The organism is Clostridium sp. ZBS2 (assembly GCF_023845855.1).
GTDB lineage: Bacteria > Bacillota > Clostridia > Clostridiales > Clostridiaceae > Clostridium > Clostridium aquiflavi.
Map to the genome: position 1 here is coordinate 30182 of NZ_JAMQIF010000016.1, position 57671 is coordinate 87852.

51 protein-coding genes (1 of these 51 cut by a window edge) are annotated in these 57671 nt (G+C 26.0%); 16 read left to right on the plus strand and 35 right to left on the minus strand.

Annotated elements, in window-relative coordinates:
* Window positions 1-58 precede the first annotated feature (58 nt).
* The gene (locus NG918_RS09530) at window positions 59-1123 is read right to left on the minus strand and encodes a DUF4179 domain-containing protein (RefSeq protein WP_252225856.1); all 1065 of its coding nucleotides are present in this window, start codon (window positions 1121-1123) and stop codon (window positions 59-61) included.
* 4 nt (window positions 1124-1127) lie between these two features.
* Window positions 1128-1682, minus strand: coding sequence for a sigma-70 family RNA polymerase sigma factor (locus NG918_RS09535; protein WP_252225858.1), 555 nt, complete (start codon window positions 1680-1682; stop codon window positions 1128-1130).
* A gap of 290 nt (window positions 1683-1972) precedes the next feature.
* Between NG918_RS09535 and NG918_RS09540 the strand changes: the two genes are divergently transcribed.
* Window positions 1973-3439 (plus strand): oligosaccharide flippase family protein, encoded by a 1467-nt coding sequence (locus tag NG918_RS09540; protein ID WP_252225860.1) that lies wholly within the window; start codon window positions 1973-1975, stop codon window positions 3437-3439.
* A gap of 149 nt (window positions 3440-3588) precedes the next feature.
* On the opposite strand, the gene NG918_RS09545 is transcribed toward NG918_RS09540, so the two are convergent.
* The 3 genes from NG918_RS09545 to NG918_RS09555 all read right to left on the minus strand — a co-directional run bounded on the left by NG918_RS09545 (window position 3589) and on the right by NG918_RS09555 (window position 7570).
* On the minus strand, window positions 3589-4845 hold the full coding sequence (locus tag NG918_RS09545; protein ID WP_252225862.1) for a DUF4179 domain-containing protein: 1257 nt from the start codon (window positions 4843-4845) through the stop codon (window positions 3589-3591).
* A gap of 113 nt (window positions 4846-4958) precedes the next feature.
* A complete protein-coding gene (locus NG918_RS09550) occupies window positions 4959-6242 on the minus strand; it encodes a DUF4179 domain-containing protein (protein WP_252225864.1) in 1284 nt (427 codons plus the stop codon).
* Between the two features lie 44 nt (window positions 6243-6286).
* Window positions 6287-7570 carry a DUF4179 domain-containing protein gene (locus NG918_RS09555; RefSeq protein ID WP_252225866.1) on the minus strand — a complete coding sequence of 428 codons (1284 nt, stop codon included), beginning with the start codon at window positions 7568-7570 and terminating at the stop codon, window positions 6287-6289.
* 179 nt (window positions 7571-7749) lie between these two features.
* Here NG918_RS09555 and NG918_RS09560 point away from each other — a divergent pair, with 179 nt between their 5' ends.
* Window positions 7750-8367 (plus strand): hypothetical protein, encoded by a 618-nt coding sequence (locus NG918_RS09560; protein ID WP_252215403.1) that lies wholly within the window; start codon window positions 7750-7752, stop codon window positions 8365-8367.
* A gap of 14 nt (window positions 8368-8381) precedes the next feature.
* Here NG918_RS09560 and NG918_RS09565 read toward each other — a convergent pair whose 3' ends face one another.
* Complete coding sequence (locus NG918_RS09565) at window positions 8382-9029, minus strand: FMN-dependent NADH-azoreductase (RefSeq protein ID WP_252215401.1); 648 nt, start codon at window positions 9027-9029, stop codon at window positions 8382-8384.
* Window positions 9030-9345: 316 nt separating this feature from the next.
* Here NG918_RS09565 and NG918_RS09570 point away from each other — a divergent pair, with 316 nt between their 5' ends.
* On the plus strand, window positions 9346-9693 hold the full coding sequence (locus tag NG918_RS09570; RefSeq protein WP_252215398.1) for a TIGR04076 family protein: 348 nt from the start codon (window positions 9346-9348) through the stop codon (window positions 9691-9693).
* Between the two features lie 188 nt (window positions 9694-9881).
* Here the strand turns inward: NG918_RS09570 and NG918_RS09575 are convergent, their stop codons facing one another.
* The 7 genes from NG918_RS09575 to NG918_RS09605 all read right to left on the minus strand — a co-directional run bounded on the left by NG918_RS09575 (window position 9882) and on the right by NG918_RS09605 (window position 16047).
* Window positions 9882-11243: a sensor histidine kinase gene (locus NG918_RS09575; protein ID WP_252225868.1), complete on the minus strand. Its 1362-nt coding sequence runs from the start codon at window positions 11241-11243 to the stop codon at window positions 9882-9884.
* Window positions 11231-11893, minus strand: a complete 663-nt coding sequence (locus NG918_RS09580) for a response regulator transcription factor (RefSeq protein WP_252225871.1) — start codon at window positions 11891-11893, stop codon at window positions 11231-11233. The genes NG918_RS09575 and NG918_RS09580 overlap by 13 nt, the downstream gene beginning before the upstream one ends.
* Window positions 11894-12013: 120 nt before the next feature.
* Entirely contained in the window at window positions 12014-12772 is a 759-nt protein-coding gene (locus NG918_RS09585) for a lantibiotic immunity ABC transporter MutG family permease subunit (protein ID WP_252225873.1), read from the minus strand.
* 5 nt (window positions 12773-12777) lie between these two features.
* A complete protein-coding gene (locus tag NG918_RS09590) occupies window positions 12778-13524 on the minus strand; it encodes a lantibiotic immunity ABC transporter MutE/EpiE family permease subunit (protein ID WP_252225875.1) in 747 nt (248 codons plus the stop codon).
* 3 nt (window positions 13525-13527) lie between these two features.
* Window positions 13528-14232 carry a lantibiotic protection ABC transporter ATP-binding protein gene (locus tag NG918_RS09595; RefSeq protein ID WP_252225877.1) on the minus strand — a complete coding sequence of 235 codons (705 nt, stop codon included), beginning with the start codon at window positions 14230-14232 and terminating at the stop codon, window positions 13528-13530.
* A 414-nt stretch (window positions 14233-14646) separates the two neighbouring features.
* On the minus strand, window positions 14647-15387 hold the full coding sequence (locus NG918_RS09600) for a M48 family metallopeptidase (protein WP_252225879.1): 741 nt from the start codon (window positions 15385-15387) through the stop codon (window positions 14647-14649).
* Between the two features lie 162 nt (window positions 15388-15549).
* Window positions 15550-16047: a flavodoxin family protein gene (locus NG918_RS09605; protein ID WP_252225881.1), complete on the minus strand. Its 498-nt coding sequence runs from the start codon at window positions 16045-16047 to the stop codon at window positions 15550-15552.
* A gap of 400 nt (window positions 16048-16447) precedes the next feature.
* Between NG918_RS09605 and NG918_RS09610 the strand changes: the two genes are divergently transcribed.
* Entirely contained in the window at window positions 16448-16720 is a 273-nt protein-coding gene (locus tag NG918_RS09610) for a hypothetical protein (RefSeq protein ID WP_252215374.1), read from the plus strand.
* A gap of 109 nt (window positions 16721-16829) precedes the next feature.
* Here the strand turns inward: NG918_RS09610 and NG918_RS09615 are convergent, their stop codons facing one another.
* Both NG918_RS09615 and NG918_RS09620 read right to left on the minus strand, forming a co-directional pair.
* A complete protein-coding gene (locus NG918_RS09615; protein ID WP_252225883.1) occupies window positions 16830-17831 on the minus strand; it encodes a C40 family peptidase in 1002 nt (333 codons plus the stop codon).
* 275 nt (window positions 17832-18106) lie between these two features.
* Window positions 18107-18481 carry a hypothetical protein gene (locus NG918_RS09620; protein ID WP_252215369.1) on the minus strand — a complete coding sequence of 125 codons (375 nt, stop codon included), beginning with the start codon at window positions 18479-18481 and terminating at the stop codon, window positions 18107-18109.
* Between the two features lie 364 nt (window positions 18482-18845).
* Here NG918_RS09620 and NG918_RS09625 point away from each other — a divergent pair, with 364 nt between their 5' ends.
* Together NG918_RS09625 and NG918_RS09630 are read left to right on the plus strand one after the other, a co-directional pair.
* Complete coding sequence (locus tag NG918_RS09625; protein WP_252215366.1) at window positions 18846-19112, plus strand: hypothetical protein; 267 nt, start codon at window positions 18846-18848, stop codon at window positions 19110-19112.
* 265 nt (window positions 19113-19377) lie between these two features.
* Complete coding sequence (locus NG918_RS09630) at window positions 19378-19773, plus strand: thioesterase family protein (RefSeq protein ID WP_252215364.1); 396 nt, start codon at window positions 19378-19380, stop codon at window positions 19771-19773.
* Between the two features lie 167 nt (window positions 19774-19940).
* Here the strand turns inward: NG918_RS09630 and NG918_RS09635 are convergent, their stop codons facing one another.
* The 4 genes from NG918_RS09635 to NG918_RS09650 all read right to left on the minus strand — a co-directional run bounded on the left by NG918_RS09635 (window position 19941) and on the right by NG918_RS09650 (window position 23885).
* Window positions 19941-20762, minus strand: a complete 822-nt coding sequence (locus NG918_RS09635; RefSeq protein ID WP_252215361.1) for a rhomboid family intramembrane serine protease — start codon at window positions 20760-20762, stop codon at window positions 19941-19943.
* Window positions 20763-21027: 265 nt separating this feature from the next.
* Window positions 21028-22014: a hypothetical protein gene (locus NG918_RS09640; RefSeq protein ID WP_252225886.1), complete on the minus strand. Its 987-nt coding sequence runs from the start codon at window positions 22012-22014 to the stop codon at window positions 21028-21030.
* On the minus strand, window positions 21998-22495 hold the full coding sequence (locus NG918_RS09645; protein WP_252213533.1) for an RNA polymerase sigma factor: 498 nt from the start codon (window positions 22493-22495) through the stop codon (window positions 21998-22000). Before NG918_RS09645 ends, NG918_RS09640 begins: the two co-directional genes overlap by 17 nt.
* A gap of 298 nt (window positions 22496-22793) precedes the next feature.
* Entirely contained in the window at window positions 22794-23885 is a 1092-nt protein-coding gene (locus NG918_RS09650; protein WP_252213532.1) for a ribose-phosphate pyrophosphokinase, read from the minus strand.
* 406 nt (window positions 23886-24291) lie between these two features.
* On the opposite strand from NG918_RS09650, the gene NG918_RS09655 reads away from it, so the two are divergent.
* Complete coding sequence (locus tag NG918_RS09655; protein ID WP_252213531.1) at window positions 24292-24840, plus strand: 50S ribosomal protein L25; 549 nt, start codon at window positions 24292-24294, stop codon at window positions 24838-24840.
* A 242-nt stretch (window positions 24841-25082) separates the two neighbouring features.
* Window positions 25083-25628 carry a 50S ribosomal protein L25 gene (locus NG918_RS09660; RefSeq protein WP_252213530.1) on the plus strand — a complete coding sequence of 182 codons (546 nt, stop codon included), beginning with the start codon at window positions 25083-25085 and terminating at the stop codon, window positions 25626-25628.
* A 186-nt stretch (window positions 25629-25814) separates the two neighbouring features.
* On the opposite strand, the gene NG918_RS09665 is transcribed toward NG918_RS09660, so the two are convergent.
* Window positions 25815-27572 carry a helicase-related protein gene (locus NG918_RS09665; RefSeq protein WP_252225889.1) on the minus strand — a complete coding sequence of 586 codons (1758 nt, stop codon included), beginning with the start codon at window positions 27570-27572 and terminating at the stop codon, window positions 25815-25817.
* A gap of 345 nt (window positions 27573-27917) precedes the next feature.
* On the opposite strand from NG918_RS09665, the gene NG918_RS09670 reads away from it, so the two are divergent.
* Window positions 27918-28676 (plus strand): DUF3298 and DUF4163 domain-containing protein, encoded by a 759-nt coding sequence (locus NG918_RS09670; protein ID WP_252213529.1) that lies wholly within the window; start codon window positions 27918-27920, stop codon window positions 28674-28676.
* A 174-nt stretch (window positions 28677-28850) separates the two neighbouring features.
* Here the strand turns inward: NG918_RS09670 and aroD are convergent, their stop codons facing one another.
* From aroD to NG918_RS09685, 3 genes are all read right to left on the minus strand, one after another.
* Window positions 28851-29615, minus strand: coding sequence for a type I 3-dehydroquinate dehydratase (gene aroD / locus NG918_RS09675; RefSeq protein ID WP_252213528.1), 765 nt, complete (start codon window positions 29613-29615; stop codon window positions 28851-28853).
* Window positions 29616-29764: 149 nt separating this feature from the next.
* Window positions 29765-30985, minus strand: coding sequence for a peptidase T (pepT, locus tag NG918_RS09680; RefSeq protein ID WP_252213527.1), 1221 nt, complete (start codon window positions 30983-30985; stop codon window positions 29765-29767).
* 216 nt (window positions 30986-31201) lie between these two features.
* Entirely contained in the window at window positions 31202-32977 is a 1776-nt protein-coding gene (locus tag NG918_RS09685; RefSeq protein ID WP_252225892.1) for a FapA family protein, read from the minus strand.
* A gap of 151 nt (window positions 32978-33128) precedes the next feature.
* Here NG918_RS09685 and NG918_RS09690 point away from each other — a divergent pair, with 151 nt between their 5' ends.
* Window positions 33129-33380, plus strand: coding sequence for a hypothetical protein (locus NG918_RS09690; RefSeq protein WP_252213525.1), 252 nt, complete (start codon window positions 33129-33131; stop codon window positions 33378-33380).
* A 101-nt stretch (window positions 33381-33481) separates the two neighbouring features.
* Here NG918_RS09690 and NG918_RS09695 read toward each other — a convergent pair whose 3' ends face one another.
* Window positions 33482-34822, minus strand: coding sequence for a CHAP domain-containing protein (locus NG918_RS09695; protein ID WP_252213524.1), 1341 nt, complete (start codon window positions 34820-34822; stop codon window positions 33482-33484).
* Window positions 34823-35252: 430 nt separating this feature from the next.
* Between NG918_RS09695 and NG918_RS09700 the strand changes: the two genes are divergently transcribed.
* The 3 genes from NG918_RS09700 to NG918_RS09710 all read left to right on the plus strand — a co-directional run bounded on the left by NG918_RS09700 (window position 35253) and on the right by NG918_RS09710 (window position 43570).
* Window positions 35253-39212 carry a bifunctional diguanylate cyclase/phosphodiesterase gene (locus NG918_RS09700; RefSeq protein WP_252225895.1) on the plus strand — a complete coding sequence of 1320 codons (3960 nt, stop codon included), beginning with the start codon at window positions 35253-35255 and terminating at the stop codon, window positions 39210-39212.
* Between the two features lie 280 nt (window positions 39213-39492).
* A complete protein-coding gene (locus NG918_RS09705) occupies window positions 39493-42636 on the plus strand; it encodes a bifunctional diguanylate cyclase/phosphodiesterase (protein WP_252225903.1) in 3144 nt (1047 codons plus the stop codon).
* Between the two features lie 214 nt (window positions 42637-42850).
* On the plus strand, window positions 42851-43570 hold the full coding sequence (locus NG918_RS09710; protein WP_252213521.1) for a tRNA 2-thiocytidine biosynthesis TtcA family protein: 720 nt from the start codon (window positions 42851-42853) through the stop codon (window positions 43568-43570).
* A gap of 103 nt (window positions 43571-43673) precedes the next feature.
* Here NG918_RS09710 and NG918_RS09715 read toward each other — a convergent pair whose 3' ends face one another.
* On the minus strand, window positions 43674-44297 hold the full coding sequence (locus tag NG918_RS09715; protein WP_252213520.1) for a hypothetical protein: 624 nt from the start codon (window positions 44295-44297) through the stop codon (window positions 43674-43676).
* Window positions 44298-44663: 366 nt separating this feature from the next.
* Here NG918_RS09715 and NG918_RS09720 point away from each other — a divergent pair, with 366 nt between their 5' ends.
* Both NG918_RS09720 and sfsA read left to right on the plus strand, forming a co-directional pair.
* Window positions 44664-45272 carry a hypothetical protein gene (locus NG918_RS09720; protein WP_252213519.1) on the plus strand — a complete coding sequence of 203 codons (609 nt, stop codon included), beginning with the start codon at window positions 44664-44666 and terminating at the stop codon, window positions 45270-45272.
* A gap of 59 nt (window positions 45273-45331) precedes the next feature.
* The gene (gene sfsA, locus NG918_RS09725; RefSeq protein WP_252213518.1) at window positions 45332-46030 is read left to right on the plus strand and encodes a DNA/RNA nuclease SfsA; all 699 of its coding nucleotides are present in this window, start codon (window positions 45332-45334) and stop codon (window positions 46028-46030) included.
* 85 nt (window positions 46031-46115) lie between these two features.
* Here sfsA and NG918_RS09730 read toward each other — a convergent pair whose 3' ends face one another.
* Window positions 46116-46445 (minus strand): ArsR/SmtB family transcription factor, encoded by a 330-nt coding sequence (locus tag NG918_RS09730; RefSeq protein WP_252213517.1) that lies wholly within the window; start codon window positions 46443-46445, stop codon window positions 46116-46118.
* Window positions 46446-46661: 216 nt separating this feature from the next.
* Here NG918_RS09730 and NG918_RS09735 point away from each other — a divergent pair, with 216 nt between their 5' ends.
* Complete coding sequence (locus NG918_RS09735; RefSeq protein ID WP_252213516.1) at window positions 46662-47114, plus strand: GNAT family N-acetyltransferase; 453 nt, start codon at window positions 46662-46664, stop codon at window positions 47112-47114.
* A gap of 30 nt (window positions 47115-47144) precedes the next feature.
* Here the strand turns inward: NG918_RS09735 and NG918_RS09740 are convergent, their stop codons facing one another.
* The 9 genes from NG918_RS09740 to NG918_RS09780 all read right to left on the minus strand — a co-directional run.
* Entirely contained in the window at window positions 47145-47300 is a 156-nt protein-coding gene (locus NG918_RS09740) for a zinc-ribbon domain-containing protein (protein ID WP_003374574.1), read from the minus strand.
* 222 nt (window positions 47301-47522) lie between these two features.
* The gene (locus NG918_RS09745; protein ID WP_252213515.1) at window positions 47523-49415 is read right to left on the minus strand and encodes a PTS fructose transporter subunit IIABC; all 1893 of its coding nucleotides are present in this window, start codon (window positions 49413-49415) and stop codon (window positions 47523-47525) included.
* A 21-nt stretch (window positions 49416-49436) separates the two neighbouring features.
* Entirely contained in the window at window positions 49437-50339 is a 903-nt protein-coding gene (gene pfkB, locus NG918_RS09750; protein ID WP_252213513.1) for a 1-phosphofructokinase, read from the minus strand.
* Window positions 50332-51087 carry a DeoR/GlpR family DNA-binding transcription regulator gene (locus tag NG918_RS09755; protein ID WP_252225909.1) on the minus strand — a complete coding sequence of 252 codons (756 nt, stop codon included), beginning with the start codon at window positions 51085-51087 and terminating at the stop codon, window positions 50332-50334. The genes pfkB and NG918_RS09755 overlap by 8 nt, the downstream gene beginning before the upstream one ends.
* 449 nt (window positions 51088-51536) lie before the next feature.
* Entirely contained in the window at window positions 51537-52232 is a 696-nt protein-coding gene (locus tag NG918_RS09760; protein WP_252225911.1) for a PHP domain-containing protein, read from the minus strand.
* A gap of 181 nt (window positions 52233-52413) precedes the next feature.
* On the minus strand, window positions 52414-53772 hold the full coding sequence (locus NG918_RS09765) for an MATE family efflux transporter (RefSeq protein ID WP_252225913.1): 1359 nt from the start codon (window positions 53770-53772) through the stop codon (window positions 52414-52416).
* A 198-nt stretch (window positions 53773-53970) separates the two neighbouring features.
* Complete coding sequence (locus NG918_RS09770) at window positions 53971-54516, minus strand: histidine phosphatase family protein (RefSeq protein ID WP_252213505.1); 546 nt, start codon at window positions 54514-54516, stop codon at window positions 53971-53973.
* Between the two features lie 474 nt (window positions 54517-54990).
* Window positions 54991-56688, minus strand: a complete 1698-nt coding sequence (locus tag NG918_RS09775; protein ID WP_252213504.1) for a [FeFe] hydrogenase, group A — start codon at window positions 56686-56688, stop codon at window positions 54991-54993.
* 42 nt (window positions 56689-56730) lie between these two features.
* On the minus strand, window positions 56731-57671 hold the 3' portion of the coding sequence (locus NG918_RS09780) for an NADH-quinone oxidoreductase subunit NuoF (protein WP_252213503.1). It continues 940 nt past the right edge of the window; 941 of the gene's 1881 nt are visible here — the last part of the coding sequence; its start codon lies beyond the right edge, outside the window; it ends in the stop codon at window positions 56731-56733.

The following is a 57671-nucleotide window of genomic DNA, read 5'->3' on the forward strand; positions in this document are numbered from 1 at the left end:
TTACTTATGAATATATCAACATTATCTTAAAATATACCCTTATAAAAACATTTAAGTTTTATTTTAATTTAGATAAATCTATTGTAAATTCTTCTCCTACTTGTTTGTATTCACCATCCATCTTTCCACTATTTTCTGGATATTTAGCTGCATATGGAGTTAATTTTAATAATTTTGCATTTTCATTAAGATTTCCATCAATAGTTTCTATCTTAAATAGCCCTGAATTTTTATCACCATGAGATAAATAAAACTCTACTTTATTCCCTAAATCATCACTTCCTTTTAAAGCAAGAGCATAAGTGGATTTACTATTAGAGTAATTTATTGAAGCATAAATCTTTTGACCAAGTGAATTGTCTGTATATTTTTCTAATATATATTCATTACCATTTTCTAGTGTGAATTTATTGTTAAGTGACATTTCCTTAGTATCTATTCTTAATTGATCACCATTAGTCTTAAATTCAAAATTCCACTTTCCTTTTTGTTCTTTATCATTTATCATTACATTTGAACTTACAAATTTTATATTTAACTCTCCATTTAAATCGCAATTTTTTAAACTATAAGTAATTACTGATTGTGTAGTATAGTCATCAATGTTTCTAGATCTCCCACTAGATCCAGTATTCAATTCTTTTCCATTTACAGAAATACTATTAAATCCGTGCCAAGATTCATCTTTTTCTAACTTTTTATCATAAATTACATCTAACTTTTTATCATAAATTACATTATAAGAAACTGTCATTTCATCTCCATCTAATATTACTTCATTTAATTGAACTGTTATTCCTTTATCTGTTATTGATTTATTTATAACAGTTTTATATTCATCTAAGTTTCTTTCTATTCCTAAAAAACTAGCTATATCATTACTAATTATATAACTGACCTTTGATAGTGCAGAGACTCCTATATTACTTCCCAACATCCCTATTGTTAATGCTACAATAATAGTAGCTGTTATCATCCCTCTTTTTCTAGGTTTCTTTTTTGAGATTGACTTTCTAAAATTAGATTTTATTTTTTTCTTCTCTAAGTCATTAAAGTCTTCTTTCTCATAATCATCAATATTTATATTAACTTCATTCAACATATCATATATATCTTTATTCATATTTCTACCCTCTACTTTCTAATATCTTAAATATTTTTTGAATCTTTTTCTTTCCTCTCGATAATCTGTTATATACGACTTCTCTCTTAATTCCCATTTCTTTTGTTATATCACTTATATCTTTCTCATCAACATATAACTTATAAAATAGATCTCTATCTTTTTCTTTTAAACAACTTAACATCTCTTCAATATCAGATTCTAATTCACTCTTTACAATCTCTTCATGAACATTATCTGGAGTACTTATATTTAAATCATCTATATTTTCATATTCTAATCCTTTTAAATATTTTCTCTTATAATCAATACACTTAAACTTGGCTATTCCAGCAACCCAATTTTTAAAATCACCTTTGTTTTCATCAAAACTTTCAATATTATTCCAAATACCCAAAAGTATATCGTTAATACATTCATCTTGAGTACTCTTTAAATTATATAAATGTTTCTTTACTATTGATTTAATAATCCATCCATAGTTATCAATAACATAATCTAATGCTTTTTCATTTTTCTTTTTTAATTCAAAAATAAAGTTTCCTTCTTTAATTTTCATTTTTAACCTTCTCCCTAAAGCAAGCTTGCAATATTAATTTAGGCATATTAAAAATAATATTTATCCAACTAACTTTAAACATGCCTTATCCCTTACACTTAATACTTCGTTTAAAATGTACTATATCTATCAATATTTTAAACTTATTTATAAATATATAAAAATAGGTTCCGTATAATTTTTAAGTTATTAACCATTTCTAAACATATTATATATTTTTTATTCAATTGACATTTAATCCAATAAAATGTAAACTTGTAAAATAAAAACTCATATATAGGAGATTCATAATGTCTAAATCAATATCAAAAAATGCTCTGTTTAATTCAATTTTAAATTTATTTAATATAATTCTTCCAATAATCATATTCCAAATAATTTCGAGTACTATAGGTGAAGAATTATATGGTTTTATTGGATCTAGTGATTCACTAACTTCTTATTTTTTAATCTTTGCAAGTTTTGGTGTATATACTTATGGCGTAAGGGAAATAAGTAGAGTTCGTGATAATAAAATTAAACTTAGACAAACCTTCACCAGTTTGTTTATTTTGACAACAGTAACAAACATCTTAGCTGTTTTAATATATATGCTATTTACAATTGTTAGTTATAGAAATGAAGCTTATTTTTATACCTATATACTTATGGGATTAAATTTATCATTTAATATTTTTTATGTAGAATGGGTAAACCAAGCTTTAGAAAATTACGGATTCATTGCTACAAAAACTGTAATTATAAGAATTATTAGTTGCATTTTAACCTTACTTTTTATAAAAAACAAAGAGGATTATTTGCTTTATCTATATCTACTTATAGGAAGTAACTTCTTAAATAATATTATAAGTTTTATATATATAAAAAAAGAAATACCTTTTGATTTTTCAAATCTGCATTTTATGAAACATATAAAGCCCATGATTTATGCTGTAATACTTTCAAATGTAGGGGTTTTATACACACAACTAGATAAATTTATGATAAAAGGAAATCTTGGAACAACAAATGTAGGCTATTACTATACAGCTCAGAGAATTATGAATTTAGTTAACACATTAATGCTTACGTTAGTTACCGTTTCAATGCCAAGATTATCAAATTATTTAGGAAATGATTCAAAAGATGATTATTTAATATTGCTTAAAAAAATTATTAAAATTTATTTCTTATTTTTATTTCCAGCATCAATTGGACTTGCATGTTTATCAAAAGAAATTATATTAATATTTGGAAAAGGTCTTTATCTTCAATCAATTCCAGTACTTACCGTATTTTCAATGTACATGCTAAGCTTAGGAATTCAAAACATTATATCAAATCAAATTCTTTATCTTTATAAAAAAGAGAAGATTGATTCTATATTAATACTTTTAGGTGGAATACTTAATTTTACGTTAAACATATTACTAATTTTTATAGGAAAATTCACAATATTAACAGCTATAATTACCACATTGATAGCAAATTTGTTAGTAATAATATTACAGTATAATGTTGTAAAGAAAATACTTAAACTTGATATTAATTTATTTGCTTTTGAAAATATAAAATATCTTTTTTATTCAATATCTTTTATTCCAATAACTATGATTTTAAAGAACTATGTATTTAGCCCTATTGTTTTATGTCTAACAGATGTTGTGTTATGTAGTCTTATTTATTTAATAATTCTTCTTATTACAAAAGATAAAGTTTTATACCATATTTCTAATAAATTACTATGTAAATTTAAGATATTAAAAAGACCTATCTAATTTATAAATTTGTTTAACTAAGATAAATAAATTTATCATATATAAAATAAACACTATAAAAAGTAGTCTTATTTTAAACTACTTTTTATAGTGTAACTCAACATTTTTAATCTAACAGTCCTAATACTTAATCCTAAACAACTAAACTGTTATTTAGATAGTTCTACCTCATTTCCTATTTCATATTTATCTATTTCACTTGTGGTACAATCTAAATGTATTTCCATTAATTTATCGTCTTTAATATTATTAAATTCTACAACATATCCAAGTTCATCATTGAGATCTTTATAAAAGCTTGCATATTTATAACTTTCATAAAAATCATTAAAAACTTCTTCTTTATCAAATTCATAATTCATATACATATTACTTGCCATTAAAAAACTTGCTTTTTCTGTAATTCCTTTGCAATAAACTTTTATCTTATTGTCTTTTCTTTCTATATTATATATTTCTCCCTTAGTTCCATCAGAAAATTCAAATAACTTTTTATATCTTACATTGTTTAATACTTCCTTATCAGTATCACCAAAACTATCATCTTTATTTTTTGTATACATATTAAATACTTCTTCATAAGTCATTGAACCTTTTATTGGAATAATGCTTAAATTATTAATATTATTTAACCTGTCATAGGTTGCAGACTGAGCTATATACTCTCCCTCAAATTCATCATTTAAATAACAACATCCTATTGAATTAGCTCTATACATTTTATTTCCATTTTTTAATATCATAAAAGAGTTTACTGATCCTTCACCGCTGTTGTTTACATCAGAGTATCCATTGTATTTAATTGTTGTTCCTATAACATCTGATTCTAATTCACCTAAATTTAAATTAAATTTAGGTATATTAATAGCTAATTTTTCTTGAGTTATTTTTTTATATGACTCTGAGAAATCTACGTAAGATTCTATTCCAACATTAACTTTATACTTTGGAAATGCAATATCCACCCTAAGATTTCCTTTTTCAGCAAATTCATCATCACGATTTTTCTCTTCTAAGTGTAACAAAAATGTCTTATCATCTAAATGATCAAACCATTTACTATCACTATTATTATAACTATTTGCAAAACTTACTTCACTTATAAAATTATCTAACTTTTCCTTATCAAAAGGCTTATCACTTTCTACCTTTATAACTACATTTAAATTATGCTTTGTTCCTGTAGCACTATCTAAAGTTATTTTAATTCCATTTTGCTCAACGCTTTTATTTATTTTAATTGAATAATCTTTATAAATATCACAAACTCTATTTTCTAAATTCTTTTCAGCTGTATTTATATTATCATCTGCAAAAATCTTAGTTTGTCCTATTCCCAAACTTGTCATAAATAACACAGCACCAAGTGCCAGACCTAGTATTCTGCTTAATTTTTTATTTATCATTTAACCTCTCCCTTTTTTAAATTCAATTTTAATAATTAAACTATTAACTAGAAATTCATTAACTTTATATAATAAACTCAATATATCTTTTTTATTTATAACTTAAAACATTATTATTTATATAATTCAACTTCATTTCCTATTTCATATTTATCTATTTTATTTATATTAAAATCAAAATTCACATCCATAGTTTTATCTTTTGGTACATTGTTAAATTCTACAACATATCCAAACTCATCATTTAAGTCTTTATAAAAACTCATATTCTTTCTACTCTCATAACTATTTGAATAATTGACATTTTTAATGTCCAATTGATAATCCATAAATATATTAGTTACCATTAATAAACTTTCTTTTTCTGACTCTCCTTTGCAATATACCTTTATTTTATTGTCATTTCTTTCTATATTATATATTTCTCCCTTACTTCCATCATAAAAATCAAATGATTTTAAATACTTTACATTATCTTTTATTTCTTTGTAATTATTTATTTTCTCGTAGTACTCACTTCTATCTTCATTTTCACACATTTCATTTAATCTATCATAAGAAACATAACTAACTAAAGGTATTATACTTATCTTTTCTGATTCTTTAAATTTATCATAATTAAGTGATTCACAAACAAATTTTCCATTAGTTCCATTTTCCTTTGAAGCACTACTACCACCTCGTTTTGCTTTATACATTTTATCTCCAACTTGTAATATGATACAAGAATGATGTGAGTCTGATGGCTCATCCTTTTCGAATCTATTTTCTATCCATGGACCACTATAATTAATTGTTGTTCCCATAATATCTGATTCTATGTTATTTACTGTAAAATCAAATTCTGGTATTTTAGTATTCATTTTCTTTTTAACTGACTCTTTAAATGACTTTGAGAAATCTACATCTGCATCTATTCCAACATTAATTTTATAAGTAGGTATTACAATATCTACTCTTAAACTATCTTTTTCAAGAAATTCTTCTTCGTCACTTTCTTCGTTTATATTTATAAAAAATGTTTTATCATCTTTATAATCATTCCAATAGCCTGAACTATCTCTAAAATTTTCTCCAAATGTAACTATACTTATCAAATTATCTGCTTTTTCTTTATCAATAGATTCTTTACTTTCTACTTTAACTAATATTTTCAACTTGTGTTTTGTTGCAATAGCACTATCTAAAGTTATTTTAAGTCCATTTTGCTCAACACTTTTATTTATTTTAACTGAATAGTCCTCTTCCTTATCATAACTTGTATTTTCACAAATTGCTGAAGCCTTATTTATATTATCATCTGCTAAAACCTTAACTTGTCCTACTCCTAAGCTTGTCATAAATACCATAACACCTATAACTGGTCCTAATATTCTGCTTAATTTTTTATTTAACATTAAAATTCCCCCATTTAAATTCAACTTTAATTTTAAGCATTAAGTTATTTAGATAATTCAACTTCATTTCCTATTTTAAATTTATCTATTTGATTTATAATAGATTCAATATTTAAATTTATTATTCTATCTTTCTCCACATTATTAAATTCTACAACATATCCTAAATCCTCATTAGAATCTTTATAGAAACTTTTATTTTTACCATTATTATACATATGGTTAAACATAATATTGTTCTCATCGAATTCATAATTCATAAACATATTACTTGCCATTAAAAGACCTGCTTTATCTGTATTTCCTTTACAATAAACTTTTATATTATTGTCTTTTCTTTCTATATTATATATTTCTCCCTTAGTTCCATCCGAAAATTTAAATGATTTTAAATATCTAACATTGTTAAGCGTTTCTTTATTAGAATTTAATTTTTCATTATTCTTTATTTCATCTTCATTATACATTTTGTTTATTTCATCTCGAGACATATAACAAACTATTGGTATTAAGCTTAAATTTTGGTTACCTTTAACTTTATCATAAGTTGCTGATTTACTTTCATATGTTTCTATAATATTTTCATGGTTTGAAGAATGACTGCCTGATTTCTCTGTTTTATACATCCTATCTCCAGCTTTTAATATAATTAAAGAATATTGAGATTCTACAGGATCTTTTCGTCTTTCATCAAAGTCTTGCCATGATGTAGTATACTCAAATCTTGTTCCCATAACATTAGACTCCAATTTATTTAATGTAAAATTGAATTCTGGTATTTTAGACGATGATTTCATTTCTAATGTATTTTTAAATGATTCTGAAAAATCTACATAAGCATCTATTCCTACATTAATTTTATAACTTGGAATTACTATATCCACTCTTAACTCTCCCTTTTCTGGAAATTCTTCATCATCATCAATTTCTTTTTCTATAGTTAATAATAAAGTTTTATCGTTTATATAATCCTCTGATCCGCCTCCACCCCAGCAATCACTTTTTCCAAATGTAACTTCTGATATTATATTATTATAATTTTCTGTATCAAAAGGCTTATCACTTTGAATTTTCACTTGTACTTTTAAATCATGTTTTGTTCCAATAACATTATCTAATGTTACTTTAAAACCATTTTGTTCAACAGTTTTATTAATATTGATAGAATAATCTTTCTCTTTTTCGGAAATTGTATTTTCACAAATTACTGAAGCCTTATTTATATTATCATCTGCTAAAGCTTTAACTTGTCCTAGCCTTAAGCTTGTCATAAACACCATAACACCAAGTATTGGTCCTAATATTCTGCTTAATTTTTTATTTAACATTAAAATTCCCCCTTAATCATTTACTTATTTTTACTTTATAATTATATTCTACCATATCAAATCTTTTTATGCATATGTCTATACACATATCTCTCACCTTTCTAATACCTTGTAATTTATATTTAGAACAATTATTTTATGATATAATGTATATATTAATGCCAATTGGAGTGAAATGTATGAATAAGATTAAGTTAAGAAATTGTCAGTTAAATTTTAATAAATTAAAAGACATTATATGTATTGCAACTTTTGGAAGTTATAATGAAACTTGTTTTGATAAAAACAGAAGTGATATAGATGTTATGATCTTATCTATTAATGAACTTGAATGGGAAGATGAAATTGAAATTGAAGATTACTTAACTCCAATTCTAAAAAATTATTTTCAACATGATAATATACATATTACATTTATAACTGGTTTTGTTTATCCATTTGGTGAACTACTTATAAATAGTAATGATAAGATAATTATTTTAGAAGAAAAATATTTAGATTACGTTCTTGGATACTCTACTTTTAAAAGAGATAGAGAGTACTTAGAAATAATACGCGAAGAAAATTTAAAAGATTTAAAGGAGTATGAAATGGTTTATTATAAATACAAAAAAGAAAAACTAGAAGAAAATTTTTCTGAAAGTAAGGTTTTTTTAGTTAGAATAAGGGAATGTCTAAAAAGAAGTCCCAATAGTGAAGATGAAATAATTGATGAAGCTATGATATCTTATTTCAATTCTTTTTGTGAATTTATAATTGAAATAATTAATTTACAAACTGCACAAAAATATCTATAGCATCATCGAAAGATTTACCATATACTATCTATTACAGAATCTATCTTTTCAATAGCTTTTTCTATGGCCTTGGTTTTTTCTTCTTCTGTTGTTCCTGTTCCATCTACTAATAATTCTTTAAATTTTTCAATCCCCATAAATTTCATTATACTTTCTATATAATGAACACCTTTATCCATCACCATCTTTAGTAATACATTCATTTTTGCTCCAGATGATTGTATATATACAGCACCTCTTGGTTTATCATTTAATAACCCCTCTGGTTTTTCTCCATCTTTTATATCAACTGTTTTTCCATCCATAACTATACAATCAATGTATTCTTTTAATGGAGCTGGAAAAGACATACTCCACATTGGTGCAGCAATTACATATACATCTGCTTCTTTAAATTGATCTGTTAGTTTAACTATTTTATGAACTTCTTCTTGTTGTTTTTTGTCCAGTTTATTAAATGCTTCTTTATCTACTAGACAGCTTCTCTTTTCAAAATATTCATACTCAAGTCTTGGTATATGACACTTATATAAATCTAATTCCTCCATTTCAAAGTCATCATGTCTCTCTAAAAATCTATTTACAAAAGCTCTTCCTACAGTTTTACTTGCAGACAAATTTTCAGGCTTTGAGTTTACAGTTATATAAAGTAATTTTTTCATAAGAACACTCCTTGCACTCACCTATTTATTTTATTATTTGCAATTTAGTGTACTTAATACATTTAGCACAAATAAAGAAACTGTAAAAACTAAAAACTTGATAGTTCACAGTAATATACCTCATAGTTATACTATGGTAAAGGATTTTAAGAGAAAATAATCTATATTTGTATAAATTTAATTTTATTTACATAATTACTGGAATTATAATCCATAAATTATGTATAATAAGAATATAAAGTATTGAACACTCGTATTATTATGCGAGTGAGTTGTTTATTAAACTGTTTGATAAATTAGAATTTGGAGGTTAATCATGAAAAAATGGTATGATGAGGAGTACAAATTTGAAATTGAAGTAACTGGGTTTCTTCGCAGTGACCATACAGAGCGGTATTGCCGAAACGGCGAGGAAGTTGGGGATAAGTATACCTGCACCTATGGATGTCCCATAAATTCGGATGGACAGGGTATCTGTTCCAAGGTTATGATGATTATGTTCCCAATCATGGAGTCAGTCAGAAGTGGTGGAGATTTAGAGAATATTGGTGGCAATAGTAAATATAGCAAGGACATTGTATGCCCAGATGGCTGCGTCATGTTCAGGCTGACAGCAAAGAAACTTGACAATGAGAATTTTTATAAGGGAAAGTTTTTTGATTAGTTTTGATTTTTATTGTGCTAAGTTTGAAGATAACCGAAATATATAAATTCCAATTTATCAATTAGAATTTATGAACAATTTAAAATTATTAGGATTAAGAAGTAAAGTGGACAAATTAATTTGTCCACTTTTATACATTCTATTGTCAACACTGATTTTAAACAGAGCTGTAACTCTATTGTTATCTTCTATAATGGTAACTTAATAACGACCTTTGCTCCACCCATTTCCTTTGAATTTTCTAATATAAGATTTCCACCATGTTTTTTTATAATATTTCTAGTTATATACAAACCCATACCATAATGATTTTTAGAATTTCTACTTTTATCACCTTGATAAAACTGTTCTGTTGCTGAATCTAATTCTTCCTTAGTAAAACCTCTTCCATTATCTTCAATTGTAAAACTTATATACTCATTATTAGAATCAACACTAAATAAAATTTCACCTTTTACAGGACAATAATCAATTGCATTAGTAATAATATTTATAATCGCACGTTTTAAAGATACCCTATCAACGATAATTATTTCTATATTTGTTTTAACTTCATTTATAAATTTAATTTGCTTATCTTTTATTAATAAGATTCCTTGCTCTATTATTTCATTTATAAATATCTTTAAATTCACATTTTCCTTTTTAAGCATAATTTCTTTTTCTGATTTCATAATTTCTATTAAAGATTTTATATAATACTCCATATTTTTAATTTCATTTAATATATTTTCATTAAATACCATAGCATCCGAATTTAAATTTAATTCCTTTAGTAGTTCTGAATTACCTTTAATTATAGTTAATGGTGTTTTTATGTCATGTGCTAAAGCTGCTATCTGATCTTTTCGTGATTTTTCTAAATTCCACTGTTTATTAAGTGATACATTTAATTCTAATCTCATTTTGTCTAAAGCCGATAGTACTTCGTTAACTTCAGTTATACTTGATTCTTCTGTCTCAAAATTTAGATTCTCTACCTTTATGCTTTCAGTAATATTTTTTAAAATCTTCATTTCTTTAGCTACTCTTTTACTAAAGCATTTAGATAATATTATTACTCCTAATATAAATGTTATAATAAATAAAATTACTGGACACCCTTCAGCACTTGGAAGATATTTACGTAAAATTGGATTAGAGAACTGAGCTGTTAATTTATATCTTACAGCACAAATTTCATTGCCTCTTGGTATTATCTTATAATAATTATTACCATAACTAGTTCTATCATCTTTAATCATTTTCCATATTCCTAATGCATTTTCTTCTGATACATTACCACTATTCATTTTTCCATTTAAATCATATACTACATAGTTACATTCTTCTGGTATAAATTCTGATACTTCTTCTGTAACCATAATCTGGTTTCTGTTTTTTTCTATTATTTGTTCATAATAATTGGCAGGTAAAATCATTCCACTTCTAAGTCCTATAATAAATACTAATGCGATTATTATAATTTGAAGAACTGTAATTACACAAAATGTAGCTATATACATAGCAAATATTTTAGCTATACTTTTTTGTTTCTTTATTCTTTCCACTTATAGCCAATCCCCCAAACAGTTTCTATGGTATTTATACCTCTTACTTTTAATTTATTTCTTATATTTTTAATATGTTCTACAATGGCAGTTGTATCACTATGACCATCAAATCCAAAAACACTTTCATAAATTTGCTCTTTTGAAAACACTTGTCCATGATTTAATGCTAAATATTCACATATACTATATTCACTTTTGGTAAATGAAATTAACTCTTCATCATGATATACTTCTTTTGCATTCATATAAAATTTAAGTTCGGAAATATAAAAAGCATTTTGTTTTTCTCTATATTCTCTTCTTAAATGTGCATTTACTCTAGCTCTTAGTTCACTTATGCTAAAAGGTTTTGTTATATAATCATCACCGCCAAAACTAAGTCCCTTAACTATATCTTCTTCCATAGTCTTTGCTGTTAAAAATAAAATAGGGCAATCTACTAAATTCCTTATTTTATTGCACAAAGTAAATCCATCAATTTCTGGCATCATTACATCCAAAAGTATTAAATCGTATTTAGTGTATTGGTTATATGATATTTCATTAGCATTGGAAACAGTAGTTACTATATGGCCTTCTTTTTCTAATGCAACTTTTATAATATTTAATATTCCTAATTCATCATCTATAGCTAAAATAGCAGCCACATTTATTCCCCCTAAAGATTAACAATTTTCTCATTAATATATATTAATTATACTAAAATAAGATATAATTCAAAATATTATAACCATACATAAATATGTTATTGAAATTTTAACATTATTTTAAATATACTTTGTACCTTCATAAAATTTAAACCAGATTCCAAAAAGTACTCCTAATAAAATAGTTAATACAATGCTATTTTGAGTTCCAACGTAAATGCTTGCAAACTCATTAGAGTTTATTCCACTATTTACCCAATTAACAGTAAAATAATCTACAAGTCTTATTCCCCATGCACATGGTAGCCACTGCCATATTCCATCTCCAAGTCCTGTAATCATCAATGCAGAAATTAAACTTTCAAATATACCCATTCCAATAGATCCGCCGTTGCCTAATATAAAACTTATCCATAAATGAAATAGATAAAGAAAAATCTGACTTCCAAATATAAGTAAAGTTTCATAAGCATAAAAATTTAAAGGTAATACATTTTGCTTTAAAATATATTGAAATCCAATAAAAAAGATCCCTATTGCTAATATAGTAGATAAAAATCCTGTGCAAAGTAATATAAGAACTTTACTTAAAAGGCATCTTCCTTTTCCATATTCAGTTCCTAAAATTTCTTTAAATCCTCCAGCCATAGATTCTTGTTCTACTACCATTGAAGTTACAATACCTATTACCATAGGAAATGTTAAGGATATAACTTCTAAATATCCCTGTACCTTACTTAGGCTACTCCATGATGAAAAAGAAAAATACCATAAGAATATAAATGCACCTATAACTGGTACACAAATGTGAACCCAGTAAAATGAGGTACGCTTTAACTTAATAAAATCTGCTTTCATTAAACGTAAAATTGTATCCATAATTATTATACCTCTCTTCTTTCATACCATTTAGCACTTAAATAAGTTAATATTAAAAATAAACTAGTTGAAACTATTATGCTAAATGGAATAGATGAATAAGAAAGTAGTTCTGGAGTAAATGTTTCACTTTCTGGTACTGCTAATAAGCCATTAGGTAAAACCCCTAAAACTGGACACATAATTCTAAATGGATAAGAAAAAGGAATCATCCACCAATAACTTTCTACAGCCATAATTCCAAAGAAAATATTAGCTCCTAAACCTAAAATTATAGTCCCAAATAATCCAATCTTATTTTCTAAAAAAATATTTAATGGAACTTGCCACATAAAAGTAATAATAAGTAATGTTGTAGCATAGAATCTGTTTACTAAAGCAATTTCCTTTATACCATCTATATTGATTAAATATACACCTAACTGACTACATACTAAAATAATAATACATGAAATAGATAAATTCTTTATTCCAATTAAAATCTTCGCAAACCATACTTTCTTCAAATCTATAGGAAGTGCTATTACTGCTTTATTTTTCATATTTCCATCAATTCTACTTAATAAACAACATCCTAATGACAGTGATCCTGGTAGCATCATATTATACCACCAGTTATAACTATCAACTTGAAAATAATCTACTGCAAAAAACATTGATAACAAAATGGTGAATATAGGGGCTAACCATACAAGTTTGTTAATAAAAGTGTGTTTTGTTTTTTTATTCTCTGCTAAAAAATATTTAAGCATTTTTTATACCTCCCTTCTATACTTTCCAGCAATATCTACAAATAATTTTTCTAATTCTTCACCTTTTCTTAGTTCTCCTTGATATCCTAAAACACCACCACATATAATTCCAATATGATCAGCAACTTGTTCTACTTCACTTAATATATGACTTGATAATATAACTGTAATTCCTTTGCTAGGAAAAGATTTTATGAGTTCTCTAAGTTCTTGTATTCCAAAAGGATCTAGACCATTAGTTGGTTCATCTAAAATAAGTAGTTTAGGACTATTAAGTAATGCAATGGCAATTCCAAGCCTTTGTTTCATTCCCATTGAAAACTGTCCTGATTTTTTCTTTCCAGTATTTTTAAGCTCTACTATATCAAGGACTTCATCAATTCTTGAATCTGAAAGTCCCAGTACTATGGTTCTAACTTTTAAATTTTCTCTTGCACTTAAATTTTCATATAATGGAGCACTTTCTATCAAAGATCCTATTAACTTCAAATCCTTTCTACTCCACTTATGATCATTAAATAATATTTCTCCAAAACTAGGCTTAATCATCCCTGTAATCATCTTTAATATAGTTGATTTTCCTGCACCATTAGGCCCTAATAAGCCATAAATAGAATTTCTTTCAACTTTAATAGATATGTCCTTAACTGCCTCTTGTTTTTTAAATGTCTTACTTAAGTTTTTTGTTTCTAGTATAATATCTTTCATTTTTTATTCCTCCCTACAATAAAAGAATAAATCCTAATTATAAGGAAACTATAAGGAAACAAAAAAAAGATTCATCACTAAAAATTGATGAATCTTATTATTTTCCTATATTAAATTCTAAATTGTAGGCTTTGTTTTAACAATGTGTTGATATATGCATAATTAAAGTGGACGGAGTAATTGAACTTATGAATACTAAAAATGATTATAGTCCTATTTTAGCTTGCTCCTAATATAAAATTAAGACAAGCAGTAAATATGACAATACTCATTAAGTATTCTCAAAGTACAATTACAATGCCACTTTACCTATTGCATATATCAACAAATATTAAAAAAACATAGCTTTTTATAATCTATCTGTAACGTTTAATAGAAAACTATTTATCTTTATAATAAGCATTACTTATTTTATTAATCTATAGTCATATTAATTCCATTTTCTTTTAAATATTTATGACACTTCTTATAATTTGGCATGACTTCTTCTACCCTGTTCCAGAATTGTTTTGAATGATTTCTAAAATCCATATGACACATTTCATGTACAACAATATAATCAATTACTTCAAGTGGAGCCATGCTTATTCGCCAATTGAAGTAAGTTTCATTCTTTATATTTATACTGGCATATCTTCTTTTTTGCTCTTTAATTGTTACTTTAGTTATCTTATCTTTAAACTCCAATTTGTGTACTCTTATTCTCTCTTTAACTATATCTAAAGTCTTACTTCTATACCAAATTTCTAAAGCCTTTTTTAATTTTTCATTCTCATATGTATTAGTATTTATAAGAAACTTTGAAATTCCTTCTATATTTGTAGTTGAGTGTTCATTGATAAAATCTATAGATATTTTCTTGACTTTATCATTGAAAATCAAACAAATAGGATATTCCTTTCCTAAATACATAAAAGTACCACCATTTATAAATTCTCTTTTCACTTTCTTATTTAAAACAGTTTTTAATTCCCTCCTCTTTTCAATAATCCAGTCATGTTTTGAATTAACAAAATTTAATATATATTCTTTTGAAGTCCTTATAGGAGCTACAACTTGTACTTCTCCATTTATGTCTATTTTTATACAAATAGATTTTCTTTTTCTTCTTATAATCTGAAACTCAATAATTTCACCTTTGTATTCAAAATTCATTCAAACTCCTCCAACAGTTTAGGTTTTTATTAATCAATATAACTAAAAAGTCAGTAATAATTTTAAATTACTGACTTTTTGTTCCTCGTATATTAATATAAAATTTTTTTATTAGCAATAATAAAAAATATATAATTACTATATTAATATCTTTTTAACAATTCATTTTAAATAGCGTTGCACAAGTATTTCATCTATCCATTTTATTGCCTTTTCTATATTTTCTTCTTTATTATTTTTAATTGGTTCAAGGAAATCAATTTCTCCTATAAAATTATTATTTGGAATTTCCTTCTTTATAATCTTAAAGAATTTTGATGCTCCACCGCCTCCATGGCAAGCGAATAATCCTATGTTTTTGTTTTTTATATTATAAGTATCTAAAAAAGTATTAAATGGCGGTGCATATGTTCCTACCCATATAGGTGTACCAATAAATATATTTTCGTATTTTTCTATATCAATGTCTATGTTCTTTAGCTTTGGCTTTTCTTTAAATAATACACTTTTTCCTCCCCAAAAGAACTTCTTAAATCCTGAATTACAATAATTCTTCTCTGGTATCAATTCTAAAATATCAGCATTCAATCTCCTAGCCATAGCATTTGCTATTAGCTTTGTACTTCCTTCTAATGAATAAAATACTACTAAATTTTTCATATATACTCCCTGCTTTTCACATTTATTTTAGTAAGATACTAATATTTAATTTCTACTATATTTAATATTAGAAATATGTATTAATTACTCAGTTTCTTGATAATTAAATTTTCATAATATCATATTCTTTATACTATTATATCATAAATTTAGACTTTGACTTAATGCAACACTTATATATAATTTTCTAAATTTTACCTAGATATATTTTCTTATATATGTTGTATAATCTAAAGTATATTAAGAAAAAGTATATTATTAAATACAATATATAATTTAATGGTTATTTTAAATATATCAACAAATTACTATAAGAATAAACTAATTTGAAAGATTAGTATTTTATTCTAAGGAATGAGAAAACTATATGTAATTTATTTTATACAAAGGAGTATTATTGATGGAGCAAATATTTAATACTATATTATCTAAGCTTGATTCCATTGAGCAAAATCAAAATTCAATAAAATTTGATATTAATGTTTTGCAATCTGATATTAATATATTAAAATCCGATGTTTCTTCTACTAAAATTGATGCAATTAAATTGCAATCTGATGTTTCAAATATAAATAAAAAACTTGATACCATTTACGATCAAACAGCAAATTTAACAGAATTCAGTACGGAAACTAAGGATAATTTAAATTCTATATCAGAAAAGGTAATCTAATATTAAATTTATAAAAATGGGTATAGTAAGTATTGCTTACTACACCCATTTTTATTTTTGCTTTCATTTTAAATATGTGTTTATATAGGCATTCTATTAAGATGTAATCTTAATCTACCTTTAGTACTCTTCCAGCATATTTCATATTAGATGTACTTAATGTACTTATCTTTATAAAATCTCCTGTATGAGGTGCATGAAGAAACTTATCATCCCCTATATACATTCCAACATGTGTTGAATTTGATGATTTATTAAATACCAAGTCCCCTGGTTTTAATTCTGATAAACTAATAGGTTTTGCAAAACTTTGTTGTTCCTCCGACACTCTAGGTAACTCTATTCCTTTTGTATTAAATACATATTGCATAAGACCTGAACAATCGAACCCTTCTGGAGTTGTTCCTCCCCATAAATACGGAATTCCTAAATACTTTTGAGCTTCATTAATTATAGCTTTTGCTTCAGCAGACATGTCAGATGGTAATGTTATTGGTATTATACTGCTTGTACTATCTACTAATATATCACTATTTTCTTGTACATAATCTATAAGTTGTTTCTTTTGGTCTTCTAAATCTGCAATATATTTTTCTATTTCCTCTTTATTTTTTTGTAACTCTTCATTTTCTTTTTCTATTTTCTTTTGCATATCATTAAGATTTTGCTCAGCATTTTTAGCTTCTTTAACAAGATTTTTATCACTCTTACACATTTGAGAAATTACTTCAACTTTCCCTACAGCATCCATTATATTTCCTGAAGTAAATAAAGCTTCTAAATATTTTAATGGTGTCACTTTAAAACCACCATTCATATGAACATTTCTTAACCTTTCAGATAACAGTTCATCCTTTTCTTCTAAATTCTTTTTAGCTATTTCTAGTTCTTCTTCATTTGCTTTTATTTCATTTTCCTTTTCTAGAATTTGCTCTTTATATTTATTTAACTTGTCCATGTTTGTTTCAATTTTACTATCATATTCTTGTATGTTTTGAATAACTTCATTTATACTTAAATTATTTGGAGCTGCAAGGACTGGTATAGTACTACTTACAGAATTTAAAAGTATAACTGCTGATATAATTATAGTTGTAAACTTCTTTTTCATCATATTCTCCTTATATAACTTTATACAATATAAAACCCTAATCTCCACTCCTTCATTTAATAACTATATGAGTAAATTTAATTTTATTAGTATAAAAGGTTACTTTTATTATAAATCAAAGTAAGTTCTTATTTTTTACGAATTTATTAATAATTTATTATTTTTAAAAAAAGTGGCTATATTAGCCACTTTCTACAAAATCTTAGCATTCCTAAGTTCAAATACTCCGCCCACTTTGCTTATGCATATATCAACACGCTACTAAAACAGAGCCATTATTTAAAATATTCTTCTAAAATTCTTCTATCAAGTTCTTCAAATTCATATTTTTCTAAATTATTTTTACTTATCCAATCTGCATCAGCATAACTTTTATCCAAAACATATCTTTCTCTCAGTACTCCAGTATATACCTTTACTGCTTCTTCTTCATTTATACTGAATTCTTTAAATTCTTCAAGTTGAAAAAGTACTGTCTTTAACATTTTATTTGCTGCTTTACTTAAAGATCTTTCACAATCTTTTTTTCCTTTTAAGGGTGTGTTAAGTAATGACCATATTTCCTGTTGTCCTCTTTTAACCTTCTTTTTTAAAACTAAAATGTTGTTAAAATCATCTTTTAATATTAATACACATCCAATAATATTCATAGCTGTATTCTCCCCACATTTAATCTCTTGTATTTTATTTATAAATAAATTATAACTCAATAGTCTAAATTATGAAACATATTTGACATAATTTTTAAATTAATAAAAGTTTTTAATAATGTGAATAGAAAATTTTTCACATCTTACTATTTTTATTAAATCCGATGCAAAATTAATAATTTAATATTATAAATTAAATTTTAAATGTATTCTTAAATATATTCTCATTTTTTTTAAAAATTTTTAATAATCTGCTAATTTAATCAAGATGTAAATATAAAAAAAATAAGTTATATTATACTTAAGAAAAGGTTTTAAACTAAAAAAATTATTATAAAATATTTTTAAAATCGGAGGGATTATTATGAACTATGGAACACTAAAAAAATCTAAATTACACTTAGTAGCTAATGCTACTAAAAATATCTCTCAAAATAAAAGTTTAGAAAATTCATTAGATTTATCAGAAATTTTAACAAAAATATGGAATCGTATTTCTAATTTATTTAATAATAACTCAGAAGCTATTTATGATCGTAACAAGTATTATTCTTATAATCATAATAATAAATATACAGTTGAAGATCCTACTGAGATAACATTAATTTCATCAAGAAGAACTTTTTATTAAAACGAATATTTTACAATTAATATAAATTTTATACAATAATTATTATTGAAGTCTCAAACTGTCTTAAAACAGTCTGAGACTTCCTTTTTTCATCTTTGAATAATCTCTGAATTTATTTAATATTTATACTTTAACTTAATATATTCCACATTTTGAGCTATCTTTTATGTAAAATCAATTGTGCAAAAACTTCCATATTCTCTGGTGTAATCGTATTAAATATGCTATAATTTAACTATACTTTAAATGAAAGGATGAATACATAATGAACGAACCAAAAATCGGACAAATATCTAAAAGAGAACTTATTGTTACAAAAGATACACTAGCAGTTAATGTTGGAAGTGGAAGCGTTGAAGTTTTTGCTACTCCAATGGTTGCAGCTATAATGGAAGGTGCTGCTGCTGATTTAGCTCAAACTTTTTTAGAAGATATTTATACTACTGTTGGTACAAAAATCACAGTAAATCATCTAGCAGCAACTGCAGAAGGTGTTAAAGTTTTTGCTGAAGCTGAACTTACAGCCGTAGACGGTCGTAAATATTCTTTTTCATTAAAGGCATTTGATAATAAAGGCTTAATTGCTACTGGTGAGCATGAGCGTGTATGTATAAAAAAAGATAGCTTTATAAACAAAGCAATTGAACGTAAAAATTCATAGTTTTGTTTTATATATTCCCAAAATCTTATTTAACCAAAAAGAGCCTAACAAAATGATTGCAAAAATCAATTTGTTAGGCTCTTTTCTACCCCTGGGGTCCAAAAAATGGTAATAAGAAAGGTTATTGCATTATATTAACAAGATCTCTAAAATCATCTCAAATTTTTTTACTCTATAATATGCTCATGATCATATATATGTTTTTCACAATATGCATAATCACCTTTACATTTACTACAATATCTAAACAACATATTAGGATCATCTTTATCCGTCATTCCACATACTGCACATTTATGTCTGTATTGTTTTTTATTTGCTTTTATTGACTTTTTATATTCACTCATTCTTATTACAGAACCTTTTCTAACTCTTGTTTCTTTATAATCACTTTTTCCAAAGAACAACAAGTAGTTAATTATTGGTACTATACATACAATTACACCTATAAATCCTCCACCATTAATTAATGAAGAAACTATATCAAATACTATTTTGGCCCATGCTAGATACCCTAACCATTTCATTTTTACAGGTATTATAAAAAATAATAATATAGTATATTCAGGAAATAGTTTTGCAAATGCTAAGAAAATTGATAATGTAACTGCTGCACCTGTTGCAGGAATTCCTGTTAAAAATGATATTATTATAGTACTTAACATTCCAACAAAAAAATAAACATTAAATTTAAATCCACCCCATACATTCTCTAATGTGGTGCCTACAATATAATCAAAATACAGACCTAATGCTACCATAAATATACTTCCACTTAAAGGCGGTATTAATACAAATGTAATAAGTCTCCAAATTTCACCATTCATTATAGCTTGTGGAGATAAAACTAATTTATTTACATAACTAAAGTTACCTAAAATAATGTATGTTACCGCATACACAAAAGCACTTAAGCTAATAACTAACCACATTAAATTAGGTATATAATATTTACCAAACTTTCTTTCTAGTTTATTAAGCCATTTCATTTGTGAACTTCCTTTCTAAAAATACTATTTGCTTTCTTATAATTTTACCATAAAGCTTTCCATAATAAAACAAAAAGCAGAGCCTTCCCAAACTCTGCTTTTTTTTCTATTGTATCTTAAGATACAATACTTTAAATTATTAATATTCTGGAATATATTCTTTCACAAAAATAATATATCTTAGTTTATTTTTATATAAATTTCTCTGTCCACAAGCTTTACACTAAAATATCAACACTTGTTTAGTCTATATTTTAATAAATATTCATTTTACACTTTCAATAATTTTTATAGTGTTTTCTTCACTTATTCCCTTATCTGAATTTATAGAATATGACAAATCATTGTCATTCCATTTTGCAGCGTTAATAACATCATCATTTCCTTTTAATGAAACAATTTTATCATTTATATTTAAACTCTTTTCTATTTCATATTTAAAATTAGAAGTATTATCTTCTTTAGAAAGCTCTTTCTTCACTTCAAGATCTAATTTCACATTACTATTTTCATAACTTATTAATATATTATTATTTTCTTTAAGGTTTATATTTTTTATATCTTTATTTTCTATAACTTCTTGAGGTGTTTTGATAGAAAAATCTATGTTTGAATTTAATTCATCTAAATTTTTAAAATTTCTATTTAAGTTTTCATAATTCTCAACTGATTTAATTTTATTACTATCAGTGTAATTATTATCATATGCTGCTTGCATTATTGGTTCTGAATTATTTAAAGAATTTTCTTTTATATTAGTTTCTATTTTTTGTTCAATGTTTTTTTCTTTAGGAATTTCTTCTTTGGTGTTATTTGAACTTTTATTAGTTGCATTATTACTTATTGAGTTATTGCTTACTGAATTTTTATTATAATTATCTTTAGTTTTTTCTAATGAAGTTTCATCCTCTAACTCTAATTTCTTTTCATTATCTTCATATGTATCTGCGTCTATGCCATTTACATTTGAGCTTTCATTACTGTTATCTTTTATCTGATTAAATGATATTTCTTTTTTGTCATTTAATGATATTTTCATTTTATCATTTAAACTCATTTTTACATTAACTGAAAATACAATAATACTAAAGCACGCTGCTGCTGCTAAAGTTCCTAAACTTCTATAACTTCTCTTTTTGAATTTGCCTTTTGTATTTTCTTGATTTATAGAATCTATATTATTTAATATTCTTTTTTTCATTTCATCATCTACAGTAATTTTATCCATAGTCTTTTTATAATTCTTGCTCAAAATCATATTCCTCCTTTAATTTGTCTTTTAGTATGTTTCTGGCTCTATGCAATAATGACCGTACTGTAGATTCCTTTTTATTAATTAAATTTGAAATTTGAATTGTAGAATAATCTTCATAATAAAATAAATGTATAACCTCTCTATATTTAGCAGGTAACTTCATAACAGCCTCAAAAACATCATGATTTAAATAAGTATCATAGTATGGAAGCTCTTGAAACTCTTCTCTTTTTTTAAACCAAGAAGATTTCAATTTATTTTTACAAATATTTCTACTCACACATATAAGCCATGCTTTTTTATGATCTTCATTTTCAAATTCATTTGTACCTTGAATTAGTTTAAGTAAAACTTCTTGTAATACATCTTCAGCATCATGTATATTTTTCATATATGAATATCCAAGTCTTAATATCATATCCCCATATTTGTCTAAATCTCGTGAGATATGTTCATCTATATATAGTGAATTACCCATAAGGTAGCTTCCCCCTTCACTTATAAAACAATTAAGTAACATAAAATGTTGCATTAATATGAAATTTTCTTTTATTTATCTATAATTATCTTTAATACTATATTTTTTCTTATTATTAATTTAATATCCAAGCTATACTACCCAATTACTTTTCTAAAAGTATTAAGATAATAATTAAAAATTCTTACTTTAATATTAATGTAATATACTTTATTATACTAAAATAAGCTATATTATTGAAAAAACAATAATATAGCTTATTTTTAATTAAATAAAATTCCGTTTAATACCTTAAATATTATTCATTTAATAAAGTATGTATTATTCTTGTTGCATCCATATATTTAGCAATTGATTTTCCATGGTTTAATCTGTTTATCACTCTAGATACAAATTCTGACATATCAGCACTTGTAAACCACTCAGCATCTTTTAATGATTGTGGTATATACGTTAAATTAGTAGAGTAAATTCTCTTTATCAATCCTTCTTCATAAGCTTTATTGAACTTATTAAGACCTTCAGTAAAGAATGCAAATGTGGCAGCTACATATACATTTCTAGCGCCTCTGCTTTTTAATTCTTTTGCAATATCAAGAACAGATTCACCAGATGCTATCATATCATCAACAATTAAAACATCTTTTCCAGTAACATCTCTTCCCATATATTCATGTTGTACTATAGGATTTTTTCCATTGACTATAGTTGTATGGTCTCTTCTCTTATAGAATAATCCAACATCAACCCCTAAAACACTTGAATAGTAAATAGCTCTATCCATTGCTCCAGTATCCGGACTTATTACTAGTAATCTTTCTTTATCAAGCTCTAATGATTTTTCATTTAATATAATTGATTTTACTATATCATAAGTTGGATAAATATTTTCAAAAGATAATAATGGAATAGCATTTTGAATATTAGGGTCATGAACATCAAATGTAAGTATTTCATCTACACCTAATCTTTCAAGTTCTTGAAGTGCTAAAGCACAATCTAAAGATTCTCTACCTTTACGTCTGTGTTGTCTTGATTCATAAAGAAGTGGCATTATTACAGTAATTCTAGCAGCTTTTCCTCTAATAGCTGAAACTGTTCTTTTTATGTCTTGGAAATGTTCATCAGGACCTTTATGATTTTTGAAACCAAACATTTTATATGTACAACTATAATTTCCAACGTCACATAATATGTAAATATCTTTTCCCCTCACTGTTTCAGAAATCTTAACCTTTCCTTCACCATTAGAAAATCTTATTTCATTAATTGGTATTAAGAATGACTCTTCTTCTTTTCTAGTAGTTCTTATAAAGTCATCTATGGCCTTACCTAACTCTTTACAGCTTTCTAATGCTATTATTCCAAGTTCATGATTTAATTCAGTCATTAGTTTCTCTCCCTTTATTTATAATTTATCTTTTATTTTTAAATATATTACCTATTAACAGTATATACTAAAAATGCATTTATATAAATATGTTATCATAATTTTAGTAAAATATTATATATCTATTATACTATATATTTATTAATCTGCATAATATACATCATTAGAAATATTTTATTTCTTCCTATCTAATCTCACTCTTTTTAATTTAAATGTATATTTTCCCAACATTTGAAATATTAAATAATAAAGAGATTCATTTATATATAGAATTTAACTAAACTCTATAGTAATTAATATGCATTCAAATTCATTTTGTATATCTTTTATTTTAGCTTAACTTATTTTTTGTGAGCTTAATAAAAGATATGTATAAATTATAAAAATTAGAAAAGAGGGATTTATTATGTCAAATCTATCATTTAAGGTATATGAAAGAAGTGTAAAAGAAAATAAAAAGGGTCTTAGAAGAACAGGATTAATTCCAGGTGTAATCTTTGGTGAATTCTTAAAAGAATCAATTCCTGTAAAAATGCCTACTGGTGAATTTAATAAGATGATAACAAATAACAATAGTGGTTCTATTATAACTTTAAATTTAAATGATAAAAAAATTAATTGTGTAGTTAAAGAAATTCAAAAACTTAGTCCTAGCAAAATTTTGCATGTTAGCTTTCAATCTGTAAAACCAAATGAAAAAATTAAGATGAGAATACCTATTAAATATGTTGGACAAGAAAATTTAGAAACAAAAAGATTGTTGTTGGAAACATTTACTCCTTTTATAGATTTCCAAGGAGATGTTGAAAAAATTCCTGAATTCCTTGAAGTTAACGTATCAAAAATGAATTGTGAAGATAAATTATTTGTTGAGGATATCAATGTACCAGATGATGTGTTAGTAATGACTGATCCTAAAACATTATTAGCTGTTATAACTCCTTTTATTGAATAATTCCTATTTATATTGCCTCTTTTCATTTCCTATATTTGACTTTAAAGTATATATTTATTATACTTGAACTACTAAACAAAAGGAGGATGATGCATATGTGGAGCTTTAATGTTAAGCTCTTGATGTAGTTACTTATGCGTTCAAATTCATTTTTGTATGGATTTATGCACCTTAACGTATCTTTTGTGAGCTTAATAAAAACTACTATTTAAATTATAAAAATTAGAAAAGAGGTTATTATTATGCCAAATATAGCATTTAAGGTATACGAAAGAAATACAAAAGAAAATAAAAATAAACTTAGAAAAACTGGTCTAATTCCAGGAGTAATTTTTGGTGAATTCTTAGAAGAATCAATTTCTATAAAAATGTGCAATGCTGAACTTCATAGGATGATAAGAAATAATAATAGTGGTTCTATTATAACTCTAAATTTAGATGATAAAAAGTTAAATTGTGTAGTTAAGGAGATACAAAAACTTAACCCTAGAGAAATTTTGCATGTAAGTTTTCAATATGTAAAACCAAATGAAAAAATTAAAATGAGAATTCCAATCAAATATATTGGCCAAGAAAATTTAGAAACCAAAAGATTAGTATTAGAAACATTTACTCCTTTTATAGACTTCCAAGGAAATGTTGAAAAAATACCTGAATTTCTTGAAGTTAATGTAGCTAAGATGAATTGTGAGGATAAACTATTTGTTGAAGATATTAGTGTACCAGAAGACATATTGGTAACAACTGATCCTAAGACATTATTAGCTGTTGTAAATCCTTGCCTTTAATCTTTTCACTAAAAAATAATATATTATGTTAAAACAATTAATACATATTTCACTAGAGATATGTATCTTACTTATTTTATAGAATAAAATTAATTAATTATTTTAAAAAGAAGATAATTCGTTATTTGAATTATCTTCTTTTAAATTTAGGCTATGGTTTTAACAGTGTATTTAAACAACTTCATTTTACATTTTTACTAATATTTCATTTATAGCTTCACTTATTTTCATTCTTTCATCATAAACCCATTTAGCATCAAACTTTAAATTAAATATTTTAGAAAATGAATAATACATGTTTATCTTTTGATAATATATTTCTAAGTCATCTAAATTTCCTGTGTAGCATTCTGGAATGAATAATTCATCTTGTTTGTTAATAAATAATTCATCTACATAATTTAAGAACGTCTCCATTAATTCATCTCTTGATACATCAAAAGGTACTTTTAATAAATCCCATTCATCCTCTTCTTTTAATTTATATTTCTTTATTTTATCCAAAATTAAAATATACTCACTAATATCCATTTTAGTATAATAATCTAATTTTTCTTCTCTAGTACTCCAAAGAGCTAACTTTTCATTTAATGGTAAGCTTTGTATTTGAAGTATTGCATCTGATGGACCAATTACAGCTTTTCTTATAATATTATCCTCAACTTCTAATTTAGATTTAATAAAATCCGCTGTACCGCCTACTCCTGCAATATATCCTACATCATAAATACCAATTCTTCCAGCTCTCCCACCAACTTGTTTTACTTCTTGTGAAGTTAATTCTCTTACTTCTTCTCCATCAAATTTTCTTATACTTAAAAAAATTATTCTTCTTATAGGTAAATTAACTCCCATTCCTATAGCATCAGTAGTTACAAGAACCCTTGTCTCTTTATTTACAAATTGTTCATATTGCATTCTTCTAACCTCTGGTGGTAAATCACCATATATCACACTGGCTTTTATTCCTTCTCTTGAATAATCTTCTGCTATCTCTAATACTCTCTTTTTAGAAAAAACTACAATAGCATCTCCATCTTTAACGTCATTATAGTTAAAGTTCTTATACTCAACTTCAAGTGGAATAGATCTTTTATACTCTTTTATTTCATATTCATCATTACAATCATTTATCATTTTCTCTAATATATATTTCGCATTAGCTGCTCCACATATATGTATTTCATCACATTGCAATCCAAGCACAGATTTGCTCCATGCCATTCCCCTATGAGTGTCACTAATCATTTGAATTTCATCAATTACAGCTATATCATAATGTTCTTTTAAATTAACCTTTTCTATTGTACATGAAGCATGAGTAGCTCCAACCTTTATTATTTCTTCTTCTCCAGTTAATAAGTCACAAACTATGCCCTCTTTGTTAAGCTTTTCAAAGTTTTCTAACGCAAGAATTCTAAGTGGAGATAAATAAACTCCATTCTTTGCAGTTTTAAGGCGTTCTATTGCATTATAAGTTTTACCAGTATTAGTATCACCTAAATGAATATAAAATTTTCTTTTCATATATCTAGTATGAATATATTCATCTTTTGGATTAGTTGGAAATTTTTCTTCAAATTCTTTTGCTATTAATTTTGGTATATGCATTTTAGTTAATACTGTCATTAAACCTTGATTTAAAAAGTTGTTATAATTTCCACGTACAACTTGATGAAAATCAAAATCTGTATTATTTTTATTATTATAATAATCAAGCATTCTCTTAGAAACATATTCTAAGAGCTCCTCATATTTTTCATATACTTCATTGAAACCCTTTAACCCTTGATTCTCAAATTCCTTAAGATGTCTTAACTTTTTTCTTATTGAACTTTCATGTTCTATAAGTGCTCCTGGTTTTGAATGCTCTACTATCTCCTCTATTTGATTTATTTGACTTTTATACTTCTTAAATTCTCTTTGCGCTGCATTTTTCTTCATTAAAAAACCTCCAAAATATACTCAAGAATTTATCTACCCTGTGTTTTTAAAATTTTTTAATTAAACTATTAACTTGAAACCCATATTTCTAATTTAGATTTGTACTAAAATTTACTTAAAACATAACTTATTTTTATTATATCACAATTAAATGTTTTCTTTCGTTAATACTATTACTCCATTCATCTTTACTTATACATATACAAAATATCATTTGATTTATTAACTTTATCATTATAAAAGCAAACTATTTGAAATTCTTTTGTAAGTCATTTGTAACAAAGTTTGGTAAATTTTGAATTAATATAGTATTAAAGAAATAAAAAACAGTAAGGAGACGATACTATGAAAAGAAATTATATACGTAAAATAATATTAGCTAGCTTGGCACTAATAATGACTACCAGTATATTTTTAGGTTATGGACAAAAGGCAAATGCTGCTACTATTATTAATGATACTTCAAAAATACAAGTAGTAGAAAATACTATAGCTAATGACTCAGCATACTTAAAAGAAAATATTAAATTATTTAACTTTAAAGCTGAAGATAATAATGAAAAAATCAACATTTTAAACAAAAAAATTAATAATGATATTGATTTACTTTTAAGTGAAATGAGAGCTTACAGTAAAGAGGATTTTGATATGTTTGGGAAAGAATTTGTAGCTTTTCCATATGAAGTAAATATAGATTATAAACTAACTAACCAATCTGATTCTTTAATAAGCTTATATATGGATATCTATAGATATTCTGGAGGAGCTCATGGAAATACATTAAGAAGTTCATATACAATTGATAAAAATACAAAGGATTTAGTGTCTTTAAATAATTTGTTTACTAATGGATATGATTATAAAAAAATAATAAATGATTCAATATCAAAACAAATTGCTACTAATCCCGAAAATTATTTTGAATCTGCAATAAATTTTGAAGGAATCAATGATGATGTAAATTTTTATATTGATGGAGATAATCTTATAATATATTATCAACAATATGAAATTGCACCTTACTGCTGTGGAATGCCAGAATTCAAAATTTCTTTAAGTTTATTTGGTGAAAACTATTTATACCATAATTCTATAAATCATTAGAAAAAATTTAAACAATAAATTAAGTAACTTCACTAAGCTTTAGTTAGCATTTTACAAATAAAAATTGAAAGTTCATGCTCTGGAAATCTATAGACCTTATAAGAAATATATATTAAAATTCTACAATTTTCTATATATCAAAAGGGAGCAGTTCTAGTAACAGCTCCCTTTAAATTATATACTTTTATGCAATAATTGAAGTACAGAATGTAATTCTTGAACTCCTATTTGACCAGGAGCTGATGCTTTTTTTGAAGCACCAAAAGTTAAACAAGATCCAAAAATTTCTCCAGTTAATCTGCTTATAACTCCAATGCCATTCATAGACATAGTTATTATTGCATTATCAGGATATTTTTGCTTAATTTCATTTGTAGCACAAAGTAAAGTTAAAACATCATTTTTATCCTGAGGCATAACTGCTATTTTAGGTAAATCAGCATTTAATTCTATCATCTTAACTAATCTAGATACAATCTCTTCTTTACATGGAGTTTTTAAAAAATCATGATTTGACATAACAACCTTAACTTCATTATTATGTGCAACTTCTACTATTTCTTTTACAAAATCATCACCTGTAAATAATTCAACATCAACTAGATCTACTAATTTAGTTTTTATTATTTCATGAATTAATTTTATGTAATATTCAATAGCAATTTCTTTTTCTCCTCCTTCTTTTTTACTTCTAAACGTAAAAAGAATTGGTATACCATTTAAAGCTTTCGTCAATTTTAAAAGAGTATCTTTTACTTTTTCTATATTATCAACATACTCATAAAAATCAACACGCCATTCAACTATATCTAAATTTAAATCTTTTAAACTTCTTGATTCTTCTAATATTTCTTTACTTGTTATGCCTATAATAGGAACACATATCTTAGGTATACCATCACCTATTTTTATGCCCTTAACTTCAACAACCTTTGCCATCCCCAATTTCCTCCATGCCTATCTTTTATTCTAAAGTATCATATTAAGAACAAAGTAGCTACGCCACCTTGTTCTTCTAATTACTCCATCTACCTTTGCTTACGCATATATCAACATTCATTTAAACATAACCAGAGAATAAAATTTAATTATTCCTCGGCGTATCTTTTTAATATTTCTATTATTATATTTGTACAAATATCCATGCCTTCAACTGTTATATGTTCAAATTCACCATGATATGCAAATCCACCAGTTCCTAAGTTGGGGCATGGAAGTCCCATATAACTTAATCTTGCACCGTCTGTTCCACCTCTAATTGGTTCAACAATTGGAGTAACATTTAAGTCTTTCATAGCTTCTATTGCATTATCTATTAAATGGAAACAAGGTTTTACTAGTTCAACCATATTTCTATACTGCTCCTTTAATGTTACTTTAACTGTTCCTTCTCCATACTTTTCATTAAGAAGTTTTTCAACTAATTTCATCATAGACTTTTTAACTTGAATTTTTTCTGCATCATGATCACGTAATATATATTCCATACTAGCATTATCTGTGTTTCCACTTAATTTTTCTAAATAATAAAATCCTTCATACCCTTCTGTGTATTCAGGTCTTTCACAAGCCGGTAACATAGAATTAAATTCTATTGCTACATTTAAAGCATTTATCATAGTGTTTTTAGCACTTCCTGGATGAACAGATACTCCACTTATTTCTATTTTTGCACCTACTGCATTAAAATTTTCATACGCTATTTCGCCTTCTATTCCACCATCAATTGTGTAAGCAAAATCTGCTCCAAAATTCTTAACATCAAAAAGATCGGCACCTTGACCCACTTCTTCATCAGGTGTAAAACCTACACAGATCTTTCCATGAGGTATATTGTCATTCATTATAATTTCACATGCAGTAAGTATTTCAGCAATACCAGCTTTATCATCTGCTCCAAGAAGTGTTGTTCCATCAGTTGTAATGACAGTTCTTCCTTTTAAAGTTTTTAGATGTGGAAATCTTTTGGGAGATAATACGCTATTATTTCCTTTTAATATAATATCTCCTCCATCATAATTTTCAATTATTTGTGGTTTTACATTTTCTCCACATGCAGCTGGTGCTGTATCTATATGAGCTATAAGTCCTATACTCTTTTTGTCTTCATAACCTTTAGTTGCTGGAATAAATCCGTAAACATAACAATTCTCATCACATCTAACATTCTCAATACCAAGTGCCTTCATTTCTTCTACAAGTAAATTAGCTAAATCAAATTGTCTCTTGGTTGTTGGATGTGTTAATGAATTTTCATCTGATGTAGTATACACCTTGGCATAGTTTAATAAACGTTCATAAGCTTTCATTTAATTACCTTCTCTCTTAATAATATAGTTATAACATTATAGAACAAAATCGCCAAGGCGACTTTAGAACTGTCGATTTTTTTAGCCATGCACTCTTTCCAAATGCAATGGCGGAATAATTATTGTATTTTCATTTTGCTTTATATAATTATTATCATCTAAATATTACTTTTCTTCAATATTTTACTCTAAATAAGATTAATATATAATCTTAATTTAACTATATTTTTCAACTTTACTATATGCTGATTTAGAAATTTCAATACTCCTAAAATGTTCATCATAATACACATTAATATTTTCAAGTTTTTCTTCTAATATTAATGTAGAATTTCCAAAGCAAAACTTTGTATTTGGATAAGCAATTGTAGCACTTATTCGTCCAGACTTAGGAACTTTTAAAGCTGTAGCTACACAAGCACTACTTCCTACAATTCCTGCACTTATATTGCCTTGTGCGTCTAACAATCCACCCCTAGCAACTGAATTAGGTTTAGCAAATATTATATCTTTCATAGCATTTAAATAAGAAGTATATTCTCCATTACCATTTATTATAATATTTCCTGTGGATTTTATATAGCAATCTTGACAATAATTCAATTTTACATCTAAAGGCACTATAATATTTTTATTATAGTATTCTAATTCATTATCTAATATATTATTAAAATTATTTAATTGTCTCATAGAATGTAAATCAAGCATACCATTCATAAGAACCTTATCTCTAATTAGATCCACTAGTTTGTTATATCTTATTTTATTTTTTATATTAGTTGATACTATATCTAAAGATATCTTTTTAAAGTCTTTAAACTTAGTATCTATTACTAAGTTTAGTGTTGTTCTAAAATCCATTTTCATATTTTCTAAATTTGCTTGTTTCATAATACTAATTATTGATGAAATATTTTTCTTATATAAGTTTAATAACTGAGAATAATCTTTTTTTTGCATATCAATTTGACCACATAAAATCTTAGAGCTAATTGCACTTCCTAAAATCGTAATCTCCCCTCCTGTAACTACATTAGATGTATTTACATTATGGCTTACATCTAAGGCACCACCAGCATTAACACTCATGTGATCATCAACGCTATTATAAACTTCAATATCACCATAAAAAGCAATATTGCACGTTTCCATATTTACACTTTCTACAGAATACACTGGATTAACTCCAATGCTTCTATTTAATATGTGTGCTTTCCCATCTATTAATGCTATAACATCATTATTTTCTATCTTACACCCTTTAGATGTTTTTATTGGTTCATTCCTTATATAGTCCTTTTTTACAATTTGCCCAAATACATTTATACCATCTTTTCCAAGAACTTCTGGAATTATTTCAGCTATTTTATCTCCAGCTTTCACATTTGAAATTCTAAATAAATTTTTATAATCCACTTTCTCTTGTGAATCAATATCTGGGAAAAACATTTTAGTTTGTATAAATAAAGGTTTTATTTCAGATGGTATATCTGTTATAGGCTCTTGCCCTTGAGCAACAATAATTTCTTTTCCTTTATTTTCTGATACAATTTTTAAAGCTTCTTCATTTATACCATATATAACTCTCTTTTCTTTTAATATATTCTTTAACTCCATTATACTAAAAGGCTCTGGATATTTTTCACTTATTACTTCAGTAGTTAAAGCTAAGTTTAAAAAACATTGTTTATCTTTAAGACCATATTCTATTTTAGGTGCATAATTTACTGTCATAAAAGCCTTCATTTTATTTTTTGATATATTAACTACAGCTTCTCTTACTTCCTCTGTACTTACACGTTTACATTCTATTTCATCATTTGATGTAACTTCATAAACATTATTTACCTTACAACGTTTTTTGTTGATATATAATTCTATATTGTTACATACTTTTATGGTTATAGGCTGATTAACTATAGAACTTAGTTCTTTATCAACCTTATCTACTATTATTATTTTCCCATTAACAACTTTGGCTCCAAATTCCATTTCTCATTGATCCCCTTAATTACCTTAATATACTTATTATACTATAATATCAAAAAATTAACATAACATTGAATTATTATGTATATTTTAAAAATAAGCGACATATATTAAATCATAAGTAAAAATTATGATATTGAGAGGTTAAGTAGGCATGGAATTAATGTATATTAAATATAAAAATAACATAAAATCAACTACTATAAAAGACGGTAATAAACTGATTAGAAGTGAAGCAAAAGTAATACCATTAAGAAATAAAGAAAATTTTAAAAAACCTAAGACTTATTATAACAATATCTCAAATAAAGTAAATGATGATGATGATAAAACTAATGAAAAAATCACCAATTTTTTCTTTAATGCAATTCATAAAAACTACTTAGCTAACAAAAAAAGATTTTAAAACATAGCCTAAAAATAATATAATAAAGTGCTCTAACTATATTTCAAAATTTAGTTAGAGCACTTTATTATGTTCTTATTAATAACTTTATTATGTTCTTATTAATAATTTGGTTCATCTAAATATATATATCCGTATAAATCTTGTGTATTATATAGTTCTCTATATTTAAACAGTGATCCATGCCAAGATGATTCTGATATATATACTTTATTATTTTCTATTTTTTCAATTACTGCAACATGACCAAATCCACCTGAACCTGCTAAAGATGGTTTCCATACTGCTAAAGCTCCTACTCTAGGTTTATTTCCCGTTTTATATTTACCCGTATCAAGATTAGATTGCCACCATTCATATCCATTTCCTAGGAATTTTGCATCAATTGGTGCTTGTCCAGTAAGTTCCCATATACGTCCCCATGCATACCATGTGCAGTTTCCTACTATAGGACTTCCATCATCTTTTAAAAATGGTGGTGAAAGTTTTACTTTATAAAATATATTATTATTTGAATAATAATATTTATTATCTAGAGACGGTGGTCCTGTTCTTTCTTCGCCAAGCTCTACGTTTAATTCTTCATTTAAATCATCATCTATTATATCATCTTCATCGCTTATAAGTTTTATCCATTCACTACTTGACCATCCGGTCAAATTATCATATGAAATTTTATAGAAACCATTTACTTCATTTCCTATAACCTTTACTTTACTTTTTTTAGGTACAGTTCCTAATATATTTGATGAAGCTAATGGTTCTTCTCTTACATTTAATGGTGAACTTTCTGTTATAACATATCCTTTTCTAATTTCATCAGTACTTGTCCCATCACTTTCAATTGAATTAGATATTTCTTTACTTATTAATTGACCACTTTCAGAAAAAATATATATCTCTCCATCAATTGTTAATTTTCCAGTTACCATCTCACCACTAGAATTAAGATAATAAATATTACTATTATATTCTAACCAACCCGTATCCATTGATCCATCATTTGATAAGTAATACCATTTCTCATTTTTATCTTTTAACCATCCTGTAAGCATGACACCACTATTTGAAAGATAATACCATTTATTATTTTCATCCTTAAGCCATCCTATATCCATAGCCCCACTTCTAGATAGGTGATACCACTTATTATCATTATCCTTAAACCATCCTACTTGCAATGTTCCACTAGTTAATAAGTAATACCATTTTCCATCATTATCTTTTAACCATCCCGTATTCATAATACCATTGGCATCAAAATGATACCAAGAATTATCAATATTTTTCCATCCAGTTGCTTTAGTATCATTTTCAAGCCAGCTCCACTTATTTTGTGAATCTTTTTGCCATGCAGCATATGCAGTTACTGAATTTAAACTTAATAACATGGTAATTGTTAAAGAAGTCAGTATTATCTTAGTTAGATATCTTTTTTTCACCTATTTTTTCTCCCCTTAAGTCAATTATTAATGTCTTTTGTCATTTGTATTAAAACAATATTACTATTTTAATAATTTAATATGTTAGAAATAATTATATCATATATAGTAGCAAACATTGAGTTACTTTCCATAATATTTTAATTATTTTTACAATATTCATCAATAGTTTTATATTATTTTTTATTTGATTTACCCAATACTTTTCTAAATTCAACTCATATATACATTAATGTATAATATTTCTTAAATAAGCATCTTATAAGGTCATAAATTAACATAAAAGTGTTTTTATTATAATATTTTCCTAAAACTTATAATATGCTATACTATAAGTTGTTATAGACTAATTTAATTTTAATTTTTTATATTAAAAAAAGCATTATTATTTACTATATAGATTTATTTGTGTGAAAGAGAGGCCTATATTATGGACAAACTTGTTCAACAAGCAGAAATATTCGCTAAAAAAATAGTACACACTTACTTTATAGAACGAAACTTTGAAATTATCCTGAAAAATATGGACGAAAGTAGTATATCTTGGATTGGTACTGGTGCTAAAGATATCTGTACTAACATAGATGATGCTTTAAGACTTTTTGAGCTTGAAAAGAAAACTAGTAATCTTAAATTTCAAATTGAAGAAGAACAGTATCACACTATTGTTATTTCTAATAAGGTTGTTTTAGTATTTGGAGAAGTAACTTACAAAAGTAGTTTAGAAAATAAAACATTAATTAAAGTTCCCACCAGATTAACCTTATTGTGTAAATTAGTTAATGATAAATTTAAAATATGCCATATTCATAACTCTGTTGCAGATACTACACAAAAACATAATGAATTTTTCCCTGAAAGTATGGGGAAATATAGTTATAATCTTTTACAAAAAATTATAGAAGATAAAACTATAAAAATTGAACACATAACAAATAGTATTGATGATGGAGTGGCTACTATTTCTTGTGATGAATTTCTTTCAATTAATTATGCAAATGATGGATTTTATAAGTTAATAGGATATACGCGTGAAGAATTTAAAGATTTAATGAATAATCAAGTTATTAAAATTATTAATAAAGAAGATTTAGTTAAATTAACAGACCCCTTGTTACATAATACATCTATTAATAATGGTATAAAAGTAGAAATAAAATTACAGAAAAAAAACGGAGAAACAATTTGGATTTTACTAAGTGGTCATAAATTTATTACTGATAAAAATTTGCCTGAATTTCTTTGTATACTTGTTGATATTACCGAATCTAAGCAAATACAACATGATTTAGAATTAGAAAAAAAACGTTATAAAATAATTGCTGAACAATCAAACAATATATTATTTGATTATGATATTCTAACTTGTAAAATGGTTTATTCAATTAAATATACTAATATTACTGGAAAAGATTACAATATACCTAATTTTGTTTATGAAACAATAAACAGTAATCTAATTTATAAAGAAGATATACCTAAATTCTTAAATCTAATGAAATCCCTTTCATCTGGAAAAGATTTTATTACAACAGATCTTAGAATTAATGGTATTAATAATTTATACACATGGTTTAAAGTGCAAGCAACTATATTGTTTGATGATAAAAAACCAATTAAGGCAATTGGAAATATAGTAAATATAGATAAAGAAAAAAGAGAAAATGAAGCTTTAAAATTAAAAGCACAACTTGATCCACTTACTAAAGTTTACAACAAAGTGGTTACTAAGTCTCTAATTGAAAAATATATTACTACAGTTGCTAAAGAAAAATATCATGCACTTATGATTATTGATATTGATAATTTTAAAGCGGTAAATGATAATTTAGGTCATATGTTTGGTGATTCTGTTCTTTCTGAAGTTTCATCTAGTATAAAAAAGGTTTTTAAAGAATCCGACATTGTAGGACGTATTGGTGGAGATGAATTTATAATTTTTATAAAAAATATTGGTTCCTATGAATTAATAGCTCAAAAAGCAAATGATCTTTGTAATGTTTTTAAAGACATTTATACTGGAGAAAATAACGATTTTAAAATCTCATGTAGTATAGGTATATCTATATACCCTACTCATGGAACTACGTATGATGAACTATTTAAAAAAGCTGATAAAGCCCTTTATAGTTCAAAAAATAATGGAAAAAATAAGTTTGAACTATTTAATCCTAAATTAAATTCTTCTAATAAAAATGAAGATCATTTACTTAATTATTATACTGAAAATGAAAGTTATAGACGATTTATTCATGGATTCGAAAATAACTTTTGTAATTATGTTTTTGATATAATGTCCGAAACAAAAGATGTTAATAGTGCAATAAATTTAATCTTAGCTAAAATAGGTACTTCATTTAAATTAAGTCGTATAAGTATCTTAGAAACTTCTGATAATGATACATTGCTTGGAACCACTTATGAATGGTGTGATAATAATATATTGCCTTCAAAGTATATTATGCAGAACTTGGAATTTAATAATTTGAAAACTTATTTGATTAATTTTTATAAAAACGGTAATTTGAATTGTTCAAATATTTATACATATAATTTACCTAATAAATTAAGTAAGCTATATGCATCACTTAAAAGTAAATCTATTTTTCAAAGTCCAATTCTTGATAATGGTAAATTTAAAGGATGTGTTTGCTTTGATATCTGCTATGAAAACCATGTATGGACAGACTTTGAAATTGAATCTTTTACTTCAATAACTAAAATAATAGGTTCTTATCTTTTGAATATGCGTACTAAGGAACTTTTAGAAAGTGAAAAACTTTTAACCCAAGCTGTTGCTAAAAATCAGAGTTTATATACTTACATGTTAAAACCAAATTCATATAAGCTTATATATCTTAGTCCTAATACCCAAGATCTATATCCTAATGCTCGAGTTGGGGATGTATGTTATAAAGTTATTGGTAATAGTGATATTCCTTGTAAATACTGCCCTCTTACTGACCTCTATAAAAAGGATATTCGTAGCAACACAATAGAATTTTATAATAGTTTTTTAAAAGGTTGGATTAGTACTACTGCTTCTGAAATAAATTTATCATTAGACAATAAAGCAAACTTAATTTGTTTTTCTAATGTAACTAATTTTATTGATAGAATAACTTCAAAAGATACTTTAACAGGTGCTCTCACTTTAGCTAAATTTGAGGTGCTTGCAAAAAACTTACTAACAAATGTATCTTATACTAAGTTTGCTCTTATTTATTGTGATATTAATAAATTTAAATATATAAATGAAACTTCTGGATACGCTATTGGAAATAAAGTTTTAGTCCATTTTGCACACTTTGTTTCTTCATTCTTGTTTGCTGGAGAATTAATTTGCAGAGCTTCTGCAGATAATTTTATTATATTATTAAAATATGATAATCTAGAATCTTTAAAAAATAGATTTAAGAATTTTAATGAAAATTTCATAGAAGTTCAAAAAATACATTTTAATAATTTAAAAATTCCAGTTATATGTGGTGTATATTTAATAAACTCAGAAGATACAGACTTATCTTTAATGATAGATCGTGCCAATATTGCACGAAAAACAATTAAAGGATCTCATAAAAGTAAATATGCTTTGTATGACCATGAATTGCATTTAAAAATTACCAAAGAGAAAGAAATTGAAAATTTAATGTTTTCTTCACTTGAAAATAACGAATTTTTAGTATATTTGCAACCTAAAATTGACCTTCCAACTCAAACAATAGTTGGAGCTGAAGCTTTGGTAAGGTGGATGAGCCCAAGTAAAAAACTTATACCACCAAATGAATTCATTCCTTTATTTGAAAAGAATGGTTTTATAATTGAATTAGATTTTTATGTTTATGAAGAGGTATTTAAAAAAATGAATTCATGGATACAAGAAGGTAAAAAAGTTATACCTATTTCTTTAAATGTGTCTAGGTCTCATATAAATGATAGTGACTTTATTCCTAGATTAAAAAAATTGACAGAAAAATATAACGTTCCGACTAACCTAATAGAACTTGAGTTAACTGAAAGTATATTTTTTGATAATATTCAAGTTTTACTTAATGCAATTATTAAGTTAAAAGCTCTTGGATTTACTTGTTCTATTGATGATTTTGGTTCTGGATATTCATCATTAAATCTTTTAAAAGATTTACCTATTGATGTTTTAAAATTAGATAAAGAATTTTTTCCTAATTCAGCTATAAATTCAAAGGAAAAAGTAATAATCTCTAATATAGTTAAAATGGCTCAAGATTTAAATATAATAGTAATTTCGGAAGGTATTGAAACAAAGGAACAGGCAGATTTTTTAACTGAGATTGGTTGTGATATGGCTCAAGGATATCTTTTTGATAAACCTATGCCTATCAAAATGTTTGAAAAAAAATTATGGGGATAAAAAAGAGGTGGCAATTAGCCACTTTTTTTATTTAGAAAATTGCACCTTAGCATTAGTATGTAAATATAATAAATTAAGAAACTTGTTTTCAAATCATTCTAATCTTTAGTTAAGTTATCCTTATTATTAATACTTAACTTTATTTTAAGATTAGAAAAAATTATTTTATCACTTCCCTACCTTGTATTCTTTAATATTTATAAAAAATAGTGATAAAATAACAACTTAAACTTATAATTTCTTAATACTATTTTATATTTTATAAAAGCGAGGATATATTATGAGTAAACTTAAAGATAAAATAACTTCTTTACTACAACCAATTCTCAATAAATTTTTAATTAAATTATTTTATAATTCTGATTTATGTGGATTAGCTACTATTGTTTTTAATAATTCTTTTAAAATCTCTTACGCAAATCTTGAATTTTTTAAGATTCTTGGATTAAAGAAAGATATTTTTAATAAAGATTGTAAAAATGATGTTCTTTCAATCATTTATAAAGAAGATATAGATTTGTTTAAGAACATTTTTGTGACTAAACATAATGTTGGAGACGATATTAAAATTGAATTTAGAATTAATAAAAATGATACTAATTTTAGTTGGCTACTTCTAATGGGTCGGTGTATATCTAATAAAAATTGCAATTATCAATTTATATGTATTCTTAATGATATAACAGAAAATAAAAATACCCATCAAAAATTAGAGATTGAAACATTAAAATTAAAAATTCAATTAGATCCTCTAACTAAGTTATATAATAAAACCGCAAGTAAAGTATTAATTGAAGACTTCTTAAAAAGTAATACTTTAACCTCACATGCTCTTATGATTATTGATATTGATAATTTTAAATCTATAAATGATAATTTAGGTCATATGTTCGGTGATAATATCTTATTAAAAGTTTCCGATACTTTAAAATCTTGTTTTGACAAAGATGACATTGTTGGACGTGTTGGAGGCGATGAATTTATTGTATTTTTTAAAAACATTATTAATACAGAAATGATTACCACTAAGGCTTATACAGTTTGTAATTCTATAAAAAATATATATATAGATAAAAGTCATAGTATTTCTTGCAGTATTGGAATATCTATTTATCCAAATGATGGGATTGCTTATTATGACCTTTTTGAAAAATCTGATCATGCTCTTTATTTAGCTAAAAGATATGGTAAGGATTGCTTTGAATTCTATGATAAAAATAAAATAGATGTTTTTAAAGAAAGTGATATCTTCAATTTTCATTCAAAAAACAATTTGTACAACAGATATAATAACACTTTTAAAAATAAATTAATTTCATACTCATTTGATATACTCTCTGAAACTAAAGATATCGATGATGCTATAGTTTTGATTTTATCTAAAATTGGGGAGTACTTTAATTTAAGTAGAATAAGCATACTAAAATATTCCTCAGAGGATACTAATTTTAATATTACGCATGAATGGTGTAATTATGAAATACCTTGTTATAAAAATGAGCTGAAAAATTTATTGTTTAATGATTGGCTATATTATTTTTCTATCTTTAATAATGATGATGTATTTATTTGTAACGATTATTCAAATTTAATTCTGCCAGAAAAAAATAAAAAGCTTTATGATAAGCTTAATGTAAAATCATTTTTACAATGTCTTATAAAAGATAATGAACAGTATAAAGGATGTGTTAACTTCTATAATTCCTATGAAAATCATTTTTGGACTGCAAATGAAATCAAGTTGTTTACTACAATAACAAAAATAATAGCTTCTTATTTGTTGAAGATACGCACTACTCAACGTCTTGAAGAAGAAAAACATTTTTTCCAATCCATTGCCAAAAATCAAAATCTATATACCTATGTTTTAAAAGATGATAGCTATGAGCTATTATATATGAGTCCTAATTTAAAAAACATCTTTCCAAATGCAAAATGCGGTGAAGTATGTTATAAAGCTTTTTTTAATAGCGATATTCCTTGTATGCATTGTCCATTATCTAAATTAAATTATGATAATAATACTAATACAGTTGAATTTTTTAATCCAGTACTCGAAACTTGGATAAGTATGACAGCTTGTAAAATAACCTTACCTAAAAATATTCAAGCAAGACTAATGTATTTTTCTGATATAACAAATTTTTTAGATAGAATTATCTCTAAAGACTCTTTAACAGGCTTAATGACATTACCAAAATTCGAAGTAATGGCTAATGAACTATTAAATAAGTCAAATAATAAATATGCACTTATATGTTCAGATTTTGATAAATTTAAATATATAAATGAGACTGCTGGTTATGCTATTGGAAATAAAGTTTTAGTTAAATTTTCTTATCTTTTATCTACACTTCTTGACAAAGATGAATTAGTATGTAGAGCTTCTTCTGATAATTTTTTAACTCTTATAAAATACACTGATATTGAAAAATTTAAAAATAGACTTATAAATTTTAATAATGAAATATTAAAGTTTCAAAAAGAAGAATTTAATCATATAAAAATCTCTATAATTAGTGGGATTTATTTAATAACTAATGTAAATGATAGCTTAGTTTCAATGATTGACAAAGCGAATATAGCTCGAAAAACTATTAAAGGTTCACATAAAAGCCAATTTGCATTTTATGATTCTAAACTTCATATAAAAGCTACTGAAGAAAAAAAGATAGAAAATCGTATGATTGATGCCTTAGATAACAGAGAATTCGTAATATATTTACAACCCAAAATTCAACTTTCTACAAAAAAATTAGTTGGCGCTGAAGCTCTTGTACGATGGATTACCCCTGATAATGTGATTTTTTATCCCGGAAAATTCATTCCCTTGTTTGAGAAAAATGGATTTATTGTTGAGTTAGATTTTTATGTTTATGAAGAAGTTTTTAAAGTTCTTCGTAATTGGATGGATAATAAAAAGAGACTGCTACCGATTTCTATGAATGTATCAAGAGTTCATATAAATAATGATACTTTTATCTCTAGATTAATCACTCTAATTAAACAATATAGTATTCCAATAAATTTAATAGAGCTTGAACTTACTGAAAATATTTTTCTTGATAATATAAAAGAAGTATTAAGTAAAATAACTGAATTAAAAAACCTTGGATTTACTTTTTCAATGGATGATTTTGGGGCTGGATATTCTTCTTTAAATCTTTTAAAGGAACTTCCTATAGATGTTTTAAAATTAGATAAAAGCTTTTTTCCTAACAACAATGTAAGTGCTAATGAAAAAATAATCGTATCTAATATTGTAAAAATGGCTAAAGATCTTAATATTTCAGTTTTATCTGAGGGAGTAGAAACTCAAGCTCAAGTAGATTTTTTAACTCAGATTGGATGTGATATGGTTCAAGGATACTTTTTTTCAAAGCCTATACCAGTTGATGAATTTGAAAAAAAATTTAATCCTTAAATATCTAAAAATAATTTATCCTTAATAAAGTGTAACCTTTATAGTAGATATAAAAATTCTTATATGATTTTTAGCTACTATAAGGGTTTTTATTTGTGAAAATACAGTAATTGCAGTAAAATTTAAAATCAAAAATAAATATTTAATATCTTTGAAATTATGTTTTTTCTATAATATAATTATTTGTACAGACTTTTTAGGAGGAATATATTAAATGCAAAAACTTCTTAGTAAAATGCGACAAGCAATAAATGATTTTGATATGATTCAAGATGGAGATAAAATAGCTGTTGGACTCTCTGGCGGAAAAGATAGCTTAACTCTACTATATCTTTTAAATACATACAAGAATTTTTCACCCCAAAAATTTGAGCTTATAGCAATTACCTTAAATCCAGGTGGTGTAGACAATTCTCCCCTATACACATTATGTGAAAATTTAAAAGTTCCTTTTTATGAAATACAAACAGATATAAAAAAGATTGTGTTTGACTTAAGGAAAGAAAAAAATCCTTGTTCTTTATGTGCAAATCTTAGACGTGGTGCTTTGCATAATAATGCAGAAAAATTAGGTTGCAATAAAGTTGCGCTTGGTCATCATAAAGATGATGCTTTGGAAACTCTTATGCTATCAATGTGCTATGAAGGAAGAATTAACTGTTTTTCACCAAAAACACTTATGCATAAAAATACTATAACATTAATAAGACCAATGGTTTATATAGAGGAGCACAGCATTAAAAGTGTTGTTAAAAAATTTAATTTTCCAGTTATAAAGAATCCATGCCCTGCTGATGGTAAAACCAAAAGACAGGATATAAAAGAATTGATTGATGAACTTAATAATAAAATGCCAGGTTTTAAAAAGAACCTTTTTGGTTGTTTAAATAATTCAGATCAACTTTTTATCTGGAATAAAGATTTAATTAAATAACTAAAAAATAGGTATCTAAAAATTATTTTTAGATACCTATTTTTATACATAAACATTTAACTCTAATTATATTATTTGTAGGCTATACATATTAAATCTTATTTTACTTTAAGCTCACTATACTTTCTATTATATCTTTACGGTCTTTATTCATAGAAATAAATGTATTAAAATCAGATGCATTTTCATTCAATGATATATCTGTTGGACCACCTATAAAATAAGTATCATCATTTACAGTAACATAGTTTTCAACATCAATCGTATCAAACATACTTGGATCTAATGAATCATCTTGCTTAATTATAAGAAAAAATAGTCCTGATTTTGGGTCAATGCTAGAATCAGATGATTTAAAATAAACAGCTACTGAATTGCTTTCTTCTATAATCCTATATTTGTCTTTCCAAGTATCTGGAAAAGTCATTGAAAATCCTAAATTACTTTTAAATATTAAATTACCTTTAGAATCTTTTTCAATATTCTCCTTATTTTTATCATTTACGATTTTGCCACTATCACTTTTTTCTTTATTTTCTATACTTTCTTCACTAATAGTTATCTCTTCTTTATTTGCGTTATCATTAGTAGTTTCACTAGTTTCTATATTAGGTTCTTTTTCAATTGAAGTTGGAGTTGTCATATGAGTATTATTGTATATGTATAATATACCTACAATTAAAACTGAACTTGTGACTATTGCTATTGTTTTCATTTTTTCCCTCATAAAAATCTCCCCTTTTATTAATTTAATGTTGCAATACCCTATTACCCTTTTTCTAAAACATTTCTTTATTTACTCTTGTTATATATATACATTATATCATAACTAGAGAACAACAATTCTATTCATTAATTTTTAGTATGATTTACTCTTAATATAAAAACAAAATATATTTTATTCCCTTATAAATACATAATACACTTTTATCTTACACATATGCATTTTATCTTAATAGTAATTAATATATATTTATGCTATAATCTTCAAAATGATATTATTATCAAATTATTTAGATTTTAGTATTGAAAATTTTACTTATATTTTTGTTAAAACTCAACAAATTATATTATACATATGGGGGATATTTATATGACTACTTATAAATCTATTAAAAAATCATTCTTTTTATTATTAATGTTAAATTGTTTAATCTTATTAAATGGTTGTAATAATTCAAAGAAAAGTACCCTTGAACCTTCACCTGCTAAATGGGCTTTAGAACAAAGCGTTGGTGTAGATATGGTAACACTTGATTATGCATCTGATGATATAATAATATTTCATGATTATTTTGGACTTTTTATTTATGATTTAAATGAATTACAAATTATTAATAGTATTGATTTACAAGAAATTGACTGTTCTATGACCCAAGGCGATGAATATTGTGAAGTAACAGTTAGCAATGATGGACGTACTATTCAATTACATAATATTAACAGTGCTGATATGTATTCTTATTCTGTATATACAAATACCTTACAAAAAACAAAATATAAGGATATGAAAAATTCTTTCAAAGATAAATTAGTGCCAATAGAAAAAGTTATTGATAATCCTAACGAAAATTTTAGTCATGAAGCGATTCTATTTGGAGCTAATGATTATGGATATATAACTACTTATGATTTTACAATTGGAACGTTAGATTATGTTCGCAATGATACAGCATATTCACTATTTAGTTTCGAAAAATAATAAAAGACTAAATAGATTTAAACAATTAAAATATTATATTTAAAATATTGGAGGAGCATATGATATTTAAAAAAAATACGCAAATAGTTGAATTTGTAAGACGTCCAAATAGATTTCAAGGATATGTTATTATAGATGGAAAAGAAGAATTAGTGCATGTACCTAATACAGGTAGATGCAAAGAAATATTAATACCTGGTTGCAAAGCACTAATAAGAGAAGAAAATGGTCCAAATAGAAAAACTAAATTTAGCTTAATTGGTGCATATAAAGGTGACAAATTAATAAATATTGATTCACAAATACCAAATAAAGTTGTTGAAGAAGCTCTTATTAATAAAAGAATTAAAGGACTAGAGAAATATACAAAAATCTCTAGAGAAAAAACCTTTGGAAATAGTAGATTTGATTTTAAATTAGAAGATTCTTTAAATAATGAGTATTACTTAGAAGTAAAAGGCGTCACCTTAGAGGAAGATGGATTTTGTAGATTTCCAGATGCCCCAACTGAAAGAGGAACTAAGCATTTATTAGAACTAATAGAAGTTAAAAATAATAATATGGGAGCTGGTGTTCTTTTCTTAATTCAATTAGATAATGTAAAAAGTTTTTCACCAAATGATGATACTGACCCTAAGTTTGCCAATGCACTTAGAAAAGCTAAAACTATGGGTGTAGATATATTTGTATATGACTGCACATTAGGAGAAACCTTTATTGAACTGTCCAAAGCTGTTGAATTAAAATTACAAACATAACTAAAAAAACATGGAGACTGTATAATAAACCTTGAAGTAACTTAAGATCTATTATATAGTCTTATAATTTATACATCTACAAATATTAACTATTATTATCTTTACATTTTAATATATTATTACAAATACAGTCTTCTGTCTCGGTAACTATATTCATTAAAAACAAAACCAATTTATTACAATTTACACTATTTAATTTGTAGTGATTCCATATTCCTTCTTTTCTACAATCCACTAATCCACACTCTATCAATACCTTCATATGATGTGATAATGTCGGTTGAGTAAATTCAAAATTCTCTAATATATTACAAGCACATTTTTCTCCACAAGAAAGTAAATCTAATATTTTTATTCTATTTGGATCACTTAATGCTTTAAATATTTTTGAATTTAATTCATATTTTGTTTCCATAACTCCTCCTAGCATAGATAAATATCTATATATAGATTAAATCACTTTATGTTTAACGTCAATAACTATCTATAATTACACTTGTATCATTATAATTATATGGTAACATTTTACCCTATCTATTTTTGCCATTTCATGCCTTTTTATGTTATAATTAAACTATATTTTAATTATAAGTATAATTTTCAATTTAATGTAAAATAGGAGGACTTCAATGTGCTTAAAATTGCCTACTTAGCTGATTATAAAGAAAATACAGAAACCATAATTGATTGGTTATGGAATGAATTTGGAAATGAAACAAATCGTGATTTTTTTGAAAGCATTATAAATCATAGTTTTAAAAAAAACAGTTTACCTTTAACATTTATTGCTCTTTCAGATAATGAATTAGTTGGCACTATTAGTTTGTGGAGAGCTGATTTAGTGAGTAGACAAGATTTATATCCATGGTTATCAGCATTGTATGTAAAAGAAAATTATAGAAATAAAGGTATTGGTCAAAAATTACAAGACTTTGTACTAACTTACTGTAAAAATGCTGGATTTTCTAAACTCTTTTTATATACAGATATTGATAACTATTATGAGAAAACAGGTTGGAAGCATTTTGAAAATGGTGCTGAATACTCTGGAGATTATATTAAAATATACAAAAAAGAGTTATAAGAAAATCTTATAACTCTTAAAAATCACAAATTATCTTCTATTGTTTTGTTCTTTTTTAGCTCTTCTACAAGCTGCGCATCTTACTGGATCGTTAGAAAATCCTTTTTCTTTGTAGAATTCTTGTTCTCCTACTGTAAAAATGAATTCTTGACCACAGTCTTTACATACGATTGTCTTATCTTCCATATTAAATTCCTCCTTATTATTTAAAGATTCCTACTGACTCATATAATTCTCTAAAAGGAGAAATCTATTTATCTTAACAAAATCTTTATATATTACTAATTCAGTATAACACTGTTTAGGCAAAATTGCAATGTTTTTTATCAAATATATATTTTTTAACATCATAAAAAACCACCCATTTAGAGTAGATAATCATTTACTCTAAATAGGTGTATTGGATGTTTATTTATTATCTTTTATTGGTTTTTTTAATACTGAAAGTATTATCATACCTACTACTGCACCCGCTGCTATTGCTCCAATATAACCTAATTTATTACTTATAATACCTATTACAAATAATCCACCATGTGGAGCTCTTAAAGCACACTCAAAGAACATTGATAATCCACCAGCAACTGCTGAACCAACTACACAAGCTGGTATTACTCTTAATGGGTCTGCTGCTGCAAATGGTATTGCTCCTTCTGTTATAAAAGATAAACCCATTATATAGTTAGTAAGACCTGATTGTCTTTCCCTTACTGTATATCTATTTTTAAAGAAAGTAGTACTTAATGCTATTGCAAGTGGTGGAACCATACCACCAGCCATTACAGCTGCCATTATTTCAAAATTGCCACTTGCAAGTGATGCTGTACCGAAGACATATGCTGCTTTGTTTACAGGACCGCCCATATCAACTGACATCATTCCACCTAATACTATACCTAAAAGAACTTTACTAGTTCCACCCATTGAATTAAGTCCATTTGTAATCATAGTATTTAAAGCACCAACCGGTGGATTAACAGCAAACACCATAATTGCTCCAATTAGTAATATACCAAAGAAAGGATATAATAATACAGGTTTTAAACCTTCTAAGCTCTGAGGTAATTTATCGAATAATTTCTTTAATAAAACAACTAAGTAACCAGCTATAAATCCTGCAAGTAATGCACCTAAGAATCCTGATCCGCCTTTATTAGCTAATGCTCCACCAACAAAACCTACTGCTAGTGCTGGTCTATCTCCAATACTCATTGCAATGAATCCTGCAAGCACTGGAAGCATAAAGTCAAAAGCTGTTCCACCTACTGTTTTAAAAAATGCTGCAAGTGGTGTATTCGTACCAAAGTTGCTTGGATCAATACTATAATCATCAAAAAGGAATGCTAATGCAATTAATATACCACCACCAATTACAAATGGCAACATATGTGATACTCCATTCATAAGGTGTTTATAAATTTGACGACCTATGCTTTCATTTTCTATATTCTCTGTTTCAGCACTGCTATTACCATTATAATGATATACAGGTGCATTTCCACTTATAGCTTCATTGATTAATTCTTCTGCTTTATGTATTCCATTGGCTACTTTAGTTTTTATAACTCTTTTTCCATTAAATCTACTCATTTCAACATTTTTATCTGCTGCAATTATAATACATTCTGCTTCTTCAATTTCTTTTTTAGTTAAAACATTTTTAGCTCCTCCAGAACCATTAGTTTCAACTTTTATCGTAATGCCTAAATCTTTACCCTTATTTTCAAGACTTTCTGCTGCCATATAAGTATGTGCTATTCCCGTTGGACATGCTGTAACAGCTAGAACTCTATATCCACCATTATTTGAAGTTTTTTTAGTTTCTTTAACTTCTTCAGGAAATTTTTCACTTTCTTTTTCATCTATTAGTTTTAAAAATTGATCTTTATCTTTACAATCAATTAAGCTATCTTTAAATTTTTCATCCATTAATATAGTAGATAATCTAGCTAAAACTTCTAAATGTAAATTGTCACTATTATCTGGAACTGCAATCATAAAAAATAATTTTGCTAAAGATCCATCTAATGAATCATAATCTACTCCATTTTTACATACTGCTGCAGCTAATGAAGCTTTTTTAACAGCATTAGTTTTTCCATGTGGTATAGCTATTCCATCACCAATTCCTGTTGTACTTTGTGCTTCCCTTGCTATAATAGCTTTTTTATACTCTTCTTTGTTATTTAAATTGCCTGTTTTGTCCATCAAGTTTACTAGTTTCTCAATACATTCATCTTTAGAAAATGGATTGAAGTTTAACTCAATGCCTTGTTTTTTTAATAAATCAACAATTCTCATTAAATATTCCTCCTTACATTTTTACATTTTAGATAATAGTTTTTCTACTTCTTCTTTTGTTGCTAATTCATCAGAAAATGCGCTTGCACTACCTGTTGCAATTCCCATTTTAAATGCTTCTTTTATATCATTATTTTTAATATATCCTGCTAAAAATCCTGCTACCATAGAGTCTCCAGCTCCTACTGAATTTTTCAATATTCCTTTTGGCACCTCTCTTTTTATGGGTTGTCCATTTTCAGGTAATAAAATTGCTCCTTCTCCAGCCATTGAAATCAATACATTTTTAGCTCCCATTTCTTGAAGCTTTTTACCATAAGTTATTATGTCTTCATCATTTTTTAGCTCAACATTAAACATTTCAGCCAATTCATGATGATTAGGTTTTATTAAAAATGGCTTATACTTTAGTACCTTTAAAAGTAAATCTTTAGTTGCATCAACTATAAATTCTACATTCTTTTCCAATAGGTTCTTCATTATATTTTGATATATATCATCAGGAACGCTGTTTGGTATACTACCTGACAATATTAAATAATCTCCTTCTTCTAAATCAGAAAGTTTTTCATATAATTTATTTAAATCATCATTTGTAATTTCTGGACCTGCTCCGTTTATTTCTGTTTCTCCATTACTTTTTAGCTTTACGTTAATTCTTGATAAACCATTTTTTAATTTTATAAAGTCACAATCAACACCGTGATTTTTAACTTGTCTTTCTATTTCATTTCCTGTAAAGCCTGCAACATAGCCTAATGCCGTATTCTCTATACCTAAATTATTTAAGACTATAGAAACATTTATTCCTTTTCCTCCTGCATAAACTTCTTCATCATTACTTCTATTTAATGAATCAACTTTAAAATTATCAACTTTTACTATATAATCCAATGAAGGATTAAGAGTTATTGTATTAATCATTTTTACTCACCTCTATTACATTAGTATCATATATAATATCTAAATTTTTTATTCTGCTTGTAATTAATGTTGCATCTTTTATTGTCCCAAAAGTTATAAAACTAACCTCATCTAATTTCGATTCATCGCATAAAACAAATGCTTTATTGCATCTTTTTATCGCCTCTGCTTTTACCATAGCCTCATTTACATCCGGCGTTGTATATCCATTTTTATTACTTACACCATTTGTACCAAAAAAACCTTTTGTAAAATTATATTTTTTTAAATCTTCTACAGTTATAGGTCCAACAATTGCTTCAGTAACAGCTTTTAATTCTCCACCCAACATTAAAGTTTTTATGTTTTTTTCTAATAATTTTTTTGCATGAACTATAGCATTTGTAACAACAGTTATATCTTTTGCTTCTATAAATGATATTAAAGCTTCTGTTGTTGTACCAGCATCTAAGTAAATTAACTCTCTATCTTCTATTAAATTAGCTGCATATCTTGCTATTTCAATTTTCTCATCTGCATTTAATGATTTTCTAACATTTACTTTATAATCATGTTTTGCTGTACCTTCACTTATTAATGTTGCTCCTCCATGAATTTTTTTAATCAATCCTTCATTATGAAGATTATTTAAATCTCTTCTTATTGTAGATTCAGAAGCATCTAGTAATTTAACTAGTTCAACAACTGAAATTATTCCTTTTGTTTTTAGTTCTTGAAGTATTATATTGTATCTTTCTTCTGTAAACATTCTCACCACTCCATATCTTTATAATAAACTATTTGTTTTTAAAAATCAATCATTTTAGTTCAAATTAATTTAAAATCAATCAAAAACATTTATATTTTTAACTAAAATATGTTTTTAAAGTATAATTATTACATGGTTTTGATCGTTTATAACTGTTTTTGATCCAACTCTATTCATTTTCAGCCATATTTATATAACTATTTTTATATTCACTCATAATATAATATCATTTTTAACAAATATTTCAAAACTAATCATACTATTCCATAAAAAAAATTTACCAAACCATACCTTGTTATTTAAAAGTTTAGAGATAATAGTTTGAATTTAAATCCTCAAATGTTATATATAATTTTTTATATAAAAAGGGATGTATCAAATTTTGATACATCCCTTTTATTAAAACTAAAGCTTTGTAAAAATCGCAGTAGTACCTAAGGATAATTTAGTCAAATGTATGGATACAACCCTCCTTTTGTAAGAAAATTATATATTTCATTTTCATTTAAATATACATCACCTATAAGCCCATGTGCTCTATAAAACTCATTATGATTATGAAAATCTGATCCTGCTGTATAAAGAATGTTCTTATTTTTAGCTACTTCCAAAAAATATTTTGTATCTTCATCTGTATTGCTAAAATACTTAGCCTCTAATCCATCAAAATCTAATTTTATAATTTCTTTAAAATCATTTCTATTGATAAGTACTGGATGCGCAAGTACAACTGTCGCTCCAAAAAATTTTAATATTTTAATTCCATTATCAACCGATAATCCATCGCCTTTATTGATTTCTATATATCTTCCTAATACTTTTTTTATATTATTTATCTTATGATTTTTCACATCTTTTAAAATCTTAACAAGAAGTTCATCTTTATAACTCTCATCTTTAAAATATCCTAAAATATGAACTCTACTTCCATTTTTATGTTTAGTTGAAAGTTCAACTCCTGGAATTACTTTAACTCCTATTCTTTCCCCCTCTAATATAGATTCATCTATACCACAAGTATTGTTATGATCTGTTAAAGAAATTATATCAACACCTCTTTTTTTAGCAAAATTAACAACTTGTTTTGGGGTATAACCACCATCTGAAGATGTTGAGTGAATATGAAAATCTCCTTTTTTATACATCTGTAACTCCTTTAAAATGTTATACCACATTTTATTGTATGAAATTTATAATATAATAGTTATTTATTATTTTCATATCAGGTTATTCTTTAAGGTCATGTTGACATATGCATAATTAAAGCTAGATGGTGTAAGATAACCTTAAAAATCAAATATATTACACATAATACTTAATCTAGACTTAATTTACAACACTCTTAGATCTCCAAGTCCCTCTTCTCCATCTTATGTAGAAAATTAATCCTCTTAAACATTCATCACACATCATTGCAATCCATATCCCTCTAAGTCCTAATCCTAAAACTATTCCGAAAACATAAGAAAGTCCTGTTGCTACAATCCACATTGATAAAACTCCTATAAATATAGGATATTTAATATCACCAGCTGCCTGCATACCTCTTATTATTACAAGATTAAAGGATCTTCCAAACTCCAATAATACATCTATAAATAAAACTTGTTTTCCTAATTTTAAGATTTCAGGATTAGATGTAAATATACCAAGCAAATTATCACTAAATATAAATAACACTATTGAAACCCCTACTGAAATAAATGCTGCTGGTCTTAATGTCTCCAAAACTTTCTTATAGGCTTCATCTTCCTTATTAGCACCAATAAGATACCCAACTCTTATTTGATTCGCTTGCGATACTGCTGATCCATATATGAAAGAAAACCAAACCAATATTCCAACATATGCTTTTGTTGCAACAGAGCTTGTACCCATCATATTTATAAATGTTAATATCACCATTTGTGAAAAATTATATGATACTGATTCACCTCCAGATGGAAGACCAATCATCATTAACTTTTTAAATATTTCTTTAGGAAATGGATTTAAGTGTTTTAATGATACTTTTTGTTTTATATTTTGTTTAAATATGTATATTATAACTATAACTCCTATAAGTCTGCTTAATACACTTGATATAGCAACTCCTTCTACTCCAAGCTTTGGTATCCCAAATGCACCACTTATAAAAAGAAAGTTTCCTAATATATTAACTATATTTACTATTGCAGAAACATACATTCCTTGTTTCATTAAACTGTTACTTCTTAATATTGCTGAATAAGTCATAAATATAGCTTGTAAAAATATTCCTCCACCAATTATACTTATATATGTTTTAGCATCTATAAGCAGCTCACTTGGCATTCTTAGCCACTTAAAAAATATACCATTGAAACATAATAACAATATGCTTATTAAAATACTAAATACTAAGTTAGAAAATACAGCTACAGAATATATTTCGGAAACCTTTCCATAATTTTTTGCACCTAAGTATTGAGATACAAGTATTGTTGTTGCCATAGTAATAATACTAAAAGTAATAAGTAAGAAATTCATAATCTGATTTACATTTCCTACAGCAGCAACAGAATTTTCTGATACTCTGCTTAACATAAGTTGATCCACGTTACTTACAAGCATCTGCAAAATAAGTTCTATAAAAATAGGCCATGTCAATTTAAATAACGATGTTGTTCTTTCAGTTGTCCTCTCTAATGTGTTTATGCTACTCATTTTTTCTCCTTTCCCTTCACAAAAATCCTTCTTGTTGTTGCATTTATTTCTATTGTATAAATATTATTTTAAAACACAATATTTATACGACACAAAACATGGCAAAATTTAAACAAATCATTGCCATGTTTTATATTACATCCCTTAATATCATTAATCAATATAAATATAAAATAATCAAAACTCTAGTATACTTATTTATCTTTTATATAAGTATAAATTACCATTCTGAGGTGTATGTATCATTTTGCCTTTAAATCCTCTTTTCCTCAATTCCTTTTGAAGAGTATACATGAAAAATCCATGAGTGACTATTAAAATATTCTGTGATCCTTCTTCTTTTACTTTTTCTTCTAAAAAATCAAGAAAATTTTTAGCATTTAATTCAGTTTGTGTTTTTAATTCCTCTTGAGAAGAATGATTAAAATACCATGCAAACCTTGCACTTATTGCCCAGAACCAATATGGTAACTTTAAATTACTTTTAAACAATGGACTTATTGGAACTTCCCTTATTAAATCATTTTGAACTATTTCTTTAAAATATATATCTTTGGCAGTTGTTATTGCTCTACTTAAAGTACTACTATAACATTTATCCCAAGCTATTCCTTGAAGTTCTACATCATTTCTTATAACATCACTAGTATTGTAAGCAGTTTCCCAATCCTTAAACTCTTTTGATGTCATAAGAAATTTTCTTTTATAATTAACTTTAAAATGTCTTACAAGTCCTATTCTCATTCCTATACCTCCACCAACTTAATTACATAAATTAACTTTAGTATACTATATAATTTATGTACTATATTTAATTCCATCAATAAAATATACTTATATCAACTTAATGCTAAGCATTAATCTAAATACTTCTATAAGATCAACATAAAATATTAACCTTTCTTCATACTATTTATTAATATTTCCCCAATGTGTTAAAATTTATAGTCTATTATACAGCAATTTTTTTTAACTGTTTAATAGTTCATATATTTTTAAGTATTATTTAATAATATTTATATAAATATATTTATTTTGGGCATTCATAAGTTCAATTACTCTGTTCACTTTGCTTATACATATATAAGCATTTTGATAAAACATATCCTTAAAATAAAGCAAAAAAAAGTGTTCCAAATATATTTGAAACACACACACTCAAAATAATAAAATTAAAAATATAAATTTTCACCATAAAATATATTAACTATTTATTTCCTAGTCATATTTATAATGAACATGTAATAGTTCTTTTGAACGTTCCTTTAATAGTCCATTATATAAAGATATTAGTACCGGATTCTCTTGACTTCTCTTTATTTGCGTAACCTTATCTACTTTATAAAGACCTTTAGCTCTTTCTTTCTTTCCTTCTTTTAAACTAAAAGGTTGTCCTGCTCCAGCTACACATCCTCCTGGGCAAGCCATAACTTCAACAAAATCAAACTGTTCTTCTCCATTTTGAATCTTATCAATTAGGTTTTCTGCATTAGCAAGTCCACTGACTACTCCTATACGCAGATTCTTTTCTCCAAATGGAACTTCACAAACCTTTACACCTTCCATTCCACGAACACCAATAAATTCTATTTCTTTTAAAGCCTTTGAGCTCTTATCTTCAACTACCCCACGGATTACAGCTTCTGTTACACCACCTGTAACTCCAAATATAACACCTGCTCCTGAGTATAAAGAAAATGGCATATCTGAAGATTCTGGTTCAATCTTATCAAATTGAAGTCCAGCTTCGTTAATCATCTTACATAGTTCTGTTGTTGTAATTACATAATCAATATCCTTAATTCCATTTCTTATAAATTCTTCTCTAGCTGCTTCTGCTTTCTTAGCAGTGCATGGCATAACAGCTACTGATATAGTTTCTTTTTCATCTAAAGCATCTTTTTCTTTAAAATACTCTTTTATTACTGATCCAAACATTTGCATAGGTGACTTACATGTAGAAACATACTTCATAAGTTCTGGATGTTTAGTTTCCACATATCTTACCCAAGCTGGACAGCAAGAAGTAAATAAAGGAAGTTTATCATCTCCCGATTCTAATTTTTGTAAAAATTCATTAGATTCTTCTATTATTGTCATATCAGCTGTTAATGAAGTATCATATATTTCATCAAATCCTAATTTTCTCATTGCAGCAACTATATTGTCCATAACGTTTTCTCCAGGTTTTATTCCAAATTCTTCACCTAAAGCAACTCTTACTGCTGGTGCAACTTGAGCTACAACTCTTTGTTTAGGATTATATAGCGCTTTCCAAACTGGCTTTATATCGCTCTTTACAACAATAGCTCCTGTTGGACATACATTAGCACATTGTCCACAATTTACACAATCTGTTTCTCCTAAACATTTACCAAATGCCGGACTAACAACCATATTAGAACCACGATATGCAAAATCAATTGCTCCAACATTTTGTATTTCATTACACATTCTAACGCAATCTCCACATAATATACACTTACTTGGATCACGAACTATTGATTTAGATGAAGTATCTAATTCAATTTTTTCATTTTTATTTTTAAATCTAATAGTCTTCACTCCAAAGCGCAAAGCTAATTCTTGAAGTCTACATTTTCCACTCTTTTCACACACAGTGCAATCTCTGCAATGTGATGCCAATAAAAGTTCTAATATCATCTTACGATGCTTATGAAGTTTAGGCGTATTAGTCTTAATTGACATTTTATCCTTAGGTGGCGTAGAGCAAGAAGCTATAATTCCTCCCCATTCATCTTCAACCACACACATTCTACAAGCTCCATAAATAGATAGATCAGAATAATAACAAAATGTAGGTAAGTCAATTCCCGCTTTTCTTACTAAATCTAAAATATTTTTTTCCTTATCAAATTCTACCCTGTTACCATCAATTATCATATATTTTGACATAAGTTTATACCTTCCTTTCACTAATTCATACGTTGTGAGCTATTAAACTAACTGGATTGCTTTAAATGCACATCCATCCATACAAGCACCACATTTTATACATTTTGATTGATCAATGGTATAAGGTTTTTTTATTTCTCCTTTAATAGCTCCTGCTGGACACATTCTAGCACATTTAGAACAGCCTTTACATTTATCCTTATCTATTTCATAAGACATTAAAGATTTACATACTCCGCCTGGGCATTTTTTATCTACAACATGAGCTATATATTCTTCTCTAAAGTATTTCAAAGTACTCTTTACTGGCAAAGATGCACTCTTACCAAGACCACAAAGCGCTGTCGCAGATATAGTATCTGATAATTCTTCCAACATATCTAGGTGTTCTAATGTACCTCTTCCTTCTACAATGTCAGTTAAAATTTCTAACATTCTTTTTGTACCTTCTCTACAAGGTATACATTTACCACAAGATTCATTTTGAGTAAAATTCATAAAGAAACGAGCTACCTCTACCATACAACTTTTATCATTCATTACAACTAATCCACCACTACCAATCATGGCTCCAACTTTTTTAAGTGAATCAAAATCTAGTGGTAATTCTAAATGATTTTCGCCTACGCAAAGACATCCACCAGATGGTCCTCCAATTTGAACTGCTTTAAACTTTCCTTCTTTTACTCCACCACCAATATCAAATATTACCTCTTTTAATTTTGTTCCCATAGGAACTTCTATTAAACCTGTGTGTTTTACATTTCCAGTAAGTGCAAAAGCCTTAGTTCCATAATTCTTTTCAGTACCAATACTCTTATACCACTTTGAACCTTTATTAATGATGCTTGGAACATTACAAAATGTTTCAACATTATTTAATACAGTTGGTTTTTCAAATAATCCCTTTTCAACAGTTCTAGGTGGTTTAACTCTTGGCATACCTCTATTTCCTTCTATTGACGCTGTAAGAGCACTTCCCT

Excerpts from the sequence above, each read along its gene's own strand:
- NG918_RS09650 (WP_252213532.1), bottom strand. The coding sequence starts at position 23,885 with ATGACTGAATTAAATCATGAACTTGGAATAATAGCATTAGAAAGCTGT.
- NG918_RS09670 (WP_252213529.1), top strand. The coding sequence starts at position 27,918 with ATGAAAAGAAATTATATACGTAAAATAATATTAGCTAGCTTGGCACTA.
- NG918_RS09585 (WP_252225873.1), bottom strand. The coding sequence starts at position 12,772 with ATGGATACAATTTTACGTTTAATGAAAGCAGATTTTATTAAGTTAAAG.
- NG918_RS09645 (WP_252213533.1), bottom strand. The coding sequence starts at position 22,495 with ATGGGTAATTCACTATATATAGATGAACATATCTCACGAGATTTAGAC.
- NG918_RS09530 (WP_252225856.1), bottom strand. The coding sequence starts at position 1,123 with ATGAATAAAGATATATATGATATGTTGAATGAAGTTAATATAAATATT.
- NG918_RS09715 (WP_252213520.1), bottom strand. The coding sequence starts at position 44,297 with ATGAGGGAAAAAATGAAAACAATAGCAATAGTCACAAGTTCAGTTTTA.
- NG918_RS09545 (WP_252225862.1), bottom strand. The coding sequence starts at position 4,845 with ATGATAAATAAAAAATTAAGCAGAATACTAGGTCTGGCACTTGGTGCT.
- NG918_RS09705 (WP_252225903.1), top strand. The coding sequence starts at position 39,493 with ATGAGTAAACTTAAAGATAAAATAACTTCTTTACTACAACCAATTCTC.
- NG918_RS09615 (WP_252225883.1), bottom strand. The coding sequence starts at position 17,831 with ATGAAAAAGAAGTTTACAACTATAATTATATCAGCAGTTATACTTTTA.
- NG918_RS09535 (WP_252225858.1), bottom strand. The coding sequence starts at position 1,682 with ATGAAAATTAAAGAAGGAAACTTTATTTTTGAATTAAAAAAGAAAAAT.
- pfkB (WP_252213513.1), bottom strand. The coding sequence starts at position 50,339 with ATGATTAATACAATAACTCTTAATCCTTCATTGGATTATATAGTAAAA.
- NG918_RS09620 (WP_252215369.1), bottom strand. The coding sequence starts at position 18,481 with ATGAATATTATTGGATGTGTATTAATATTAAAAGATGATTTTAACAAC.
- NG918_RS09710 (WP_252213521.1), top strand. The coding sequence starts at position 42,851 with ATGCAAAAACTTCTTAGTAAAATGCGACAAGCAATAAATGATTTTGAT.
- NG918_RS09685 (WP_252225892.1), bottom strand. The coding sequence starts at position 32,977 with ATGGAATTTGGAGCCAAAGTTGTTAATGGGAAAATAATAATAGTAGAT.
- NG918_RS09540 (WP_252225860.1), top strand. The coding sequence starts at position 1,973 with ATGTCTAAATCAATATCAAAAAATGCTCTGTTTAATTCAATTTTAAAT.
- sfsA (WP_252213518.1), top strand. The coding sequence starts at position 45,332 with ATGATATTTAAAAAAAATACGCAAATAGTTGAATTTGTAAGACGTCCA.
- NG918_RS09595 (WP_252225877.1), bottom strand. The coding sequence starts at position 14,232 with ATGAAAGATATTATACTAGAAACAAAAAACTTAAGTAAGACATTTAAA.
- NG918_RS09760 (WP_252225911.1), bottom strand. The coding sequence starts at position 52,232 with ATGTATAAAAAAGGAGATTTTCATATTCACTCAACATCTTCAGATGGT.
- NG918_RS09630 (WP_252215364.1), top strand. The coding sequence starts at position 19,378 with ATGAACGAACCAAAAATCGGACAAATATCTAAAAGAGAACTTATTGTT.
- NG918_RS09770 (WP_252213505.1), bottom strand. The coding sequence starts at position 54,516 with ATGAGAATAGGACTTGTAAGACATTTTAAAGTTAATTATAAAAGAAAA.
- NG918_RS09755 (WP_252225909.1), bottom strand. The coding sequence starts at position 51,087 with ATGTTTACAGAAGAAAGATACAATATAATACTTCAAGAACTAAAAACA.
- pepT (WP_252213527.1), bottom strand. The coding sequence starts at position 30,985 with ATGAAAGCTTATGAACGTTTATTAAACTATGCCAAGGTGTATACTACA.
- NG918_RS09730 (WP_252213517.1), bottom strand. The coding sequence starts at position 46,445 with ATGGAAACAAAATATGAATTAAATTCAAAAATATTTAAAGCATTAAGT.
- NG918_RS09600 (WP_252225879.1), bottom strand. The coding sequence starts at position 15,387 with ATGAATTTTGAATACAAAGGTGAAATTATTGAGTTTCAGATTATAAGA.
- NG918_RS09655 (WP_252213531.1), top strand. The coding sequence starts at position 24,292 with ATGTCAAATCTATCATTTAAGGTATATGAAAGAAGTGTAAAAGAAAAT.
- NG918_RS09550 (WP_252225864.1), bottom strand. The coding sequence starts at position 6,242 with ATGTTAAATAAAAAATTAAGCAGAATATTAGGACCAGTTATAGGTGTT.
- NG918_RS09570 (WP_252215398.1), top strand. The coding sequence starts at position 9,346 with ATGAAAAAATGGTATGATGAGGAGTACAAATTTGAAATTGAAGTAACT.
- NG918_RS09560 (WP_252215403.1), top strand. The coding sequence starts at position 7,750 with ATGAATAAGATTAAGTTAAGAAATTGTCAGTTAAATTTTAATAAATTA.
- NG918_RS09665 (WP_252225889.1), bottom strand. The coding sequence starts at position 27,572 with ATGAAGAAAAATGCAGCGCAAAGAGAATTTAAGAAGTATAAAAGTCAA.
- NG918_RS09775 (WP_252213504.1), bottom strand. The coding sequence starts at position 56,688 with ATGTCAAAATATATGATAATTGATGGTAACAGGGTAGAATTTGATAAG.
- NG918_RS09625 (WP_252215366.1), top strand. The coding sequence starts at position 18,846 with ATGAACTATGGAACACTAAAAAAATCTAAATTACACTTAGTAGCTAAT.
- NG918_RS09605 (WP_252225881.1), bottom strand. The coding sequence starts at position 16,047 with ATGAAAAATTTAGTAGTATTTTATTCATTAGAAGGAAGTACAAAGCTA.
- NG918_RS09690 (WP_252213525.1), top strand. The coding sequence starts at position 33,129 with ATGGAATTAATGTATATTAAATATAAAAATAACATAAAATCAACTACT.
- NG918_RS09555 (WP_252225866.1), bottom strand. The coding sequence starts at position 7,570 with ATGTTAAATAAAAAATTAAGCAGAATATTAGGACCAATACTTGGTGTT.
- NG918_RS09720 (WP_252213519.1), top strand. The coding sequence starts at position 44,664 with ATGACTACTTATAAATCTATTAAAAAATCATTCTTTTTATTATTAATG.
- NG918_RS09745 (WP_252213515.1), bottom strand. The coding sequence starts at position 49,415 with ATGAGAATTGTTGATTTATTAAAAAAACAAGGCATTGAGTTAAACTTC.
- NG918_RS09565 (WP_252215401.1), bottom strand. The coding sequence starts at position 9,029 with ATGAAAAAATTACTTTATATAACTGTAAACTCAAAGCCTGAAAATTTG.
- NG918_RS09660 (WP_252213530.1), top strand. The coding sequence starts at position 25,083 with ATGCCAAATATAGCATTTAAGGTATACGAAAGAAATACAAAAGAAAAT.
- NG918_RS09590 (WP_252225875.1), bottom strand. The coding sequence starts at position 13,524 with ATGCTTAAATATTTTTTAGCAGAGAATAAAAAAACAAAACACACTTTT.
- NG918_RS09765 (WP_252225913.1), bottom strand. The coding sequence starts at position 53,772 with ATGAGTAGCATAAACACATTAGAGAGGACAACTGAAAGAACAACATCG.
- NG918_RS09610 (WP_252215374.1), top strand. The coding sequence starts at position 16,448 with ATGGAGCAAATATTTAATACTATATTATCTAAGCTTGATTCCATTGAG.
- NG918_RS09740 (WP_003374574.1), bottom strand. The coding sequence starts at position 47,300 with ATGGAAGATAAGACAATCGTATGTAAAGACTGTGGTCAAGAATTCATT.
- NG918_RS09700 (WP_252225895.1), top strand. The coding sequence starts at position 35,253 with ATGGACAAACTTGTTCAACAAGCAGAAATATTCGCTAAAAAAATAGTA.
- aroD (WP_252213528.1), bottom strand. The coding sequence starts at position 29,615 with ATGGCAAAGGTTGTTGAAGTTAAGGGCATAAAAATAGGTGATGGTATA.
- NG918_RS09635 (WP_252215361.1), bottom strand. The coding sequence starts at position 20,762 with ATGAAATGGCTTAATAAACTAGAAAGAAAGTTTGGTAAATATTATATA.